44 protein-coding genes, 1 other RNA gene and 1 pseudogene (1 of these 46 running past the window's edge) are annotated in these 57,671 nt (G+C 72.0%); 21 read left to right on the plus strand and 25 right to left on the minus strand.

Annotation, left to right across the window (positions count from 1 at the left end):
* Positions 1–425 precede the first annotated feature (425 nt).
* From CLV40_RS31750 to CLV40_RS31760, 3 genes are all read right to left on the minus strand, one after another.
* Entirely contained in the window at positions 426–3,974 is a 3,549-nt protein-coding gene (locus CLV40_RS31750; protein WP_104482708.1) for an FkbM family methyltransferase, read from the minus strand.
* 121 nt (positions 3,975–4,095) lie between these two features.
* Positions 4,096–5,439: a type I glutamate--ammonia ligase gene (glnA, locus tag CLV40_RS31755; RefSeq protein ID WP_104482709.1), complete on the minus strand. Its 1,344-nt coding sequence runs from the start codon at positions 5,437–5,439 to the stop codon at positions 4,096–4,098.
* A 16-nt stretch (positions 5,440–5,455) separates the two neighbouring features.
* Positions 5,456–6,754, minus strand: coding sequence for an MFS transporter (locus CLV40_RS31760; RefSeq protein ID WP_181043862.1), 1,299 nt, complete (start codon positions 6,752–6,754; stop codon positions 5,456–5,458).
* A 71-nt stretch (positions 6,755–6,825) separates the two neighbouring features.
* On the opposite strand from CLV40_RS31760, the gene CLV40_RS31765 reads away from it, so the two are divergent.
* The 4 genes from CLV40_RS31765 to CLV40_RS31780 all read left to right on the plus strand — a co-directional run bounded on the left by CLV40_RS31765 (position 6,826) and on the right by CLV40_RS31780 (position 11,060).
* Positions 6,826–7,797: a GlxA family transcriptional regulator gene (locus tag CLV40_RS31765; RefSeq protein WP_104482710.1), complete on the plus strand. Its 972-nt coding sequence runs from the start codon at positions 6,826–6,828 to the stop codon at positions 7,795–7,797.
* Positions 7,798–7,914: 117 nt separating this feature from the next.
* Positions 7,915–8,613, plus strand: coding sequence for an LppX_LprAFG lipoprotein (locus tag CLV40_RS31770; protein WP_104482711.1), 699 nt, complete (start codon positions 7,915–7,917; stop codon positions 8,611–8,613).
* Positions 8,610–10,166, plus strand: a complete 1,557-nt coding sequence (locus CLV40_RS31775) for an MFS transporter (protein ID WP_104482712.1) — start codon at positions 8,610–8,612, stop codon at positions 10,164–10,166. The genes CLV40_RS31770 and CLV40_RS31775 overlap by 4 nt, the downstream gene beginning before the upstream one ends.
* 120 nt (positions 10,167–10,286) lie before the next feature.
* The gene (locus CLV40_RS31780; RefSeq protein WP_181043863.1) at positions 10,287–11,060 is read left to right on the plus strand and encodes a GNAT family N-acetyltransferase; all 774 of its coding nucleotides are present in this window, start codon (positions 10,287–10,289) and stop codon (positions 11,058–11,060) included.
* On the opposite strand, the gene CLV40_RS31785 is transcribed toward CLV40_RS31780, so the two are convergent.
* Complete coding sequence (locus tag CLV40_RS31785; RefSeq protein ID WP_245931689.1) at positions 11,061–12,632, minus strand: alpha/beta hydrolase; 1,572 nt, start codon at positions 12,630–12,632, stop codon at positions 11,061–11,063.
* Between the two features lie 28 nt (positions 12,633–12,660).
* The gene (locus CLV40_RS31790; RefSeq protein WP_104482714.1) at positions 12,661–14,229 is read right to left on the minus strand and encodes an alpha/beta hydrolase; all 1,569 of its coding nucleotides are present in this window, start codon (positions 14,227–14,229) and stop codon (positions 12,661–12,663) included.
* Between the two features lie 110 nt (positions 14,230–14,339).
* Here CLV40_RS31790 and secA2 point away from each other — a divergent pair, with 110 nt between their 5' ends.
* From secA2 to CLV40_RS31815, 5 genes are all read left to right on the plus strand, one after another.
* The gene (secA2, locus tag CLV40_RS31795; protein ID WP_104482715.1) at positions 14,340–16,697 is read left to right on the plus strand and encodes an accessory Sec system translocase SecA2; all 2,358 of its coding nucleotides are present in this window, start codon (positions 14,340–14,342) and stop codon (positions 16,695–16,697) included.
* Positions 16,698–17,287: 590 nt separating this feature from the next.
* Positions 17,288–19,021, plus strand: a complete 1,734-nt coding sequence (locus CLV40_RS31800; RefSeq protein WP_104482716.1) for an NAD+ synthase — start codon at positions 17,288–17,290, stop codon at positions 19,019–19,021.
* A 107-nt stretch (positions 19,022–19,128) separates the two neighbouring features.
* Positions 19,129–20,538, plus strand: coding sequence for an RNB domain-containing ribonuclease (locus CLV40_RS31805; RefSeq protein ID WP_104482717.1), 1,410 nt, complete (start codon positions 19,129–19,131; stop codon positions 20,536–20,538).
* A 103-nt stretch (positions 20,539–20,641) separates the two neighbouring features.
* Entirely contained in the window at positions 20,642–21,316 is a 675-nt protein-coding gene (gene npdG, locus CLV40_RS31810; RefSeq protein WP_374066431.1) for an NADPH-dependent F420 reductase, read from the plus strand.
* A gap of 3 nt (positions 21,317–21,319) precedes the next feature.
* Complete coding sequence (locus CLV40_RS31815; protein WP_104482719.1) at positions 21,320–22,069, plus strand: helical backbone metal receptor; 750 nt, start codon at positions 21,320–21,322, stop codon at positions 22,067–22,069.
* A 9-nt stretch (positions 22,070–22,078) separates the two neighbouring features.
* Here CLV40_RS31815 and pip read toward each other — a convergent pair whose 3' ends face one another.
* Positions 22,079–23,035, minus strand: coding sequence for a prolyl aminopeptidase (gene pip / locus CLV40_RS31820; RefSeq protein WP_104482720.1), 957 nt, complete (start codon positions 23,033–23,035; stop codon positions 22,079–22,081).
* 35 nt (positions 23,036–23,070) lie between these two features.
* Between pip and CLV40_RS31825 the strand changes: the two genes are divergently transcribed.
* Positions 23,071–24,003: a glutathione S-transferase family protein gene (locus CLV40_RS31825; RefSeq protein WP_104482771.1), complete on the plus strand. Its 933-nt coding sequence runs from the start codon at positions 23,071–23,073 to the stop codon at positions 24,001–24,003.
* 324 nt (positions 24,004–24,327) lie between these two features.
* Here the strand turns inward: CLV40_RS31825 and panB are convergent, their stop codons facing one another.
* The 10 genes from panB to rnpB form a co-directional block, all read right to left on the minus strand.
* Positions 24,328–25,197 (minus strand): 3-methyl-2-oxobutanoate hydroxymethyltransferase, encoded by an 870-nt coding sequence (panB, locus tag CLV40_RS31830; protein ID WP_104482721.1) that lies wholly within the window; start codon positions 25,195–25,197, stop codon positions 24,328–24,330.
* A gap of 139 nt (positions 25,198–25,336) precedes the next feature.
* Complete coding sequence (locus tag CLV40_RS31835; protein ID WP_104482722.1) at positions 25,337–25,540, minus strand: hypothetical protein; 204 nt, start codon at positions 25,538–25,540, stop codon at positions 25,337–25,339.
* An 8-nt stretch (positions 25,541–25,548) separates the two neighbouring features.
* Positions 25,549–26,034, minus strand: coding sequence for a hypothetical protein (locus CLV40_RS31840; protein ID WP_342752322.1), 486 nt, complete (start codon positions 26,032–26,034; stop codon positions 25,549–25,551).
* Positions 26,035–26,042: 8 nt separating this feature from the next.
* Positions 26,043–27,050 carry a C40 family peptidase gene (locus CLV40_RS31845; RefSeq protein WP_104482723.1) on the minus strand — a complete coding sequence of 336 codons (1,008 nt, stop codon included), beginning with the start codon at positions 27,048–27,050 and terminating at the stop codon, positions 26,043–26,045.
* Positions 27,047–27,565, minus strand: a complete 519-nt coding sequence (locus tag CLV40_RS31850; RefSeq protein WP_342752323.1) for a hypothetical protein — start codon at positions 27,563–27,565, stop codon at positions 27,047–27,049. The genes CLV40_RS31845 and CLV40_RS31850 overlap by 4 nt, the downstream gene beginning before the upstream one ends.
* 161 nt (positions 27,566–27,726) lie before the next feature.
* Positions 27,727–29,778: a magnesium transporter gene (locus CLV40_RS31855; protein ID WP_245931690.1), complete on the minus strand. Its 2,052-nt coding sequence runs from the start codon at positions 29,776–29,778 to the stop codon at positions 27,727–27,729.
* 61 nt (positions 29,779–29,839) lie between these two features.
* Entirely contained in the window at positions 29,840–32,632 is a 2,793-nt protein-coding gene (locus CLV40_RS31860) for an ATP-binding protein (RefSeq protein ID WP_245931695.1), read from the minus strand.
* A 127-nt stretch (positions 32,633–32,759) separates the two neighbouring features.
* Entirely contained in the window at positions 32,760–33,302 is a 543-nt protein-coding gene (locus CLV40_RS31865) for a hypothetical protein (RefSeq protein ID WP_181043864.1), read from the minus strand.
* Positions 33,303–33,321: 19 nt separating this feature from the next.
* A complete protein-coding gene (locus CLV40_RS31870; RefSeq protein ID WP_104482726.1) occupies positions 33,322–33,609 on the minus strand; it encodes a hypothetical protein in 288 nt (95 codons plus the stop codon).
* Positions 33,610–33,984: 375 nt separating this feature from the next.
* Positions 33,985–34,383, minus strand: an RNA gene (rnpB, locus tag CLV40_RS31875) — RNase P RNA component class A.
* 223 nt (positions 34,384–34,606) lie between these two features.
* Here rnpB and ssuE point away from each other — a divergent pair.
* The gene (gene ssuE, locus CLV40_RS31880; RefSeq protein WP_104482727.1) at positions 34,607–35,164 is read left to right on the plus strand and encodes an NADPH-dependent FMN reductase; all 558 of its coding nucleotides are present in this window, start codon (positions 34,607–34,609) and stop codon (positions 35,162–35,164) included.
* 51 nt (positions 35,165–35,215) lie between these two features.
* Here the strand turns inward: ssuE and CLV40_RS31885 are convergent, their stop codons facing one another.
* Genes CLV40_RS31885 through cobC form a run of 4 tightly spaced genes read right to left on the minus strand, consistent with a single transcriptional unit; the run spans position 35,216 to position 38,960 of the window.
* Entirely contained in the window at positions 35,216–36,292 is a 1,077-nt protein-coding gene (locus CLV40_RS31885) for a bifunctional RNase H/acid phosphatase (protein ID WP_104482773.1), read from the minus strand.
* A 36-nt stretch (positions 36,293–36,328) separates the two neighbouring features.
* Positions 36,329–37,066: a zinc ribbon domain-containing protein gene (locus CLV40_RS31890; RefSeq protein ID WP_104482728.1), complete on the minus strand. Its 738-nt coding sequence runs from the start codon at positions 37,064–37,066 to the stop codon at positions 36,329–36,331.
* Positions 37,063–37,902 (minus strand): Nif3-like dinuclear metal center hexameric protein, encoded by an 840-nt coding sequence (locus tag CLV40_RS31895; RefSeq protein WP_104482729.1) that lies wholly within the window; start codon positions 37,900–37,902, stop codon positions 37,063–37,065. Before CLV40_RS31895 ends, CLV40_RS31890 begins: the two co-directional genes overlap by 4 nt.
* Positions 37,899–38,960, minus strand: coding sequence for an Rv2231c family histidinol phosphate aminotransferase CobC (cobC, locus tag CLV40_RS31900; protein WP_104482730.1), 1,062 nt, complete (start codon positions 38,958–38,960; stop codon positions 37,899–37,901). The genes CLV40_RS31895 and cobC overlap by 4 nt, the downstream gene beginning before the upstream one ends.
* Positions 38,961–39,016: 56 nt before the next feature.
* On the opposite strand from cobC, the gene CLV40_RS31905 reads away from it, so the two are divergent.
* The 3 genes from CLV40_RS31905 to CLV40_RS31915 are packed head-to-tail and all read left to right on the plus strand — an operon-like array spanning position 39,017 to position 41,145.
* Complete coding sequence (locus CLV40_RS31905; protein WP_104482731.1) at positions 39,017–39,469, plus strand: low molecular weight protein-tyrosine-phosphatase; 453 nt, start codon at positions 39,017–39,019, stop codon at positions 39,467–39,469.
* Between the two features lie 3 nt (positions 39,470–39,472).
* On the plus strand, positions 39,473–40,327 hold the full coding sequence (locus CLV40_RS31910; RefSeq protein ID WP_104482732.1) for a fructosamine kinase family protein: 855 nt from the start codon (positions 39,473–39,475) through the stop codon (positions 40,325–40,327).
* A 20-nt stretch (positions 40,328–40,347) separates the two neighbouring features.
* The gene (locus CLV40_RS31915; RefSeq protein WP_104482733.1) at positions 40,348–41,145 is read left to right on the plus strand and encodes an SURF1 family cytochrome oxidase biogenesis protein; all 798 of its coding nucleotides are present in this window, start codon (positions 40,348–40,350) and stop codon (positions 41,143–41,145) included.
* On the opposite strand, the gene CLV40_RS31920 is transcribed toward CLV40_RS31915, so the two are convergent.
* Entirely contained in the window at positions 41,120–42,049 is a 930-nt protein-coding gene (locus CLV40_RS31920) for a cobalamin biosynthesis protein (protein ID WP_104482734.1), read from the minus strand. The two genes, CLV40_RS31915 and CLV40_RS31920, sit on opposite strands and share 26 nt — an antisense overlap.
* A 110-nt stretch (positions 42,050–42,159) precedes the next feature.
* On the opposite strand from CLV40_RS31920, the gene CLV40_RS31925 reads away from it, so the two are divergent.
* Genes CLV40_RS31925 through CLV40_RS38505 form a run of 4 tightly spaced genes read left to right on the plus strand, consistent with a single transcriptional unit; the run spans position 42,160 to position 50,240 of the window.
* A complete protein-coding gene (locus CLV40_RS31925) occupies positions 42,160–43,734 on the plus strand; it encodes a DUF2397 domain-containing protein (RefSeq protein ID WP_104482735.1) in 1,575 nt (524 codons plus the stop codon).
* Positions 43,724–44,965: a TIGR02678 family protein gene (locus CLV40_RS31930; protein ID WP_104482736.1), complete on the plus strand. Its 1,242-nt coding sequence runs from the start codon at positions 43,724–43,726 to the stop codon at positions 44,963–44,965. Before CLV40_RS31925 ends, CLV40_RS31930 begins: the two co-directional genes overlap by 11 nt.
* The gene (locus CLV40_RS31935; RefSeq protein ID WP_245931691.1) at positions 44,962–49,113 is read left to right on the plus strand and encodes a TIGR02680 family protein; all 4,152 of its coding nucleotides are present in this window, start codon (positions 44,962–44,964) and stop codon (positions 49,111–49,113) included. Before CLV40_RS31930 ends, CLV40_RS31935 begins: the two co-directional genes overlap by 4 nt.
* The gene (locus CLV40_RS38505) at positions 49,110–50,240 is read left to right on the plus strand and encodes a TIGR02679 domain-containing protein (protein WP_181043865.1); all 1,131 of its coding nucleotides are present in this window, start codon (positions 49,110–49,112) and stop codon (positions 50,238–50,240) included. Before CLV40_RS31935 ends, CLV40_RS38505 begins: the two co-directional genes overlap by 4 nt.
* A 553-nt stretch (positions 50,241–50,793) precedes the next feature.
* Here the strand turns inward: CLV40_RS38505 and CLV40_RS31945 are convergent.
* Positions 50,794–51,468 (minus strand): FadR/GntR family transcriptional regulator, encoded by a 675-nt coding sequence (locus CLV40_RS31945; RefSeq protein WP_104482737.1) that lies wholly within the window; start codon positions 51,466–51,468, stop codon positions 50,794–50,796.
* Between the two features lie 77 nt (positions 51,469–51,545).
* On the opposite strand from CLV40_RS31945, the gene CLV40_RS31950 reads away from it, so the two are divergent.
* Entirely contained in the window at positions 51,546–52,055 is a 510-nt protein-coding gene (locus CLV40_RS31950; RefSeq protein WP_104482738.1) for a gluconokinase, read from the plus strand.
* Positions 52,055–53,398, plus strand: coding sequence for a GntP family permease (locus CLV40_RS31955; RefSeq protein WP_374066429.1), 1,344 nt, complete (start codon positions 52,055–52,057; stop codon positions 53,396–53,398). Before CLV40_RS31950 ends, CLV40_RS31955 begins: the two co-directional genes overlap by 1 nt.
* A gap of 18 nt (positions 53,399–53,416) precedes the next feature.
* Here CLV40_RS31955 and CLV40_RS39960 read toward each other — a convergent pair.
* From CLV40_RS39960 to CLV40_RS31965, 3 genes and pseudogenes are all read right to left on the minus strand, one after another.
* Positions 53,417–53,536, minus strand: a pseudogene (locus tag CLV40_RS39960) (IS481 family transposase); the annotation flags it as partial.
* 147 nt (positions 53,537–53,683) lie between these two features.
* Positions 53,684–54,670 carry an NAD(+) diphosphatase gene (gene nudC, locus CLV40_RS31960; protein ID WP_104482740.1) on the minus strand — a complete coding sequence of 329 codons (987 nt, stop codon included), beginning with the start codon at positions 54,668–54,670 and terminating at the stop codon, positions 53,684–53,686.
* A gap of 343 nt (positions 54,671–55,013) precedes the next feature.
* A complete protein-coding gene (locus CLV40_RS31965; RefSeq protein ID WP_181043866.1) occupies positions 55,014–56,186 on the minus strand; it encodes a neutral zinc metallopeptidase in 1,173 nt (390 codons plus the stop codon).
* A gap of 131 nt (positions 56,187–56,317) precedes the next feature.
* On the opposite strand from CLV40_RS31965, the gene CLV40_RS31970 reads away from it, so the two are divergent.
* Positions 56,318–57,671, plus strand: partial view of a DUF2207 family protein gene (locus CLV40_RS31970; RefSeq protein WP_181043867.1) — the 5' portion only. The gene runs 368 nt beyond the window's last position; the window shows 1,354 of its 1,722 coding nt (coding positions 1–1,354); its start codon is at positions 56,318–56,320; its stop codon lies off the right edge, out of view.

Here is a 57,671-nt window from a genome sequence, read left to right on the forward strand (position 1 = left end):
ATCAATTCATCTCAAAGGAACCCACATCGGGGTTCTATCATTCAAGCTCTACTGGCTTAAATCGGCACACTGTTGAGTTCTCAAACAACACACGCTCATCGAAATCCATCGCCGGAAAGGGCGACCTCATCCGAGGCTGGTATTGCCTAGCAAGTTTTTGTTCGCCAGAGCGACCAGACCCGCGCCGGATCCAGTGGATCCTTGCTGGGAGGTCTTCCTGGCAACGCCGCAGAACGTTACCCGGTTCGTTTCGCGGTGTCAACCCGCTCGACCCGGTGGAAGTTCTGACTCCGGGAACCTTAGCAGATCCTGGAGTTCGTCTTCCGAGTCCGTCCCCGCCAGGCTCTTGCGTCCTGTTCCGTCCGGCGCTCCGTGCGACATGGAGAAAGTTACTGGGTTGCCGATTCGGAAGTCAAATCGGCTGGTCAGCGCCCTGCGGCCGGTCGCAGCCACAGCGTGCGCAGCACCCCGGAGGACACCTCCGGGAGGAGTTCGTCGACCTCGCTCGCGCGGTCGTCGCCCAGCCGCGCCAGCTCGTAGCCCCACGTGCGGAACTCGCGCAGGACGACCGCGGGGTCATCGCCGAAACCGCTGGTCAGCGGCCCGTCGAAGGCCAGGATGACGTTCGGCCGGTCCTTGCGCAGACGGCGCACGAGACCCGCCAGGGCCCGGTGTCCGAGGCCCGGAATGTCCACTTTCACGACCGACAGCCGCTGCCCCTTGATGGCTTCCAGCGCGTCGAGCTCGCGGTCGAGCCGGACGCCCTGGACCGCGAACTCGGTTTGTGTGTCCGTGGTCACGTTCTCCGGATCTTGGAGCCGCACGCCGAAGCCGCCGCCCATCGCGGGTGCGCCGACGAGCTCGGCCTGCGCGTCCCAGGCCGCTGCCTCCAGCACCAGCAGGCGCTCGCCGACCAGGTCCGACACGTTCTCGGATACGTTGTGCCGCAACAGTTTCACCGCGTCCGGGTCCGGCTCGACGACGACCACGGTGCCGCTGGTGCCGAGGCGGCTCAGCACCCGGATCGCGTGGTAGCCGACGTACGCGCCGACGTCGAGGAAGACGCTGTCGGGCTCGATGAGCGAGTCGACCAGCTCGGCGACGTCGGGTTCCCAGACGCCGTTGCTCGACAGGACCGCCGACATGACGCTGTCCTGCGCGGGGAGCCGGAGCAGGCCCGCGTCGCAGAGCACCGGGGCGCTCGGCACGTCGACCGAAACCACTCGTTCGTGTTGGCGGACGATCACCCGGCGGAGTGCGTCGGTCGCGCGTAGGGCCTGGTCAGCGGCCCACGAGCCCTGCGCGACGCGGCTCTCGGACTCCAGTTGCCTGCTGGCGAGCCTGGCTTCCAGCGCGTCCATCCTGGCCGTGTTCGCCGCCAGCGCCTCGGTCAGTCTCCGGACCTCGTCGGACGCGACGCCGATACCCGCGACTTCGCGCGCGGACACCTCGCGCACCTGCGCGGCGACCTCACCGACCTCGCGGCTGTTCCCCGCGACGTCCCCGCGCAGTCGGACCACTTCCTCGCCCGCAGCGCTGACTTGCTTGCCGAGTTGGGTCATCCGTTCCACGACCAGGTCGAGGTCTGCGCGCAAGAGGTCCGCGTCGAGGCCCGCACCCGCCGTAGTGAGTTTTTCCTGGCGTTCGACCAGCTCAACCGCTGTGCGCTCTATGCCGTCGATGAGCGATGCGAGCACGGAGGTCAGGTGGGCGTCGTAGTGCGCCAGGACGCGCAAGACCGCGCGTCGTAGTTGCGGCGCCATCGGGATCTTGTAGCCGACTTCGGTGTCCGGTCGGCGGTGCAAGGCGTGCCTGGCGGCGCGTAGTGCGCGCAGGGGGTCGTCTTCGGTCGCGGACGCCAGTGCGCGTCCCGCGCGCCAACTGCGGTAGGCGAGTTCCACGCGTCTACGGACCGCCGCGCCCGCTGCGGTCGGCGAGAGGTGTTCGAGCACGTGGGTGCGCGCGGCGGAACCGACTTTGTCGGCGGTGGCGTTGTCGTCGGCCAGGTCGCGGATGGCCCCCGCGACCATGGTGTCCGCGGCGAACTCGTCGACCGGTAGCGGTACGCAGCAGTCCGGTCCTAGCAGCTCAACGGCGGTGCCGCCCGTGATGGTGATCGTCGGTACGCCGCGCAACGCGGTCTCGGCGAGCCACCTGGTGGCGTGGGCGTTGTCCGGCTGGCCGCGGCCGTGGATGGACACCGCCCAGGTCGCGGCGTCGGTCGCGGCGCGGAACGTGGACTCGTCGATGACCAGCCGCACGCGCGGGTCCCCGGCGGCGCGCAATCGGAGCCTTTCGGCTTCCTCGGAGCGCGCGGCGGACGTGGGGACCAGGAGCACCAATCGCACGTCGTCGCGGTTGGGGAAGGCTGCGGTGAACGCGGCGAGGACGTCGTCGGCGCGGTCGGCGATGGCCGCGAAGGTGGGTTCGTCGCCGATGCCGAGCCGGTGCCGGGCCTCGTCGCGGGCGACCTCGTCGCGGGCACCCGGGTCGGGTACGGGTAGCGGGACGATGTGCGTGGCCACGCCGTCCGGTGCGGGCGCGGGTGCGGGCCAGACCAACCAGCGCTCGTCGACGCGGAACGGGATCGACGCGAGTTCGTCGCGGACGGCGATGACGTGCCGTTGCCGTGGGATGCCGGAGATCCCGTTGCAGGTCAGCACCACCGGGTAGATCGGTTCGTCGGAGATGGGGAGCCCGGAGGCCTCGACCGCCAGTTTGACCCGGTCGGCGAAGGGGCCTGATCCGACGACGGATACGCCGATCTGGTCTATCAGGGTCACGTCGACGCCGTGTTGTCCCGGTACCGCGCGCGGGTGCAGTCGACCGGTCAGGACGGCGTCGGTGGCGCACCAGTCGCGGTAGCCGGCGGAGTCCTCGCCGAAGGGTTCCGGATAGCGTTTCCGCAGTTCAGGGTCGTCCTGCCAGACGGCGACGGCCCATCTGGTCGCGTCCGGCGCTTCGGGGGATGCCGCACAGGCCCACCGCAGGAACCCGGCCGGATCCGCGTCTACCGCCGGTGGCTTGTCCTTACCGGCACGCGCTGCGCGGTAGGCGGCGCGGAGCGTTGGTGGGAAGACCGTGCCGTCGGCGAGCTTGGCGAAGCGTGTAGTGGGCTGCGGGGTGTCTTCGTCGAGTTCGGCGACGTAGTCCGTGCAAATGCGGGCAAGCAGCGGGTGTTCGGAAAGCAGTACCCGCGGGTGGTCGGTGATGTCCGCGGTCAGCAGCCAGGGGCGCTCGGGATCGAGGCCCGCGAAGTTGGCGGTGCGCAGGACCGTCCCGCCTGCGGTTAGGCGGCGTTGGGCATCTTGGGCAAGAGGGCGCTGCGCGGCGTTCCACCGCGATAGGCCCAACCCGGGGTCACGCAGTACCCGGTGGTCGACCATAGCCGGTGCGCCGTCGAGGAACGCACCCGCGCGCGCGGGGTCGGCGAGGCAAACCTCCGCCCAGGAGTGCAGGAACGGTTCCGCGCCGTGGGTCGCGGCGAGGAAACCCTCGTCGTAGATGCCCGCAGCGAGCAATTCGGCCTGTTCGGGGCGCAGACCGTCGGCGGGCAACGGGCGCAAGACCTTGGGGATGAGCACGACAGCGGCCTCGCGCAGCGCGGCGGTGATGCTGTCGGTCAGGGGTGCGTAGACGCGGACCCACGGGTCGAGGTAGAGCACGGGGTGCGGTTCGCGGTCGAGCAGCCACTCCAGCAGGCGGGGCCGCAGCACCGCGCAGGCTTCGGCCGCGGTGTGGCCGGTGGCCAGCACGGACAACTCGTCGGCGCCCAGCCCCAGGTCGGCGGGGCGGACGAAGCTCCCGGCGCCGTCGACCGGGGCCTCGCCGTCGACGAGCAGCGTGACGAACCGGGAGCCGGGGTGGTGGTCGAGGAACGTCCGCGCCGCGACCCGCGCGGCGGGCAGGTCCGCGACGGGCACCGCCGTACAGGCGATGAGGGTGGTCGCGGCGTCTGGGGACACGTCGGGCACCGCGCCAACCTAACGGCTCTTGGGGCCCGGGTGTGCCACCCAGTCGAGGGAAGTTGACCTCGTCGCGTGATCATCTCCACGCTCGACCTGGGTTAGTGGCACTGGCACGCCGATCCGCGGCTTAGAGCATCGGCAGGAGTGTCCGGAGCTCGTAGGGGGTCACGCTGCGCCTATAGGTGTCCCACTCGGTGCGCTTGTTGCGGAGGAAGTAGTCGAAGACGTGCTCCCCGAGGGTCTCCGCGAGGAGTTCGGAGTTCTCCATCTCGGCCAGGGCCTCACCGAGGTTCTGCGGCAGGTTCGCGTACCCGGCGGCGCGGCGTTCGGCGTCCGAGAGGGACCAGACGTCGTCCTCGGCGGCGGGTGGCAGCGAGTAGCCCTCGGCGACGCCCTTGAGGCCGGCGGCGAGGATGACCGAGAACGCCAGGTACGGGTTGCAGGCGGAGTCCAGTGAGCGGATCTCGACCCGGCGCGAGGACGCCTTGCTCGGCGAGTACATCGGGACGCGGACGAGGGCGGACCGGTTCGCGTGTCCCCAGCAGACGGCCGTGGGCGCCTCCCCACCGACGATGAGGCGCTTGTACGAGTTGACCCACTGGTTGGTGACCGCGGAGATCTCGCGCGCGTGCTTGAGCAGACCGGCCACAAAGGCCTTACCGGTCGCGGACAGCTGGTAGGGGTCCTCGTTGTCGTAGAAGGCGTTGCGGTCGCCTTCGAACAGGCTGACGTGGGTGTGCATACCGGAGCCCGGTTGGTCGGAGAAGGGTTTCGGCATGAAGGACGCGAAGACGCCCTGGGTTAGCGCTACCTCCTTGACCACGTACCGGAAGGTCATCACGTTGTCGGCCATGGTGAGGGCGTCGGCGTAGCGCAGGTCGATCTCCTGCTGACCGGGCGCGCCCTCGTGGTGGCTGAACTCCACCGAGATGCCCATGGCCTCCAGGGTCTCGATGGCGTGCCTGCGGAAGTGCGTCGCGGTGGCGTGGCTGGCCTGGTCGAAGTAGCCGCCGTTGTCCGCCGGGGTGGGTTCGCTGCCGTCGTCCGGGAGGTTGTTGAGCAGGAAGAACTCGATCTCCGGGTGCACGTAGCAGGTGAACCCGGCCTCGCTGGCCTTCGACAGCGTGCGGCGCAGCACGTGCCGCGGGTCCGCCCAGGACGGCGAGCCGTCGGGCATGGCGATGTCGCAGAACATGCGGGCGGAGTAGGGCTCGCCGTCGGGGGTCTCCCAGGGCAGGACCTGGAAGGTGGCCGGGTCCGGTTTGGCGATCATGTCCGATTCGTAGACCCGGGAGAACCCCTCGATCGCCGAGCCGTCGAACCCGATGCCCTCGGCGAAGGCGCCCTCCAGCTCGGCGGGCGCGACCGCCACCGACTTCAGGAAGCCGAGCACGTCGGTGAACCACAGCCGGACGAACCGGATGTCGCGCTCCTCGAGCGTGCGCAGGACGAACTCTTGCTGGCGATCCATGTGCGCAGCGTAGACATCAACTGGCCGTGCGCGCCTTACCGAGCCCGTGTGACGTGATCCGCAGTGAGACCACCGTGGCCACGGCGCACAACGCGCCCGCCGCGTACCAGGCGAGGTCGTAGCTGCCCAGGTGGTCGCGGGTGAGTCCGGCGGCGCTCGCGGCCACCCCGGCGCCGACCTGGTGGGCGGCGAAGACCCAGCCGAACACGATCGGGCCGTCGGTGCCGAACACCCGGCGACAGAGCGCGACCGTCGGCGGGACGGTGGCCACCCAGTCGAGGCCGTAGAAGACGATGAACGCCCACATGGGTGGATCGGCGGTGGCGGCGAACAGGTTGGGCAGGAAGAGCAGGGAGATGCCGCGCAGCGCGTAGTAGGTGGCGAGGAGGTAGCGCGGGTCCACGCGGTCGGTGAGCCAGCCGGAGAAGACGGTTCCTGCGACGTCGAAGAGGCCGATGACCGCTAAGAGGCTCGCGGCGGTCGTAGTGGGCATTCCGTGGTCGTGGGCGCCGGGGACGAAGTGGGTGGCGACGAGGCCGTTGGTGGTGGCTCCGCAGATGGCGAACCCGCCCGCGAGCATCCAGAAGGTGCGGTTGCGCACGGCTTCGCGGAGGACGGTGAGTGCTCGTAGTGCGCCTCGGTTGGTGGTGGGGCGTGGTAGGTCCTCGGTGGCCCCGTAGGCGAAGGTGCCCACGTCGCTGGGGTGGTCTCGTAGTGCGATGAGGACGAAGGGCACGACGGTTAGCGCTGTCCCGGCGATGACCAGCGATGCCGTGCGCCAGCCCGAGTGGGTGGCGAGGTTGGCGACGACCGGCAGGAAGACGAGTTGCCCGGCGGCGCCCGCGGCGGTGAGCACGCCGCTGACCAGGCCCTGGTGGCGGACGAACCAGCGGGAGGTGACGGTCGCGACGAAGGTCAGCGCCATCGCCCCGGTGCCGACGCCGACGAGCACGCCCCAGCACAGCAGCAGGTGCCAGGTGGTGGTCATGAAGACCGTGAGCCCGCTGCCCGCTGCGACCAGCACGAGCGCGACAGCCACTACGCGGCGCATGCCGAGCCGTTCCATGAGGGCGGCGGCGAAGGGCGAGATGAGTCCGTAGAGGACGAGGTTGACGCTGATCGCCGCCGAGATGGTGGCGGTGGACCAGCCGAACTCGGCCTTCAGCGGGTCGATCAGCACGCCCGGCGCCGCGCGGAAGCCTGCGGCGCCGACCAGGGCGACGAACGCCACGGCCGCCACGAACCAGGCCCGGTGCACGCGCGGGGCTCGATCGGTACTGGTCGCGGCGGTCGCCGATTCATCCGTCTGGGTCACGCCGGCCAGCCTGCGACATCGGTCCACTGTGGCCTAGTGGCCTGATTGCCAACATGTGAAAGAATCCGGCCATGACGCATCGGGTGGCGGTGCTGGCCGTGGGCGAGGCGGTCGGCTACGACCTGGAGATCCCGCCGCTCCTGCTCGGCGCGGCGAAGACCGCGGACGGCACGCCGCTCTACGAGGTGCTGATCTGCGGGGTCGACGCGGAGCCGGTGCGGATGACCACGGGGTTCACCGCGGTGCTCGACCACGGCCCGGAGGTGCTGGAGACCGCGGACACGGTGATCGTGCCGGGAACGCGCTCCCCCGGGCCGCGCCTGCACGGGACGCTGCCGGGGCCGCTGGCCGCCGCGCTGGCCCGGATCCGACCGGGTACGCGGGTGATGTCGATCTGCACCGGTGCGTTCGTGCTGGCCGCTGCGGGGCTGTTGGACGGGCGACGGGCCACTACGCACTGGAAGTTCGCCGACGACTTCCGCGCGCTCTACCCGGCCGTCGACCTCGACCCGGACGTGCTGTTCGTCGACGGCGGCGACGTGCTGACCTCGGCGGGGCTGAGCGCGGGGGTCGACCTGTGCCTGCACGTGGTGCGCACCGACTTCGGCAGCGAGGTGGCGAACCGGGCCGCGCGCTACTGCGTGGTGCCGCCGTGGCGGGAGGGCGGGCAGTCGCAGTTCATCGACCGGCCGCTGCCCGCGGGCGGGTCGGACGGGGTGGCGCCGACGCGCGCGTGGGCGCTGGACCGGTTGCACGAGCCGCTGGAACTGGCGGCGCTGGCCGGGCACGCGTCGATGAGCGTGCGCACGTTCTCGCGGCACTTCCGCGCGGAGACCGGGCTGTCGCCGGGGGCCTGGCTGGTGCAGCAGCGGCTGCGGCGCGCCCGGCACCTGCTGGAGAACACGGACCTGCCGGTGGACCGGGTGGCCGCGCAGTCGGGGCTGGGCACGTCGGCGTCGCTGAGGCAACACCTGCGTGCCGCGATCGGTGTCGCTCCGCTCGCGTACCGGCGCACGTTCCGGCCCGACAGCCGGTCGGACTGAGCGAAACCGCTGGTCAGAAGCGCGACAGCGGCTCCCGGTGAACGCCGGTCAAGCGGTCGGTGGCGGCCTGTGGATAACTTCGTTCGGCCTCAGGCGCCGCCGCCTACGATCTCCGCCATGGGCATTCGCCGAGTGGTACTGGGTTTGGGAAGTCTCGCGCTCGTGGGCGCGCTGGTGGCGGGCTGCTCGTCCGACGATTCGGGCGGGGGTGGCGGCACGCTGCCGGACGGCGCCGCGCTGCTGCGGGACGCGTCGGCCGCGACGAAGAACGTCAAGAGCGCGCACTTCGCGTTGAAGGTCAACGGGACGGTGGCCGCGATCCCCGTGCAGAACGCCGAGGGCGACCTCACCCGTGAGGGCGGTGGGTCCGGCGCGGCCAAGGGCACGGTCCGGCTGACCCTGATGGGTCAGCTGATCGAGGGCGAGTTCGTGCTGGTCGACGACTCGCTCTACATCAAGGGCCCGACCGGCGGGTTCACGAAGTACCCGTCCGCGATCACCTCGCGGATCTACGACCCGTCGACGATCCTCGACCCGGACAAGGGCATCGCCAACGTGCTGGCGAAGGTGCAGGAGCCGCGCACGGAGGCGGCGGAGACCGTGGACGGGGCGTCGGCGTACCGGGTCAAGGGCAAGGTGGCCAAGGACGTGGTGTCCGCCGTGGTGCCGGGCGTCAGCGCCGACGTGGACGTCACGCTGTGGGTGCGGCAGGACAACAAGCAGCCGGTGAAGGCGTCGGTGGCGTTGCCGGACAACGCGAGCGTCGACCTGTCGCTGTCCGATGTGGACAAGCCTGTGACGATCACCGCGCCATGAGGTCCGCGAACCGCACCATCGCCATCAGCGCGGGCGGGCTCGCCGTGCTGCTGGGCGCGCTGGACACCTACGTGGTGGTCAGCGTCATCCGGCAGATCATCGACGACCTGCAGATCCCGGTGAACCGCCTGGAGCGGGTCACCCCGATCGTCACCGGCTACCTGCTCGGCTACATCGCCGCGATGCCGCTGCTCGGCCAGGCGTCCGACCGGTTCGGGCGCAGGCCGCTGCTGCAGCTGTGCCTGCTGGGGTTCCTGGCGGGCTCGGTGGTCACGGCGCTGTCCGGCGACCTGTCCGTGCTGGTCGCGGGCCGGGTCGTGCAGGGCGTGGCCAGCGGCGCGCTGCTGCCGGTGACCATGGCGCTGGCCGCCGACCTGTGGGACGAGCGCAAGCGGTCAACGGTGCTGGGCACCGTGGGCGCGGCGCAGGAGCTGGGCAGCGTGATCGGCCCGCTCTACGGCGTCGCCCTGGCCGCGCTGCCGCTGTGGTCCAGCGCCTTCGGCATCACGGGGTGGCGCGGGGTGTTCTGGGTCAACGTGCCGCTCGCGGTGCTGGCGATGGTCGCGGTTCACCGCACGGTGCCCGCCCGGGCGGCCACCGGCGAACGGGTGCGGGTCGACGTCGTGGGTGGTTCGCTGCTCGCGGTGGCGCTCGGGCTGGCGGTGGTCGGGCTCTACAACCCGGACCCGCGCAATTCGGTGCTGCCGTCGTGGGGTCTGCCGCTGCTGATCGCGGCCCTGGTGGCTTTCGTGGCCTTCCTGCTGTGGGAGCGCCGCGCGCGCACCAAGCTGATCGACCCGGCGGGCGTGGCGATGCGCCCGTTCCTGGCCACCCTCGCGGTGTCGGCGGCGGCGGGCGCGGCCCTGATGGTCACCCTGGTCGACGTCGACCTGTTCGCCCAGACCCTGCTGGGCAAGGACGACGAGGGCGGCGTCCTGTTGCTGCTGCGGTTCCTGGTGGCGCTGCCCGTCGGCGCCCTCCTCGGCGGCCTCCTCGCCGCCCGCTTCGGCGAACGGCTCGTGTCGGTCGTCGGCATGGCCGTCGCGGGAGCCGGATACCTGCTGATGGCGAACTGGCCGCAGGACCCCCTGACCGCCACCGGCCTCCTGGGCCTCCCCCGGCTGGACACCGACCTGGTGATCGCGGGCCTCGGCCTGGGCTTGGTCATCGCCCCCCTGTCCGCCGCCGCCCTCCGCGTGGTCCCGGCCCAACGCCACGGCGTCGCCTCGGCGGGCGTGGTCGTCGCGCGGATGACCGGCATGCTGGTCGGCATCGCGGCCCTGTCGGCCTGGGGCCTGCACCGCTTCCACAGCCTCACGGCGACCCTGAACGTGCCGCTGCCGTTCGGCAAGGACCCGGAGGTCGCGGCCAAGGAGATCGCCGACTACCAATCGGCCCTCAAGGGCGCGCTGCTCACCCAGTACACGGAGATCTTCCTGATCACCGCCGTGGTCTGCTTCCTGGGTGCGGCCGTATCCCTCCTGATCAGCCGCGCCCGCCACTCAGACGAGCCACCCTCCGCGGTCCCCTTATCCGCCACCGCTTCCACCTGACCGCGGGCGTGGGTCGCCGGGGGTGATCAGTGCCCGATGAGAAGCCCATTCAGCTTCTGCGGGTCGGACTAGGGACAAATACCGTTGGCGGTGGGATCGCGCGCCGGGATCATGGCCTCCATGTGGACTGCTTCGGCGCGGCGACGGATCGGTGGGTTCGAGGAGCGGTTCGCTCGGGCCCAGGCCAGTTCGGTGGTCGAGCTGGGGTGGGGGTACGGCCTGCTGCAGCGGGACTTCCTCGCCTCCTGGCACCACAACCGGATCGTCGTCACCGGGCCCGTCGACGCCGCCGAGGTGGTCGCGGCGGCGGACGAGGTGTTGGGCGGGGCCGGGGCCGCGCACCGGTTGGTGCAGTTCAACAGCGACGCCGCGGGCGACGCGGCTGCCGGGGTGTTCTCGGCGGCCGGGTACCAGGTGCACGAGCGGATCGTCGCGATGCTGCACTCCGGGGTGTTACCCGCGCGGGTGCCGAACCGGGTCGAGTCGATCCCGTTCGCGGAGCTGCGCCCCTCCCTGATCCGCGACTGGCGGGCCGACTACCCGGACGACACCGACGAGCAGATCGCCCAGTTGGCCGACCGGGTCACGCTCTACCAGCGCGGCGCGGACGTCTCCTTCCTCGGCATCCGCGACCGCGACGGCGAGGTCCTGGCCCGGGGCGAGCTGTACGTCGCCGACGGCGTCGCCCAGTTCGAGAACGTCATCACCCGCCCCGAGAGCCGGGGGTTGGGGTTGGGGCGCGAGCTCGTCGCGGAGGCCCTGCACCGGTCCCGGGACGCGGGCGCGGACCTGTGGTTCCTCATCGCCCAGGCCGTGGACTGGCCCCGGGGCTGGTACCGGCGCATGGGCTACCTGGACGGGCACCAGGTGCACGCCTACCAGCGCACACCCTGATCACCCCGCGCGGCACTCGATGTCGGCCAGGGGCGCGCGCAGGTCGATCAGGTAGGTCGAGCCCGCGTCGTCGACGCAGGAGTTGCCGCCGCCCAGGAAGACCGTGTGCTGGTCGCCCACGTAGGTGATCAGGCGGGCCTTGAGGGCCTTGGCGAGGGTGACGCCCGACTCGTAGGGGGTCGCCGGGTCGCCGGTGGTGGACACGACCACGACCTCGGGCAGGCCGTCGACCTTGGGCTGGTGCGGTTCGCTGGTGTTGGGCACGGGCCAGAACGCGCACGTGTCGAGGGTTGGGATGGTCGGTTCGCTCGGGTCGGCCATGAACATGTCCTTGGACGCCTCCGCGACCTTGCGGGCGTTCTCCTCGACCTTCGCCCGGTCCGTCGTGCGGGGGTCGTCCACGCAGCGCACGGCGGTCAGCGCCGCCATGGTGTCTCGGTACTCGCCCTGTTCGGAGCGGCCCAGGTACTCGTCGGCCATCTCCAGCAGGGTGCCGCCGTCGCCCTTCGCCAGTTCGTTGATGGCGCGTTCGAGGCGGGTCCAGCTCAGCTGGGAGTACAGCGCGGAGGCCATGGCGATGCCCGCGTCGGAGTACGAGAGCTTGCGGTCGCCGACCGCGAGCGGCGCGTCCCGCAGCGGGCGGAGCAGCTTCGCCAGCTCGGGCTCGGTCTTGACCTGGCACTTCTCCCGCGCCGCGCACCAGCCGAGGAAGGTCTTGAACGCGTCGTCGAAGCCCCTGGCCTGGCGGATGCTCGCGTCGACCGGGTCGGCCAGCGGGTCGACGGCGCCGTCGAGGACCATGGCGCGCACGTTCCCCGGGAACGCCTCGGCGTACGCGGTGCCGATCCGGGTGCCGTAGGAGTAGCCGACGTAGGTCAGCTTCTCCTCGCCCAGCGCCGAGCGCAGGACATCCATGTCGCGCACCACGTCCCTGGTGCCGATGTTGGCCAGCACCTCGGTTCCGCCGCTGCGCTCGGTGCACCTGGCGACGAAGTCCTTGTTGCTCGCCTCGACCTGCGCGACCTCCTTGCGCTCCGGCGCGGAACGCTCGGCGTCGGTCTCGGCGGCGTTGCGGCAGCGCACGCGCGGCTCGCTGAGACCGACACCGCGCGGGTCGAAGCCGATGAAGTCGAACCGCTTGCCCAGTTCGCGGTCCTTGACCACGAACCCGAGGGTGGCCGCGGTGTTCATCCCCGAGACACCGGGACCACCCGGGTTCATGACCAGCGCACCGACCCGGTCCGGGCCGGTGGCGGCGCGGCGGAGCACGCCGATGGTGATCGCGCGGCCGTCGGGCTTGGCGTAGTCGAGCGGCACGGTGAGGCGGGTGCACAGGATGCCGGTCACCGCGTACGCCGCGCGGCTGTCCTCGTCGTAGGCCAGCGGCGGGCAGTCGGTCCAGTTCAGCGGCTGGCCGTAGAAGCGCTCCAGCCCCGCGGGCACCGGGCCCTTCGGACCGCGCTGCTCGAGCTGACCCGCACTCGGCGCGCCGTCGACGACGACGGTGCAGGAACTCAGTGTTACGGCCGCCAACAGCGGTGTGACCAGCGGAAAGCCGCGGGAGATGCGCACGGCGCAATGGTGCCAGGCGGCAGTTCGATCAGGGCGAGCAGCGGGTGCCCTCGGCGGGCAGGACGAGGTCGGCGAGGTAGGCCGACCCGGCGTCGTCGACGCAGCGGTGGCCCTGCAGGAACGCGGTGTGCTGGGTGGCCTCGTAGGTCAGCAGCCGCCCGCCGAGCGCCTTGGCCAGCGCGACGCCCGCGTCGTAGGGCGTGGCGGGGTCGCCCGTGGTGGAGATGACCAGGACCGGCGCCAGGCCGGTGGCCGTCGGCAGGTGCGGGGTGCTGGTGTTGGGCACCGGCCAGAACGCGCAGGCGTCGAGGCTGTCGGTGGCCGCGGCGCCGTCGTCGAGGAACGGGGCGGCGGTCTTGTAGGCCTGTTGTGCCTCCAGGACGACCGCCCGGTCGGTGATCGGCTTGTCGTCGACGCAGCGCACGGCCGTGAACGCGTCCTGGGTGGTCGTGTACCTGCCGTCGCGGCCGCGCTCCAGGTAGAGGTCGGCCAGCGCCATGAGGGTGCGGGCGCGGTTCTGCTTCAGCTCGTTGAGCCCGGTGTTGAGCGGCTCCCAGAGCTGCTCGGAGTACAGCGCCTGGGTGACGCCGGTGGTGGCGTCGGAGAACGACAGGCGCCTGCCGTCGCCCACCTCGACCGGGCGCTTGGCCAGCGGCCGGACCAGGTCCTGGTACGCGGTCTGCGCGCGGGTCGCGTCGCGGCCGAGCGCGCAGTCCTGCCGCTGCGCGCACCAGGCCACGAAGTCGTCGAACGCGGACTGGAAGCCGCGGGCCTGGGCGACGAGCTCGTCCACGCTGTCCTGGTCGGGGTCGAGGGCGCCGTCGAGGACCATGGCCCGCACGTTCCCCGGGAAGGCCTCCGCGTAGGTGGTGCCGATGCGGGTGCCGTAGGAGTAGCCGAGGTAGCTGAGCTTCTCCTCGCCCAGGGCCGAGCGCAGCACGTCGAGGTCGCGGGCCACGTCGCGGGTGCCGAGGTTGGCCAGCATCGCCGCGCCCTTGCCGGTGCGCTCGGCGCACTTGGCGGCGTAGTCCTTCTCCTCGGACTCGACCTTGGCGACCCCGGCCGCGGAGGTGTCCAGCTCGTCGTCGTCCGCGCGGTCGGCGTCGCGCTCGGCGTCGGTCAGGCAGCGCACGGTGGGTTCGCTGGACCCGACGCCGCGCGGGTCGAAGCCGATGAAGTCGAACCGCTGGTTGAGCGCGCCGACGCCGGAGAGCCGGGCCGCCGTGGCCAGACCCGCGGCGCCGGGACCACCCGGGTTGACGATCAGCGAGCCGATCCGGCGGTCGCCGTCGGCAGCTGATTTGCGCAGGACGCCGATGGTGATGGTGTCGCCGTCGGGCTCGGCGTAGTCGAGCGGGACCCGCAGGTGGGTGCACTGGACGCCCTTGGTCTGGCGCAGGGCCGCGGTGTCGTCGTCGGAGCGGCCGTAGCCGTCGCAGTTCGTCCAGGCCAGCTCCTGGCCGTAGAAACCGGACAGCCCGCCGGGCACCGCGCCGCTGGGCCCGCGCCGCTCGACCTGCGGTTCCTCGGGCTCCGACGAGCAGCCGACCGCGAGGACCAGCAGGATCACCAGGGCACTCGCAGGGCTCTTCCGCACCGCAGTGATCCTGCCGGCCGGATGCGGAACTCACCTGCCGTGCTGCACCGTTAGGTGGCAGGACGAGAATTGCGTCACCGTTCGAGGACGAGGGAAGAGGGACGACCGACGTGGCTGCGTTTCTGACACGGGTCAAGGGCGGGTTCCAGCGACTGCTGGAGCGCCCGTCGACCGTCGACCTCAAGCGGTACTCCGACGTGCTGACCTCGATCGAGTGGCGCGAGGAGCGGGTGGCGAAGCTGTCGGACGCCGAGCTGACCGAGGCCGCCGGGGAACTGCGGGACAAGCTGCGCGACAAGCCGGGCAAGCCGGACGCCCAGGCCATGGTCGAGCTGTGCGCGCTGGGCCGGGAGGCCTCGCGGCGGGCGCTGGAGCAGCGGCCGTACGACATGCAGCTGGTCGGCGCGATGGAGCTGCTGCACGGCCGGGTCGTGGAGATGGGCACCGGTGAGGGCAAGACCCTCGCGGGCGCGCTGGCCGCCGCCGGGTACGCGCTGCAGGGCCGGTCGGTGCACGTCATGTCGGTCAACGACTACCTGGCCCGGCGCGACGCCGAGTGGATGCGGCCGGTGTACGAGCTGCTGGGCGTGTCGGTCGGCTGGGTCGACCAGGAGTCCTCCGCCGAGCACCGGCGCGACGCCTACGGCCGCGACGTCACCTACGGCGCGGTCAGCGAGATCGGCTTCGACGTGCTGCGCGACCGGCTCTGCGTGGACCCCGAGGACCTGGTGCAGCGCACCCCGGACGTGGCGCTGATCGACGAGGCCGACTCGGTGCTCGTCGACGAGGCCAGGGTGCCGCTGGTGATGGCGGGCTCGACCGACGACAACCAGGGCGACCCCGAGGTGGCCGCGGTCGTGCGGACCCTGCGCCCCGGCCAGCACTACGAGCGCGACGAGGACAACCGCAACGCGTGGCTGACCGGCCGCGGTGCCAAGGTCGTGGAGAAGGCCCTCGGCGACATCGACCTCTACTCCGGCGACCACTCCGACCGGCTGGCCGCGGTGAACGCCGCCCTGCACGCGCACGCCCTGCTCCAGCGGGACGTCGACTACATCGTCCGGGACGGCAAGGTCCACCTGATCAACACCTCCCGGGGCCGGATCGCCCTGCTCCAGCGCTGGCCGGACGGGCTGCAGGCGGCGGTCGAGGCCAAGGAGCGGCTCAAGCCGACCGAGAGCGGCGAGATCCTGGACTCCATCTCGGTGCAGGGCCTGGTCGGCCGCTACCAGCGGGTGTGCGGGATGACGGGCACGGCCCAGGCGGTGGCCGAGCAGCTGCGGGAGTTCTACGAGCTGAAGGTCTCGGTGATCCCGCCGAACAAGCCGTGCGTCCGCGAGGACGAGGCCGACCGCGTGTACGACACGATCGACCACAAGGAAACGGCGCTGGTCGCGGAGATCGTCGCCCAGCACGAGACCGGGCGCCCGATCCTGGTCGGCACCATGGACGTCGCCGAGTCCGAGCGCATCGCCGAGAAGCTGACGGCGGCCGGTGTGTCCAGCGTCGTGCTGAACGCGAAGAACGACGCCGAGGAGGCCGCGATCGTGGCCGAGGCGGGCGCGTTGAACGCGGTGACGGTGTCGACGCAGATGGCCGGTCGCGGTACCGACATCCGGCTGGGCGGGGCGGAGGGGACCTCGGACGACCACGACAAGGTCGCCGAGCTGGGCGGTCTGTACGTGATGGGGTGCGGGCACTACCCGAGCAGCCGGTTGGACAACCAGCTCCGGGGCCGGTCGGGGCGCCAGGGCGACCCGGGCGGGTCGGTGTACTTCACCAGCCTGACCGACGACCTGGTCACGCAGTACGCGCCGGACGCCACCGCGGGCACCGAGGCAGACGACGACGGCCGCCACGACGACCCGACGTCCCGCCGGTTCATCGAGCACGCGCAGAAGGTCGCGGAGGGCGTCAACATCGACATCCACCGCAACACGTGGCGCTACACCCGCCTGATCGAGCACCAGCGCGGGCTGGTGCTGGCGTATCGGGATGACGTGCTGCACACCGACCTCGCGGCCAAGCAGCTCGCCGAGCGGCTGCCGGACCGGTGGAAGGAGCTGGGCGAGGACGTCGAGGAGGACGTGCTGGCCCGGGCGGCGCGGCACGTGGTGCTGTTCCACCTCGACCAGCGGTGGTCGCTGCACTTGGCGTTCCTGTCGGACGTCCGGGAGACGATCCACCTGCGGGCGCTGGCGCGCGAGACCCCGATCGACGAGTTCCACCGGGCGGCGATCGCGGAGTTCCGGGGGCTGTTGAAGGAGGTTGGGGACTCGGCGGTGGAGACGTTCGAGGAAGCGACGATCACGGCGGACGGGTTGGACCTGGAGCAGGCCGGGCTGCGGCGGCCGACGTCGACGTGGACGTATCTGGTGCACGACAACCCGTTCGACTCGGACGCGGAGCAGGCGTTGCAGCGGGTCCGGGCGATGTTGAAGAAGGTGAAGACGGCGAAGCGGGCGTGAGCTGGCGACGGCTGAGCGTTGCGTGAGCTGGGCGCGTTGGGTTTGTCCGGCTGTTCGCGGAAAAGATGGGCGGCCTTGATTGAGTGAACTTGCTTTGCGCGGGGCCCCTGCGAGCCTGCGGTGGGGAAGAGCGGCGGGATGGACAAGCCACCCCACCCGCCGGAGAGCTTGGGCAGACTCGCTCCCCCACGCAAAGCAAGTCCACCCAATCAAGGCGTATGACGGGGGCGCGTCGCGTTCTGGGGGGGCTTGGGCTCAAGCGGCGGTTGAGGGGTGGGTCCGGACAAGAGCGGCGAATTGGCGGGTCTGTCGGGCAGGCTGCCGGGACCAGGTCAGGCGGTTGGGCGGGCGGGGCGCTGGCAGTCGGGCAGTCGAAGAGCACGTCACATAGCGAAGTCGCGGAGTGCGGGTGGGTGCGGTGGACGGCTCGCGGCGCTTCCTCTCCTGCCTTTCACCCTGCCGTTCGGCGCTGGTGCCGCGCAGGCAAGCTCCACCCCCGGTGCCGACATCTATCGTGTTCCAAACGGTGGCGGGTCTGACTCCCGTCACATTTTCGCCTCCCAGGCGAAAACATGGTGGAGGATGGTGGCATGCCGCAGCTTCGGATCGCACTCGCGCAGGTCAACCCCACGGTTGGGGACTTGGGGGGCAACTCGGCCATGGTGTCCGCCTGGGTTCGGCGGGCCGTGGAGGGTGGGGCGCACCTGGTGGTGTTCCCCGAGATGGTGTTGACCGGGTACCCGGTGGAGGACCTGGCGCTCCGGGAGTCCTTCGGGGTCGGGTCGCGGGCGGCGCTGCGGGCGTTGGCGAGGGACCTGGCCGACAACGGGTGCGGTGACGTTCCCGTCTTCGTCGGCTACCTCGACCTCGACGAGGTCGGGCCGCGCAACGCCGCCGCCGTGCTGCACGGCGGCGAGATCGTGGCCCGGCAGTACAAGCATCACCTGCCCAACTACGGCGTGTTCGACGAGCGGCGCTACTTCAAGCGCGGGCACGGCCTCGACATCGTCCGCGTGCGCGGGCTCGAGGTCGGCGTGGTGATCTGCGAGGACATCTGGCAGGAGGGCGGCCCGATCGCCGGGCTCGGGCGGGCCGGGGTCGACCTGGTCGTCTCCCCCAACGCCTCCCCGTACGAGCGCAAGAAGGACGACGCCCGGCTCCCGCTGGTCGCGCGGCGGGCCGGTGAAGCCGGGGCGCCCCTGGTCTACGTCAACCAGGTCGGCGGTCAGGACGACCTGGTCTTCGACGGCGACTCCATGGTCGTCGGCACCGACGGCGCGTTGCTGGCGCGGGCGCCGCAGTTCGTCGAGCACCTCATGCTGGTCGACCTCGACCTGCCCGGGGGCGCGGGCAAGACCGATGTCGCCGTCGACGACGAGTTCACCGTCCGGCGCGTGACCGTCTCCGATGAGCCCGTGGCTGCCTACGAGCCGCAGTACCCGCCGACCATCGCCGAGCCGCTGTCCGACGAAGCCGAGGTGTGGGCCGCGCTGGTCACGGGCCTGCGCGACTACGCGCAGAAGAACGGCTTCCGCTCGGTCGTGCTCGGCCTGTCCGGCGGTATCGACTCCGCGGTGGTCGCCGCCCTCTCCGTGGACGCGCTCGGTGCGGACGCGGTCTACGGGGTGTCCATGCCGTCGGTCTACTCCTCCGACCACTCGCGCTCGGACGCGGCCGACCTGGCCGAGCGGACCGGGCTGCACTACAGCGTCCAGCCGATCGCCGCGATGGTGGACGTCTTCGTCAACCAGCTCGGGTTGACCGGTCTCGCCGAGGAGAACGTGCAGGCGCGCTGCCGCGGCGTGACGCTGATGGGGCTGTCCAACCAGCACGGGCACCTGGTGCTGGCCACCGGCAACAAGACCGAGCTGGCCGTCGGCTACTCCACGATCTACGGCGACGCCGTCGGCGGGTTCGCGCCCATCAAGGACGTGCCGAAGACGCTGGTCTGGGAGTTGGCCCGGTGGCGCAACGCCGAGGCGGAGAAGCACGGCGAGACCCCGCCGATCCCGGAGGACTCGATCAGCAAGCCGCCGTCGGCGGAGCTGCGGCCGGGGCAGATGGACTCCGACTCGCTGCCCGACTACGCGCTGCTCGACGCCGTGCTCGACGACTACGTCGAGGGCGACCGCGGTTACGAGGACCTGCTCGCCGCCGGGTTCGCCCCGGAGGTGGTGGACAAGGTCGTGCGGCTGGTCGACCGGGCCGAGTACAAGCGCCGCCAGTACCCGCCGGGCTCGAAGATCAGCTTCAAGGCGTTCGGCCGCGACCGCAGGCTGCCGATCACCAGCGGCTGGCGGGAAGGCGCGAAGCTCCCCGAGTGAGCCGGGAGCGGGCGCGGGCCGGACGGCGGGAGCACGGGACAGCGGCGCGGGTGACAGCGAGACTTCGTCGTCACCCGCGCCGCTCGTTCACCGGTTAGTGTCTCCTCGTGGACTCCACGGCGGGCGAAACCGAGGGATCGGGGATCGACTTCGCGCGCGTGCGCCGCGAGTTCGCGCTGGCGGAGCAGTTCCCCGCAGCCGCGCTCGCCGAGGCGGAGGAGGCGGTGTCCGACGGGCCGCGCGGCGACCGCGAGGACGCCACCGCCATCCCTCTAGTCACTATCGACCCGCCCGGCGCCAAGGACCTCGACCAAGCCGTGTGCATCGAGCGGCGTGGTGCGGGTTATCGCGTCCACTACGCAATCGCGGACCTGGGCGCGTTCGTAGTACCCGGAGGCGCCCTCGACGCCGAAGTGCGTAAGAGGGGCCAAACCATCTACCTGCCCGACGGCAACGTCCCCCTGCACCCGACAACGCTGTCCGAGGGTGCCGCGAGCCTCTTGCCCGACCAGACCACCCCCGCCGCGCTGTGGACGATCGACCTCGACCCGGCAGGCGAACCGACGTCCGCGCGCGTCCGCCGGGCGTGGGTCCACTCGGTCTCCCAGTTCGACTACGAGACGGTGCAGGCCGCCATCGACGCGGGCACCCCGCACCCGTCCGTCGCGCTGCTCAAGGAAGTCGGCAAGCTGCGCCGGGCGGCGGCGCTCACCCGGGGCGCGGTCGAGCTGCAACTGCCCGAGCAGGACGTCGAACCGCACGGCGACCAGTGGCGGCTCGTGGTCCGCACGCGCACCTCGGTCGACGCGTGGAACGCCGAGATCTCCCTGCTCACCGGCATGTGCGCGGCCCGGATCATGCTCGGCGCGGGCATGGGTGTGCTGCGCACCCTGCCCGACCCCGACGACGCCGCCGTCGAGTGGCTGCGCCGCTCCGCGAAGGCGCTGGACATCCCGTGGTCGCGCGAGACCAGCACCGCGCGCCTGCTGGCCGGGCTCGACCCGGCCTCCCCCGCCGCGCTCGCGCTGTTCATGGACGCCACCCGGCTCCTGCGCGGCGCGGGCTACACGGCGTTCGACGGCACCCTGCCCGCCGTCACCACGCACGCGGGCATCGCCGCCCCGTACGCGCACGTCACCGCCCCACTACGGCGGCTGGTCGACCGGTTCGGCACCGAGATCTGCCTGGCCGTGTGCGCCGGTGAGCCGATCCCGGAGTGGGTCCGGGCGGCGCTGCCCGAGCTGCCGGAGCTGATGGAGCGTTCCGACGGCGTGGCCGCCAAGGTGGCCAGGGCGAGTCTGGACCAGGTCGAGGCGTGGGTGCTGGAGAGCCAGGTCGGCGCCGAGTTCGACGCGGTCGTGCTGCGCGCCGAGGCGACCACCGCGGAGATCTTCATCGCCGAACCGCCGGTGCTGGGCCGGTGTGCGGGCGAGGGGCTGCGGGAAGGCGAGTCGGTGCGGGTGCGGCTGGTGGCCGTCGACCCGTCGCGCCGCCGGGTGGCCTTCGAGCGCGCTTGATTCGCCGCTCGGCGAACGCGGCGGTGCGACGAGCGGTAAGCGGACCGCCCGCTCGCTACGGTGCCGTGGGAGGCCGCCGACGGGGCGGACCACCGGTGGAGGGATCGACGTGACGGAGTTGGGACAGCTCAAGGTCGGCGTGCTCGGCGGGACCGGCCCGCAGGGGCGCGGTCTGGCCCTGCGGTGGGCCGGGGCGGGCATCCCCGTGGTGCTCGGCTCGCGCTCGGCGGAGCGGGCCGCGGCCGCCGCCGGTGAGCTGCGGGCGGCCGCGGGCGTCGAGCACGTGACCGGGCTGGACAACGCGGGCTGCGCGGCGGACGCGGACGTGGTGCTGGTCGCGGTGCCCTGGGAGGGGCACGGCGAGCTGCTGGCCGGGCTGCGCGACGAGCTGGTCGGGAAGATCGTCATCGACTGCGTGAACCCGCTGGGCTTCGACAAGCAGGGCCCGTACGCGCTGGCCGTCGAGGAGGGCAGCGCGGCCCAGCAGGCCGAGCAGCTGCTGCCGGACTCGCGGGTCACCGCCGCCTTCCACCACGTCTCGGCGGTGCTGCTCGGCGACCTGGCGGTCGCGGAGGTCGACATCGACGTGCTGGTGCTCGGCGACGACCGCGAGGCCACCGACACCGTGCGCGCGCTGGCCGACGCCATCCCCGGCATGCGCGGCGTCTACGGCGGCAGGCTGCGCAACGCCCACCAGGTCGAGGCGCTCACGGCGAACCTGATCGCGGTGAACCGCCGCTACAAGACCCACGCGGGCGTGCGGGTCACGGGGGTCTGACGGGTGCGCGACGACCTCGGCACGGAGGTCACCGGTCCGGTCACCCGCGTGGTGAGCCTGGTGCCGTCGTTGACGGAGGCGGTGGCGGTGTCCGCGCCCGGGGTGCTCGTCGGCGCCACCGACTACTGCACGCACCCATCCACTCTGGACGTACCGAGGGTCGGCGGCTCGAAGTTCCCGACGGTGGCCGCGATCGAGGAGTTGCGGCCGGACCTGGTGGTCGCCAACACCGAGGAGAACCGGCTAGCGGACGTCGAGGCGCTGCGCGCGGCCGGGATCGCGGTGTGGGTGATGGAGGCGCCGGTCAGCGTGCCCGCGGGTATCGAGTCGACGGCGCGGCTGCTGGCCGCGCTCGGGGCCGAGCCTGCGTGGCTGGGCGAAGCCCGGGAGGTCTGGGCCTCGACGGCGCCCGTGCGGGCCGCGGCGGTCGTGCCGGTGTGGCGCAAGCCGTGGGTGGTGGTCGGTCGGGACACCTTCGCGGGCGACGTGCTGCGGCGGTTGGGCGTGGTCAACGCCTACGCCGAGCACGCCGACCGGTACCCCCGACCGTCGTTGGACGAGCTGAACGCGACGTCGGCCGACCTGGTGGTGCTGCCCGACGAGCCGTACGCGTTCACCGCCGACGACGGGCCGGGTTTCTTCCCCGGCAAGCGGGCCGCGCTGGTCGTCGGCCGCTACCTGACCTGGTACGGGCCGTCGCTGGTCGAGGCCAGGACCGAGCTGGACCGGGCGATCACCGCCGCGTTGACCTGACTCCGGCGGTCAGCCCGCCGGCCGGAACTCGTCGGTCGCGGCCCGCAGCGCCTCCAGCACGCCCGGGTCGCCGGTCGCGTGACCGGCCTGCGGGACGATCGCCAGCCGGGCGTCCGGCCACGCCTGGCGCAGCTCCCACGCGCTGGTGGGCGGGCAGACGACGTCGTAGCGGCCCTGGACGATGCGGCCGGGGATGCCCGCGAGGCGGGGCGCGTCGCGGAGCAGTTGGCCCTCGTCGAGCCAGCCGCCGTGGGTGAAGTAGTGCAGCGCGATCCGCGCGAACGCCACCGCGAACACCGGGTCGGCGTACTGGGCGACCAGGGCCGGGTTCGGCACGAGCGAGACCGTGGCGCCCTCCCAGGTGCTCCACGCGACCGCGGCCCTGGTCCGCACGTCCGGGTCGGGGTCGGTGAGGAGCCGCTGGTAGGCCGCCAGCGGGTCCGCGCCGGGTGGGACCAGCGCGCGGAAGTCGTGCCAGGCCTCGGGGAAGATCGCGCCCGCGCCGCCGCGGTAGAGCCAGTCCAATTCGGACTCGCGAAGCAGGAACACGCCGCGCAGCACCAGTTCGGTCACCCGCTCCGGGTGGCGCTGGGCGTAGGCGATGGCCAGCGTGGCACCCCACGAGCCGCCGAGGACCAGCCACCGGTCGATCCCCAGGTGCGCGCGCAGCCGCTCCAGGTCGGCGACGAGGTGCCAGGTCGTGTTGGCCGTCAGGTCCGCGTCCGGGTCGCTCACGTGCGGGACGCTGCGGCCGGAGCCGCGCTGGTCGACGAGCACGATCCGGTAGGCGGCGGGGTCGAAGTGCCTGCGCTGGACCGGGTTCGTGCCCGCGCCGGGGCCGCCGTGCAGCACGACCGCGGGCTTGCCGTGCGGGTTGCCGCTGACCTCCCAGTAGAGCCGGTGGCCGTCACCGACGTCGAGCAGGCCGCGGTCGTGCGGTTCGATGGCCGGGTAGAGAGAGGTCATGCGCCCATGCTGCCCGAGCGCCTATGGTCGGCGACATGGCAGCACAGTTCGGCAAGGAGACCTCGACGGGCGGCGCGTTCGTCCGCCAACCCAACGCCTTCACCGACCGCGTCACCGCGGACGGCTCGTCGGGTCGACGCCCGGAGGCGGGCCGGTACCGGCTGATCGCGTGCCTGGCGTGCCCGTGGGCGCACCGGGCCATCATCGTGCGCGGCCTGCTCGGCCTGGACGGGGTGATCTCGCTGGGCCTCGTCGACCCGATCCGCGACGACCGCGGCTGGCGGTTCACGCTGGCCGAGGACGGGCGCGACCCGGTGCTGGGGATCGAGTACCTGGCGCAGGCGTACCGCGCGACCGACCCGGACTTCGGCGGACGGGTGACGGTGCCCGCGATCGTCGACGTGGAAACGGGGAAGGTCGTCACCAACGACTACCCGCAGATCACGCTGGACTTCTCGACGGAGTGGGCGGAGTTCCACAAACCGGACGCGCCGGACCTGTACCCGGCCGACCGGCGGGCGGAGATCGACGCCCTGATCGAGCCGATCTTCCACAACGTCAACAACGGCGTGTACAAGGCCGGGTTCGCGACATCGCAGGAGGCTTACGAAGCGGCCTTCACCGCGTTGTTCGCCGAACTGGACACCCTCTCCACGCGTCTTGAGACGTCCCGGTACCTGCTCGGCGACCGGATCACGGAGGTGGACATCCGCCTGTTCACCACCCTGGTCCGCTTCGACGCGGTGTACCACGGCCACTTCAAGTGCAACCGGCAGAAGCTGGCCGAGATGCCGACTTTGTGGGCCTACGCCCGCGACCTGTTCCAGACGCCGGGCTTCGGCGAAACCGTGAACTTCGACCACATCAAACGCCACTACTACGCGACCCACGACCAGATCAACCCGACCAGGATCGTCCCCCTGGGCCCGGACGAATCGGTTTGGCAGGAACCACACGGCCGAGGCTGAGCGGGGCGTCCCACCCGCCTCCAACTCACCGTCCACGGCTCCATCCACATGACCCGGAGTTGTCCAAAGGCCAACGGCGACGGCCAGTTTCACGACCGCGCCGCGATAGAATTGAAAATAGGGGTTCCCCTATTGCGGGAGACCCCTCGCGGGCGTTTACCGGAGAGACGGCCCGATGTGCCGCGCATCTAGCTCAAACCCGTGTTGTGGGCGGCCAAGGCGCGGCCCGCACGGCCATTCCCCGTTCGGCGGCACGATGCGGGACGTGGCGACGCAGCCGGAGGTCCCGGTGCCCGCCCGGGTGGGCGGGCACCGGGATCCGGCTCAGTGGAAGGCGTGTTCGGGGGCGGGGAACTCGCGGCCCCGGACGTCGTCGGCGAAGGCCTTGGCGGCGCCCAGCAGGACGTCGGCGACGTTCGCGTAGCGCTTGACGAAGCGGGGGGCCTTGGCGCGGCGCAGGCCTGCCATGTCCTGCCACACCAGCACCTGGGCGTCGCAGTCCGGGCCCGCGCCGATGCCGACCGTCGGCACCCGCAGTTCGTGGGTGACGCGTTTGGCGACCTCGGCCGGGACCATCTCCATCACGACGGCGAAGGCGCCCGCGTCCTGCAGGGCCACGGCGTCGGCGACGACGGTGTCCCCGGTGTCGCCGCGTCCTTGCACGCGGTAGCCGCCGAGGTTGTGCTCACTCTGGGGGGTGAACCCGATGTGGCCCATCACGGGGATGCCCGCGGTGGTGATCGCCCGGACGTGCGGGGCGAAGGCGGCGCCGCCCTCCAACTTCACGGCGTGCGCCCGGCCCTCCTTCATGAAGCGGATCGCGGTGGTGACCGCCTGTTCAGGTGACACCTGGTAGGAGCCGAACGGCAGGTCGGCTACCACGAGTGCGCTCTTGGTGGCCCGGGTGACCGAGCGGACCAGCGGCAGCAGCTCGTCCACGGTGACCGGGAGCGAGGTGTCGTAGCCGTAGACGTTGTTGGCGGCGGAGTCGCCGACCAGCAGGACCGGGATGCCCGCCTCGTCGAACAACTCGGCGGTGTACATGTCGTACGCGGTGAGCATGGGCCACGGCTCGCCGCGGTCCTTGAGCTCCTGCAGGTGGTGCACGCGGACGCGCTTGCGGGGGTTGCGGCCCGGCTTCGCGGGTCCGGTTCCGTACGGGGCGTCGACCTCGGTGGTGTGCTCAGCGGACATGGCTGGGTTGCACCGTCCTTCCCTCAAGGCCCACGTCGTCGTGGGTCCCTGGGTATGCGCGGATGGGGCTTGCCAACCCAGCGTCGCACCGCGCCGCACGCCCTTCCAGGGCGTTGGGACCGACCTCACAGCCAGGCCGTCAGTCGTCGTCGGAGTCCCAGGCGCGGTCGGCCGCGTCGGCGGCCTTGGTCCGCTCGCGGGCGGTCTGCAACGCTCGTTCGGCTGACGCCCGGTCGGGGTACGGACCGAGCAGGTCGACCGCGCGGCCCCTGGTGCCGTGCTCGACCTGGTTGGTCTTGGTGTTGTAGTACCAGCCGGGGTCCGGGTTGTTGTCCTCGCTCATAGCAACACCTAACCCCAGTTGGGTGACTGCTGCACCGGGAAGCCGCGCGGCGGGGTGTCCTGGTTGGCGTTCATGTGCTGGCTGGGGATCGGGTCGAGGCAGGAGACCAGGACCTCTTGGCGCTCGGGGTTCTCGATCCGGCGGCCGTTGCGCTCGCGGTAGACGAGTTCGCCGTCGGCGTCGATCTCCACCATGCACCCGACCTCGGCCAACTGGTCCTCGTCCAGGTCGACCAGCCGCTCTCGGCGGGAGGGCACCACGCGGTACTCCGGCCAGTCGAGGTGGGCGTAGACCTGGTGGAACTCGTGCAGCAGGTGGACCATGTGCTGCTGCCACGGCAGCGGCATCGCCTCGGCCAGCGAGCGGGGCAGCACCACGTAGCCGTCGCTCACCCCGGGCCGGGGGCCACCACTGGCCAGGAAATCGCGGACCGGGGCGGCGGAGGCCGGTGGTCCGGCGTGGCGGGGGATCGGGCCCGGTGGGTACATGTTCATCTCTCTTCTCACACCCCTGGCCGCACGGCCTGGTTCATCAGCTCGCCCTCGGTCCAGCGGACCGGGCGGATGTGCACCGGGACACCGGTCTGCTGGGCCTCCACGATCTTGCCATCCCCCAGGTACATCGCCACGTGGTGAATCGTGGTGGGGTCGGACTCGTCGTAGGCCCAGAACAGCAGGTCGCCGGGCTGGGCCTGCTCGACGGGCAGCAGCGCGCCCGCCCGGTACTGCTCGCGCGAGGTGCGCGGCAGGCTGATCCCGCCCGCGCGGTAGGACTGGACCATCAGGCTGGAGCAGTCGTACGAGCCCTGCTGGTCGGTGCTGGCGCCCCACACGTACGGCTTGCCTTGCTGGGAGAGCGCGAACTGCATGGCGCCGCCCGCGGCCTGGGTGGGGGCGGGCAGCAGTGCGCCGAAACCGGTGCCGCAGCCGGTGAAGTTCTCGACCTGGCCGAGCGCCCCGATCAGGTGCGCGGCCATCGATTCCCAGCGGTGGTAGCGGTCGGGGAACGCCGAGCGCTCCACGTCCTGCGCCGACTCGCCGGGGCGCTGGGTCTCCCAGTCGGGGACGGCGAGCAGGACGTCGTAGAACTTGTTGATGGCGTAGGTCGGGTTGGTGACCTCTTCCCTGCTGCCCCAGCCCATGGAGGGCCGCATCTGGAAGATGCCGAGCGAGTCGCGGTCGCCGTAGTCGAGGCTGCGCAGACCCGACTCCGTCATCCCGGCCTGGATGGCGACCTGCCACGCGCGGGGGGACAGGTTCCGCTGCTTCCCGATCGAAATGATCATCGCGACGGTGCCGCGCTGCTCGTCGGTGAGGTTCGAGGCGTCACCGGCGCCGGAACCCGCGGGCCCCGTGCTGGACGGGCCGAGCGAGGCGTTGCAGGAGGCCAGCGCGACGGCCTGCGCCCCCTGCGCCTGCTCGTTCTGCACGACCTGCGACACGGCACCCGTGCTGATCACGGTGGTGGCAACCGCGACCACCACCGCACCGATGATCACCGCCGTCTTCATGGGCGGCCCTGTTCGTAGGCGGCGACCTTCCAGCCCATGTTGGTCTCGATGGCGGTGACGTGCACCGTGCCCTGGTCGGTCGGCACCTCGGCCTCGACCGACTTGGCGAACGACGCCTCCGCCCGCACGGGCCCGGTCACCTTCGTGGCCAACACGTTGGCCGGGTCAACCGAAGCCATGACCGCCGCGTACTCCTCGGTCATGTACGGCCGCAACCGCGCCAACCACTCCTGCGCCGACCCGTCGTGGTTGACCCACTGCTCGGCCCACTGCCGCACGACCTCAAGCGCGGGCGCGGGCGCGACCCCCCGCGAACTGGTCGGGGAGGGCGTGGAGGTGAGCCGGGTGGGCAGGGGGGACGTGGTCGTGAGAACGCTGGGCGTGGGCACGAGCGAGGTAACCCCCGGCGGCGCCGCCGCCCCGGCAGGCACCTGGGGCGCGGCCTTGGCCCCGATCAGCTTGGGCACGACGATGCCGGCGGCGGTGAGGACCAGGGCAGCTAAGAAAACAGCCACCCCAAGATGCCGGGGCGAGCGCAGGGGCCAACCCCACAACTTCCGGTAGACGGCCGCCCGCCCCCGATTAGTCCGAATCGGCACCGGACCTCACCCCCTCAACGCCTCTGCCCGGAGAATCCCGAGCGAGCCGACCTGCCGTGCCACCGGAACGGATCACGTCACCTCACCACCGAGTCGGTATCGCGCGGCCCGTCGTGCAACGGCATCCGCCGGGCCTGACGCGGCGCGTTCTCCACTCGCCGGGGCGCGTTGTCCGCCACCTCGAGTCCCCGCGACGGCCGGTAAACCACGTGCACCGGTCGCCCGGCCACCATCTCCACCTCGGCGACCCGAGGAGTCGGGGTCCCCTGGACCTCCACCGGCGTCTCGAACTCACCCCGCCGACTCGGCACCATCGACGGGATCACCACGGCGTCCTCACCGCGGTCCCACCCTCGATCGGCGACCGGCACGGTGTCGACGACCCGACTGCTCCGGCTACCGCCGATGGCCAACCGCGCCGAACCGGGCTGTCCGGGGAGCCCGTCGAGCACCAGTTCCCCCTGCCCACCGGACTTGCCTGCCTCGATGCCGGGCCGACTCCCCCCGATGGCCTGCCCGGGCCTGGGCGGTCGCCGCACGTCCAACCGCTCCGCGTGCACCGTGACCGGGTTGCTGGCCTCCGGGCGCGGGCGCCGCCCACCGGTCGGCACGAGCGAACCCTCGGTCTCCTCGTTCTCCCGGACATTCGCCCAGAAGTCGTCCTGCGGCGTCGGCCCCTGCTGCTTGTTCCGCCGGAATCGGGAGAAGATCCCCCCGCCGACCCCCGGCATCGTCGCTCCGGCGGCGCCAACCGACAGCTCCAGCATCTGCCACATCCGCCGGGCGGGCCGCCCGACCACGAAGAACACCAGCGTCACGATCGCCGCCAACAGCATCTGCGTCAGCAGCGACAGCTTCGCGTCCGGCGAGAAGATCAGCTCAAGGAACTTGAAGTGGATCCCGGCCAGGATCGCGAGCACGAGCACGTTGAGCACGACGGCACCGACGGCACGCCCGACCTTGCGCAGGATGTCGTGGTGCACGAGCGCCACCAACCCGATCACAGGGGCAGCGAGCGCCAGGATGCGCAGCAGCAATTGCGCCAGCAGCACCGCGAGCTTGGCGAACAGTTGGAAGACCGAGTAGACGATCGCCTGGAACAGCGCGAGCATGCCCGAACCCGTCCGGCTGCCATCCGTGCCCTTGAAGTAGCCGGTGGCGGGACCGAGCTGGGTGGCGATCGCTTTGTATTCGCTCTTCTTGGCCTGCTCCGCCGCATTATCCGCGTCCCGGTGCTTCAGCAGGTCTTCTCGTGACCACGCCTGGGCCTCCAACAATCGCGGACCGAAATCGGTGGCCTGCGGACTGTCAGGGCTGCCGAACTCGCCGCGCAACCAGTTCTCGTAGACGATCTTGGTATGCAGGCTGGTCGGCAGGATTTCCTCCGCGTCTCGATCCTCTTGTGGATCGACAAAGCCCGCCTGAATACCCGTGGTGATTCGAACGATTGTGTCATCAATACGGTCGTAGTTGGCGATCAGGACCGCGGACGAGGCGGCGAGCCACATTCCTGCGAACGCCAACATCGCGCGTTTGCTTACGGTCGCAAGATCGCCACGCCAGATCTGCCGGAAGAGCAACACGGCCAGGACCAGCATGAACAGACTGAAGAGCTGGGTGTAGATGTTGTTGAAAACAGCATCGGCCGCCTTGCCGATCTGGTCGTTGAGCCCGCCCAACACGCCACCGGCCGCCAGCGTGTAGTGCAGCGAGTTGGTAGCTCCGACAATATTCTTGGCGACGTTGAAAAGTTCGTTGCCCGACCAGTTGTCGATCGTCGACCCGGGGTCCGCGACACCATTCGGAACGATTCCGCCACAAGAATCGTCATAGACATGCCAAACCATCCCGGCGTAGCCGTACTTCCAATACGGCCCGTTCGGTTCACCGTTGCCCAGTGGGGGGTCCAATGCGCCGACCATGCCGGTGCCGGGGCGTTCCGGGTTGGGGACGCAGGAGTCGTTGGTCTGGGCCATGGCTGGGCCTGCCAGGAAGACCTGGAAGCCCAATACTCCCACGACGGCGAGCATGGACAGTGCGCGGCGGGAGAGCGTTTGGCCGCGTTGTCTCCTGCGCCGCCACACCGCGGTGAGCAGCATGGCGGCGGCCGCCACCGCGAGTGTCGTCATCGGACGTCCTCGGTGTTCGAGGTCGTGGCGATTAACCGCGCGACGCGCACCGGGGTGGCGGTCATGCCGCGTCCTCGCGGCCGGGTTTCTTGGGGCGGTCCGGGTTTTCCGGCGGGGGGCCGCCGGGGACGGGTTCGACTATGAAGTCCTCTTCGGTGAGCCCCAACTCGAATTCGGCGGCCCGCTCGAATTCCTCGTCCGTCGGCATCGACTCCGACGTCGGGTACTCCGGCTCCGGCGGCGTGGGTACGTGCCGCTCCTGCGACTCCGCGAGCAGTTGGCGGGCCGATTCGCGTTGGGCGTCCGGGGTGGTGTCCATGACGGCCCGCAGGTGGTCGAGGTGGGCGCCGGAGAGGTCGATGCGGATTCGCTCGACTCCGCCTGCTCCGTCGCCGAAGATGAACTGGCGCGGGGCCGTGTCGCGCTCCACCATGCCCCGGTGGACGCCCGGGCGGCGGCCGAGGCTGGCGACGACCTGTTCGTACCCGGCGCCGACGGGGACCTTGAGCAGGCGCAGGGCGTCGGCTTGGGCTTGGTCGTCGTCGAGGCGTCCGATGAAGACGGAGTCGAGGAGGGCTACGAAGCCCTGGATCTTGAGGAAGTCGGCCGGGATCTGGGACGACAGGAGGACTCGGACGTTCCACTTGCGGGAGTCGCGGGCGAACCGGTTCATCAGGACGCGACCCGTGGGGACTTCGGAGAGGAAGAACGCCTCGTCGATCCAGACGCCCTTGCGCATGTCCTTGGGGCGGTCGTAGATGGACCGCTGGGTGAGCCAGGCGGCCAGGTTGAGCATCTCGACGCCCAAGGCCTCGGCGTCGGTCCAGTGTTCGCGGGCCACACCGTCCTTGGGGAGGGTCAGGCCCGCCATGGTCAGCACGGTCATGCGGTCGTCGCGCTGCTCGTCGTACGGGTCGGCGCCGCGTTCCGGGATGAGCAGCGACATGCGCTCCTTCATCTCGTCGAGAAAGTCGGCGACGACGACGGCGTGCTCGCGGTGTTCGCTGGCGTCGCGCCGCAGCGCGTCGAAGACCAGGCTCGGGTCGGCGTCGACCCGGCCGCCGACCGTGCGGACCGCGCGCAGCAGCACGATCCGGCTCTGCGGCAGCCGCGCGACCTCGTAGGGCAGCAGACCGGACAGGACGTCGAGCACGAGCCGACGGCGGGTCGCGGCCGCCAAGGCCTTCTCGCGGCGCCAGGCCCGTTCCGGGTCCTCGTCGTCGAGGAAGTGGTCGATCTTCGGTTCGGCCACCACGCGGTACGGGTTGAGAATCCCGGCCTGCGCGTTCAGGAGGTTGATCGGCCGCGCGTACGGCCGCAGCTCGGGCAGTTCGCACAACCGGGCCAGCGGACCCGACGGGTCGAGGATCGTCCAGTGCGCACCCGCGCGCAGTGTCTTGTAGACGATGCCGCCGCCGAGGAACGACTTACCACCACCGAGCCCCGCGACCATCGCGGTCAACCCGGAGCCGTCCCGGATCTCCTGCGCCATCCACGGATCCCAGGCGACCGGGCGACGGGTCGCGGTGCAGGTCTCGCCGAGCAGGATCCCCCGCCGGTCACCCACTTCCGCCGTCGCGGTGGGAACGGCGGACGCCGCCCACACCACCGACCCGCGGCGCAGGTACGCCGAGGACGCCAGCGGCTCCCCCGGGATGAACTCCCGCGCCATCGCGTACTGCGCCTCGGGGTGCTCGATCGCGACCTTCGGCTTGTAGAGGTCGAGCAGCTGTTGAGCCAACCGCAGCGCGTCCCGCTCGGACGGACCGGACACCGCGAGCCGCCACCACGAGCGGACGCGGGTGGCCAGCGCGGTGAAGCCGGAGGTCATCTCGTCGTCGATCTCCAGCACCCGCGACGCCTGCCGGGCCAGCGACTGCGGCGGCTCCAGCTCGTGCTCGTCGGTGTAGTGCTTGACCTGCGACCGCACCTTGTTCATCTGCCGCTGGAGTTCGCCCTGGACCTCTTCGGGCTTGCGCACGTAGATCCGGGCCGACCACTCCACCGACGCGGGCAGCCGGTCCGCGCGCTGCACCCACGGGTCGTCGATCTCCGGGATCTGCAAGCCGTGCATCATGCCCACGGTCAGCACCGTCACGTGCCGGGTGACGCCCGCGTTGGACCCGGTTCGTCCACGCACGGTGACGGTCGGCGAGTACGGGTCCTGGTGGAAGTCCGCGGCGTCGGTGAAGCTGGCCAGGTCCTCGGGTTCCCAGGCGGCACCGGGCACCGCGGGCATGTTGCGCGGCGCGGGCAGGCCCAGCGAGCAGGACCGGTGCATCAGCCAGGACATCTCCTCGGCCGTCGCGGGCCGACCCTCCAGTCCGGCCGACCCGATCACCTGGTCGAGGTGCTCGACCTCGCTCTCGATCGCCAGCAGTTCGGCGTCGACCGCGTCCGGGAACACCTTGCGCAGCAACGGGGCCGCGCGTTCGACGGCGCGGTCGACCACGTTGCGGGTCTGCACCTGGACTCCCAGGTAGACCTCTTTCTCGGCCATGGACCGGCCGAGGAGTTGCTGCTGCTCACCGATGAGGTAGTCGTCGAAGCTCAGCGCGCCCGGCACGTCCGGCAGCCGGTTGACCGCGTTGTGCACGTGCGCCTCGGCCCACATGCGGATCGGGTACGGGCGGGTGGTGACCCGCAGGTGCATCCAGCGGCCCGCGAGTTCGGCGTACTGGCCCGCGATCGCCGCGATCAGGTCCTGGCGCTGGGAGTCCGAGCGGAACGACCAGCGCTGCGGCGCCAGCCGGTACCAGGCGTAGACGTCGGTGCCGGTGCGCAGCAGGTGCCCGTCGATGGTGCGGGCCGCGATCTCCGGGGTGTAGCTGGGGATGCCCTGCTCGCCGGGCAGCCGCTTGCCGCGCTTGCGGGGGGCCGGGGCCTGCTGGTACCGCGCGCTGTGCCGGGTGCGGCCCGGCTGTTGACCTCGGTCGTGCGGATGTCCCGCCGGATGTGGCGCGAGCGCGTCCTGCTCGCGCTTACGGCGTCCGAACACCGCTGACCTCCCTGTTCCTCTGCTTCTGGGTCTTCTTGGCCGTCCGCTTGCCGGGTCGCGGCTGCCGGGTCGCGCCCGCCGCGCGGGCCTCACGGGCCTTGCGGCGGGCTTCCTCGGCGCGGCGCGCGTTCTTGGCCCGGCCGCGGTCGGAGCCGCGGGGCTTGCGGCGCGGTAATTCCGCGCGCACCCGCACGCCCGCCGCGCTGACCGCGCCGCCGGTGCCGGTGGTCTGCTCGCGCGGGGTGTTCAGCTCGCGCAGCCACATGGTCAGCACGGCGCCGAGCGGGCGCTCGTGGCTGATCCGCGAGCAGATCACCATGGTGAGCGCGACCGTGGCCACCAGGCCCCAGGCGAAGGACCAGAACAGTCCCACCCCGACGTTGCGCAGCACCGTCAGTGCGATGAGGAAGACGACGGTGCCCACGCCCCAGGCCACATACCGGGCGCGCCACGGGAAAGTGGCCTTGGGTGGACCGAGCCAGACGGCGTCGACCCGGTAGACCTCGTCGTCGGTGCGTATCCGCACGTCAGTTCACCGGGCCTGTTCAGCCGGTGAACAGGCCGGCGATCCACCGGCCGATGCCCTCGCCCGCGTTGGTCACCGCGAGGCCGATGATGGCCAGCGCCACGATGACGCCGCCGAGCCTGCGCATGACACCCGCGTTGTCCCCCTTGCCGCCGCCGAGCCAGAGCAGCAGCAGCGCCACCACCAGGAGCAGGAGCGGGATGATGTTTTCCAGGATCCAGGTGCGCAGGCCGCCGGTGTTGACCTCGGTCTGGGTTGGTTGCTGCTGGGCGAGGTCGACGAGGGCGGCAAGGGTCGGGGTAGTCATCTCGATCTCCCAAGTGCGCGGGAGCCGTCGGGGCGTCGAGCTCCACGCGCGGCAGGTCTGTGCTGTGCCCGTCGAGTACAGCACGAAGGGCACAGGATTGTCATTACCAACAGTAGTTAGGAGGTCGCGTTCCGTAGGACCAAGCGCCTTCCTCCGTCGGGTGCGGCTGCCATCTGACCACACCATCATCATCCGGAGAGAGCCGGTCAGAACCCACGACCACCCGATTTTCCTAGTCCGCCGGGTGTTTCACCCGAGCGCGCGATCATCGTTCACCCTCAGTGACGCAACTCACAGGGTATACCCGGGCGCGACGCGTGCGAAATTACTCCAATCGGTGTAGGTCTGCCCGGCATCGGGCAAGCGTCGGTAGGGCGGGCGAGCCGACGCCATAAGCCGGATCCTGTTCCCAGGGCGAGCCCTGGGTGGCGACCATCCATCTAGACCTGCCGTCGCCGGCAGGTTCGTGCGGCCTACCCGCAGACTCGGGCGGGCCGCCCTCGGACGTCTGCGCAGGAGCCTCGCGGCTCCCTCTTGGCCTTGCTCCGGGTGGGGTTTACCTAGCCGCCCCGGTCACCCGGGGCGCTGGTGGTCTCTTACACCACCGTTTCACCCTTACCAGGTGGACTCGGATGGCCCGATCCACCGGCGGTCTGTTCTCTGTGGCACTGTCCCGCGAGTCACCTCGGGTTGCCGTTAACAACCACCCTGCCCTGCGGAGTCCGGACTTTCCTCGTCGGTGGGTCACACCGCCGCGGCCGCCCGGTCGACTCGCCCGCGAGATCAGGATACGGGGGTCCACTTCGCGGTCCGCACGTCCCATGGCGTGGACGCCGTTGAGCCCACCCGCACGTCCCTGATCTACTCGGCGCATGTCCGGTGACCGTGTCCTCACCCGGCGCAGATACGTGGACTTCCTCCTCTTCGCGGGCGGGACCTGTTCGAGCTGACCGCACCAGTCAGCCACCGCGAACGCTCACCACACCTGGAGGGGACCATGGGCTCGATCCTGATCATTTCCGGCAGCCCGGCGCCGACCGCGCGGGCCGGGATCCTCGTCACCCACACGGCGGACCACCTGCGCACGTTGGGACACCAAGTGTCCGTGCTGCGGGTCAGAGACCTGCCGACCGTGGCGCTGCTGGCGGAGGACACCACCGACCCGGCCATCTCGGCGGCGATGGCGTCGGTGGCCGCAGCCGACGGGATCGTCGTCGCCAGCCCGGTCTACCGGGCCGCGTACAGCGGTCTGGTGAAGTCGCTGCTGGACCTGCTGCCCGCCGGGGCGTTGGCGGGCAAGGCGGTGCTGCCGTTGGCGACCGGTGGGACGCAGGGGCACCTGGTGGCGATCGACGGCGTGCTGCGGCCGCTGCTGTTCGCCATGGGGGCGACGAAGGTGCTGGCCGGGCACTTCGTGCTGGACCAGATGATCGCCGACGAGCGGGAGGGCGCGCACGTGCGCCCCCTGGCCGCGGCGGCGCTGGGTGAAGTGGTGCTGAACTTCTCCGAAACCGTCCGCCGCAGGCGCCCCGCGGTCGTCCCGCTCACCGGCTGACGCGCCGGACCGGACCCGGCAGGCGCGTCAGACCGAATGCGGGGCCGCGCGTCAGACCAGGTGCGAGGTGTCGTTGACCAGGCGGACGGAGGCGTTGTCGTCGGGGTAGAACTCGACGATCGACAGCGACGCCAGGTCCAGGTGCAGCCGGTAGAGCAGGGACGGCCCGACGTCGAGGCCCAGCCGCAGCAGCGCCTTGATCGGCGTCACGTGGCTGACCACCAGGACGGTCCGCTCCGGGTACGCCCCGACCAGTTCGTCCCGGAACGCCCGAACCCGCTCGTGCACCCGGTCGAAGCTCTCCCCGCCCGGCGGGGGGACCGACGTGTCCGCCAGCCACCTGGCGTGCAGCTCGGGGTCGCGCTCGACGGCCTGCGCGAACGTGAGCCCTTCCCACGACCCGAAGTCCGTCTCGATCAACGCGTCGTCAACGCGCACCCGGCCCCCGGTGGCCGCGGCGACCGCAGCCGCCGTGCTCGTCGCCCGGGACAGCGGCGAGGCCAGGATCGGCGTGTCCGCGTCGATCCCGTCCAGCTTGGCGATCCGCCGAGCCGCCGCCTCGGCCTGCGCCTGACCGTGGTCGGTCAGCGGGACGTCGCCGCGCCCCGAGTACCGCCGGTCGACCGACATCTCGGTTTGCCCGTGCCGCAGCAGCAGGATCTTCGTCGGCGCGCCGAGCGCCCCCGACCACGCGGCGGGTGAGGTGCGGGCCGCCTGGCGGTTCACCGCCTCGCCGTCCATGGCCTGGTTGGCCAGCTTGTCGGCCCGGTGGTTCTGCGCGCGCGGGATCCAGGTGTAGGAGATCCGGGCGAAACCGGAAGCGATTTCACGTGCTTCCCCAGACAACGGCCGCATCGACGGGTGCTTGACCTGCCAGCGCCCGGCCATCTGCTCGACCACGAGCTTCGAGTCCATCCGGACCTCGACGGCGTCCGCGCCGAGCTCGGCCGCCGCGCGCAGCCCGGCGATCAGCCCCTTGTACTCGGCCACGTTGTTCGTGGCCACCCCGATCGCCTCGGCCCGTTCCGCCAGCACCGCGCCGGTCTCGGCGTCGAGCACGAGCGCGCCGTACCCGGCGGGCCCGGGGTTGCCCCGCGACCCGCCGTCGGCTTCGACAATGACCCTCACCGCGGACCACACACTGCGACAACTCCCACTACGCGTTCACAGCCCCGATTCGGCGGTCCGCACGAGCACCGCGCCGCACTCCGGGCACTCCAGCACCTCGTCGCTCGCCGCCTCCCGGATGCGGGACACCTCGCGGCTGTCGAGCTCCAACCGGCAGGCCCCGCACCGGCGCGCCCGCAGCAGCGCCGCGCCGATCCCCCGCAGCTCGTGCCTGCGGGTGTAGACCTTGAGCAGGTCCTCCGGGATGCCCGGGAGGACCTTCGCGCGCTCGGCCGTGCGCCGGGCCTCGTTGGTGTCGAGGTCGGCGAGGTTCTCGTCGCGGCGGTGGGTGACGTCGGCCAGGACCTGCTCGGCCTTGCCGAGTTCGAGGTCCGCGTGCTTGGTGTCGAGTTCCACGGCCTCGCGGCGCTCCATCAGCTCCAGCAGGTCGTCCTCCAGCACGCTCTGCCGCCGTTCCAGGCTGGCGAGTTCGTGCTCCAGGTCGGTGAGCTGCTTGGCGCCGATGGTGCCGCCGGAGAGGAGTTTGCGGTCGCGGTCCTCGCGGGCCCGGACGGCGTCGATCTCCTTCTCCTGGCGGGCGGCTTCGCGGTCCAGGTCGTCGAGCTGGGTGCGGATGGCGACCACGGCGTCCCGGCGGGCGCGGACCGCCTGCTCCGCCGCGGCCAGTTCGGCCAGTTCCGGCATGGAGGTGCGGCGGTGCCGCACACGGGCCAGTTCGGCGTCGACCTCGGCGAGGTCGAGGAGTCGGCGCTGGACGGCGGGATCGGCTTTCACCCGGTGAACCTCCCGGTTCGGGTCGGCGCGCCTGGGGCCTGGGCGGTCCAGGGATCGGTGCGGCGGGAAGAGACGTCGACTGTGACGGTACCGCCGAGGGCGGAGCGCAGGATCTCCGCCGCCTGGCCGCACCACGGCCACTCGCTGGCCCAGTGCGAAACGTCGACGAGCGCGGGCGCGGACGGGTCGGCGAGGTGCTCGCCCGCCGGGTGGTGGCGCAGGTCGGCGGTGACGTACGCGTCGACGCCCGCCGCGGTCACCACCGACAGGTACGAGTCGCCCGCGCCGCCGGACACCGCGACCGTCCGGATCTCCCGGTTCGGGTCGCCCGCCGCGCGGACCCCGCCCTCGGTGGCGGGCAGGGCGCGGGCCACGCGCTCGACGAAGACCGCGAACGGCTCCGGCTCGGGCAGCACCCCGACGCGGCCGATGCCCGTGCGCCCGTCCGGGTTCGGGTTCAGCGGCCCGGTCACCCGCAGGCCGATCGCGGCGGCCAGGGCGTCCGAGACGCCGGGGTCGGCGGAGTCGGCGTTGGTGTGCGCGCAGTACAACGCGATTCCGGCGCGGATCAGCCGGTGCACCAGCCGCCCCTTGGTCGTGTCGGCGCCGACACCGTGCACGCCGCGCAGCAGCAACGGGTGGTGCGCGACCAGCAACCCCGCGCCGGTCTCGATCGCCTCGTCCACAGTGGACTCGACCGGGTCGACGCAGACCAGCGCCCGCTCGATGGTCTCGGCGGGGTCGCCGCAGACCAGACCGACGGCGTCCCAGCTCTCGGCGAGCGCGGGCGGGTACGCGGCCTCCAGTGCGGCAACCGCGTCGGCGACGGTCGTCACGGGTGGACCTCCAGTTCGTCCGGGACCAGTTCGGCCAGCGCGGCCAGCAGCGGCGCGCACTCGCCCGGGGAGCGGACGGCGACCCGCAGGTGGTCCGGCCCGAGCCCGGGGAAGGTATCGCCCCGGCGCACGGCGATTCCTCGCGCGCGCAGCGCGTGCCGCAACCGTTCCCCGCCGGGGACTCGCAGCAGCAGGAACGGCGCCCGCGGATCTCCCTGCACCAGGTGGCCCAACTCCGCGACCAGCACCTCGCGGTGGTCACGCGCATCGATCGCCGCGAGTTCGGCCTCGGCGAGCGCGGGGGCCTCGCAGCAGGCCACGACCGCCTCCAGCGACAGCGTCCCCACCGGCCACTGTGGACGGTTGCGGGCCAGTCGGGCGAGCACGTCCGGGTCGCCCAGCGCGTAGCCCGCGCGCAGGCCGGGCAACGCCCAGGTCTTGGTCAGGCTGCGGAACACCAGCACCCCGGACTCCCCCGCCAGGCTCTCCGGCTCGCCGGGCACGGCGTCCATGAACGCCTCGTCGACCAGCACGACCCGACCCGGCCGCCGCAGCGCGCGGATCAACTCGGCCGGGTGCAGGGTCGAGGTGGGGTTGGTCGGGTTTCCGACCACCACGAGGTCGGCTGCCTCCGGGACCCGGTCGGGGTGCAGGGCGTAGCCGTCCTCGGCGTCGAGGAGTACCCGGTGCACGGGCACGCCCCCGGTGCGCAGCGCGACCTCGGGTTCGGTGAAGGACGGGTGCACGACCGCGGCCAGGCGCGGCGTCAACGCGGGCAGCAGCGCGAAGCCCTCGGCGGAGCCGTTGAGGACCAGGACCTCGTCCGGGTGGCGGCCGTGTCGGGCGGCGGCGGCCGCGCGGGCGCGCAGGTCGTCGGCGGGCGACGGGTAGGTGCCGAGACGGTCGAGGGCGCCCGCGAGCCGGTCGCGCAGCCAGCGCGGTGGCCTGCCGCCGCGCACGTTGACCGCGAAGTCGAGCAGGCCGGGTCCGGCGTCGCGGTCGCCGTGGTGGCGCAGCAGGTCGCGGTCGGCGGGGAGGGGCGGGTTGTCGCTGGTCATCGCCGCCAGATGCTAGTGCGTCCGGCGGTCCGCCCCGGTACTCCTACCCTGGCCGCGTGCACATCTGCTTCGTCTGTACCGGCAACATCTGCCGCTCCCCCATGGCCGCGCTGGTGTTCGCCGAGCACCTGCGCCGCGCGGGGTTGGCCGACCGGGTCCGGGTGACCAGCGCGGGGACGGGCGGCTGGCACGTCGGCGAGCCCGCCGACCCGCGCACGGCGGGTGTCCTGGCCCGCAACGGCTACCCGGACGAGCACGTCGCCGCCCAGCTCGACGACGACCACCTGTCCGCCGACCTGCTGGTGGCGATGGACGCCGGGCACGCCCGCGCGCTGCGCGCCCAGGGCGTCGACCCGGACCGCGTGGTGCTGTTCCGGTCCTTCGACCCCGCCGCCACCGACCTCGACGTCCCGGACCCGTACTACGGCGGCCCCGAGGGGTTCGACGAGGTGCTGGCGATGGTCGAGGCCGCCTGCCCGGAGCTGCTGGACTGGGTCAAGGAGAACTGAGCCGTGGACCCCCGCGAAGCCGTCGTCGCCGTGACCGAGCTCACCGGCGCCCGGGCCGTCGCGGCGTACCCCCTGACCGACAACGTCTTCGAGGTCGACACCGACGACGGCGACCTGTTCGTGGCCAAGTACGACGCCCGCACGGCCGCTGTCACCGCCACTGCGGCGGGCATGGACTGGCTGGCCGAACCGGGGGCGGTCGCGGTGCCGCAGGTGCGCGGCGCGGACGACCGCTGGCTGGTGATGGAGCAGGTCGAGCAGTCCCCGTGGACCCCCGACGCCGTCGCCGCCTTCGGTCGCGGCCTGGCCGACCTGCACTCGGCGGGGGCGCCCGCGTTCGGCGCGTCGACCGGCCCGGAGCGGGCGTGGATCGGGCTGGCCCCGCTGACCTGCGTCCCGGCGGACACGAGCTGGGCGGCCTGGTACGTCACCGACCGGATCGAGCCCTACCTGCGCGGCGCCGCCGACCGCTGCCTGCTCGACGCCGACGGTGTGCACGCCGTCGAACAGGTCTGCGCCCGCGTCGACGACCTGGCGGGCCCGCCGGAGCCGCCCGCCCGGCTGCACGGCGACCTGTGGCACGGCAACGTGCTGTGGACGGTGGAGCGGGCCTGGCTGATCGACCCGGCCGCGCACGGCGGCCACCGCGAGACCGACCTCGCGATGCTGTCGCTCTTCGGCTGCCCGGAGCTGAGCCGGGTCCTGGCGGCGTACCACGAGCACCGCCCGCTGGCCGACGGTTGGCGGGCCCGCGTGCCGCTGCACCAGCTGTTCCCGCTGCTCGTGCACACCGTCGTGTTCGGCGGTACGTACGCCCGGCAGGTCGCGGACACGGCCCGGGCGGCGCTGCGCGCGTGAGGCCGGCCTACCGTGGTGGGGTGCGGTTGAGGTTGCTGCTGCGTCCGAGTTGGCTGCTGCTGGCCTTCGTCACGGTGGCGTTCGCCGTGACGTGCTTCACGCTGCTCGCGCCATGGCAGTTCGAGCGGAACACCGAGCGGTCGGCGACGAACGCCGCGGTCCGCGCGTCCTTCGACGCCCCGCCCGCCCCCATCGGGTCGGCGCCCGCCGACGAGTGGCGCCGCGTCACGCTGACCGGCGAGTACCTGCCCGAGGCCGAGGCGCTGGCCCGGCTGCGGACGGTCCAGGGCAACGCCGCGTTCGAGGTGCTGACCCCGTTCCGGCTCGTAGACGGTTCGGTCGTACTGGTCGATCGCGGCTACCTGCGCCCGGTCGAGGGGGTCCGCGTGCCCCAGTTCGCCGCCGCCCCGACCGGCCGCGTGGACCTGCTGGGCCGGATCCGCGTGAACGAGACAACCCCCCGCGACGCGTTCGACGAAGACGGTCGCAGGCAGGTCTACGCGATCGACCCGGCCGTGGTCGGCCGCGCGGCGGGCCTCGACATCCGACCGGGCTACGTGCAGCTGGAGGAGAGCACCCCCGGTGTCCTGGGGGTGCTACCGCTGCCGCAGCTGGAGGCGGGACCGTTCCTGTCGTACGCGTTGCAGTGGATCGCGTTCGGCTCGATGGCCCTGCTCGGCCTCGGCTACTTCACCTGGCGCGAGATCCGCCCGGGCGGCGCGCTGGACACCGCCCGCCCCCGGCGCCGGTCCGTCGCGGAGATCCTGGCCGAGGACGAGGAGCGGGACCGGGTCAGCGGCGGCACCGCAGGGCGATGAGCGCGGCCAGCCCGGCCGTCGCGGTGCCGATGTGCCGGGACAGCTGCACGGCCTTGGTGACGTCGATCGCGTCCGGCGCGCCGCCGTCGCCGAGCACCGGCCGGTCCTGCACGCCGTAGGGGTACTCGGTGCGGCCCCCCAGGCTGATCTTCAGCGCCCCCGCGAAAGCGGCCTCGACGCGGCCCGCGTTCGGGCTGGGGTGCGCGGCGGCGTCGCGCTGCCAGGCGATCCACGCGCCCGGCTGGTCGCCGCCGACGGTCCTGGCCAGCAGCACGGTCAGCGCCGCCGCGACGCGCGCGGGCACGTAGTTCGCCACGTCGTCGAGGCGGGCGGAGGCCCAGCCGAAGTCGCGGTACCGGGGCGAGCGGTGCCCGACCATCGCGTCCATGGTGTTGACGGCCCGGTAGCCGAGCAACCCGGGCACCCCCGCGACCGCGCCCCACAGCAGCGGCGCGACGACGGCGTCCGAGGTGTTCTCGGCCACGGACTCGACGACGGCCTTGGCCAGCCCGTCGACGTCGAGCCTGCTCGGGTCGCGGCCGCACAGGTGGGGCAGCCGGTCGCGGGCGGCGTCGAGGTCGAGGCGGGCCAGGTGGTCGCCGATGACCGCGCCCTCGGCGGCCAGCGACCGACCGCCGAGCACGACCCAGGTCGCCACCGCGGTCCCGGCCACCCGGACCAGCGGGTTGCGGGCGCGTTCCACCAGCACACCGAGCCCGACGGCGCCACCGGCGAGCACGGCCGTGTAGACCACCCCGGGAGCCTTGGCGTCGCGGTGGACCAGCCGCTCCAGCCGCTGCGCGACCCGACCGAACCCGGCCACCGGGTGCCACCGCCGGGGGTCGCCCCAGCGCGCGTCCGCGGCGGCGCCCAGCAGCAGTCCGAGCGCCCGTGCCACCGACACCGCTCCTCCTCGCGCTGGCCCTGATCAAGTTCCCCCTGGCGGGGGAACCGTAGCGCGGGGCGGCGGCCGGGGTGCGCGGCTGTCGGCCACCCGGGCTATCGTGGCCCGCCGTGGAGGATGACCAGGCGGACGCCCCCGCCGCCGCGCGGTTGCAGCTCTACGCCTACCTGCAGCCCCGTGAGCACCACCACACCTACCTGGCGATCATGCGGCTGTTCACCTCGACCCTGCTGGCCGACCTGTCCGCCGGTGAGGTGTCCTCGGCGCTGGCCGCCGCCGAGCGCGACGGCCGGGTCGACATCGGCGAGTCGCACATCGACGTGGTCATCCCGCGGCTGCGGCAGCTGGTCGAGTGGGGCAACCTGGTGCACGGCCGCCGGGAGACCATCGCCGCCAGCATCGCGGAGTTCCAGCAGGGCTCCATGCGCTACCAGGTCAGCAAGCTCGCGGTGCGCGTGCAGCGCGACGTCGACGAGCTGCTGCGGGTCCCCGAGGGCGCCCGCGAGGTGTCCCGGGAGCTGCTGCCCGCGATCGAGCGCGGGCTCACCGAGCTGGGCGAGGCGCTGGCCGTGGCCGCCGCGCGCAGCCAGCGCGACCCGGGCTCGCTGCCCGCGCGCCGGGCCCGCGAGCAGCTGGCCGAGCGGGTCACCACGCTGTTCCTCCAGCACGCCGAGCTGGCCGCGACCGTCCGCGACTTCTACGCCTACCTCGGCCAGGTCCTCACCCGCCACCACTTGGCGCCCGAGGAGATCGCGGGCTTCCGCAACCTGCTCGTCGAGTACATCCAGGTCGTGGTGGAGGACGTGCTGCGGCACACCCCCGCCATCGCCTCGTCGCTGACCACGCTGGCCCGCTCGCGCTCGGAGCTGCTGCGGCTGCTGCGCCCGGCCGAGCAGCTGGGCGCGGCGGTGGAGCGGACCCGCGGCCGGGGGTCGGCGGACTGGCAGGAGTTCACCGACTGGTTCGTCGACCGGCCGGGAAACCCGAGCCAGGTCACCGCGCTGCGGGAGGCCACCACCCGGGCCATCGGCGCGCTGCTGGCCACGGTGCGCCGGGCCACCACCGGCGGCGGCCTGCTGCCGAGCAGGCGGGCCGAGCTGGTCCGGCTCGCGGGCTGGTTCGACGCGGCCTCGCCGGAGCGCGCGCACGCGGTCTACGCCGCCGCGTTCGGCCTGCACTCGGCGCGCAACCTGCTGCCCGCGCCGGAGCACGACGGCGACGACGAGCACACCCCGTGGGCGGACGGCCCGGCCATCGACGTCACGGTCAGCGTGCGCGGCCGGGGCGACCGCGGCGCGCGCGGCCGGACCTCGCGGATCATGGACGACCCGATCACCGAGCAGGGCCTGCTGGCCCAGGCCCGGGAGGCCGACGAGCGGCGCGCCGCGGCGGCGGACGAGCTGGCCGCGGCGGCGGCGAACCTGGACGAGGCGACGCTGTCCGGTGAGGCCCTCGGCGCGCTGTGCGAGCTGCTCACGCTGGCGATGGCGCAGCGCGAGGGCGCGGCGGACCCGGGCGCGGCGACCGACCAGGTGCGCGGGCTCGCGCTGACGCTGACCCCGCAGGTCGGCCGCACGACCCGCATCCGCAGCAAGGCGGGCACGCTGACGTTGCGCGACACCCTCGTCGGGATCACCCGGGTCGAGACGGGCAAGAGCGGTAAAAAGGTAAGCGATGCCCGTTAAAACGCGCCCCGATGTCCTGGCGGACCTGTCCGACATCGACGCGGCCAATGTCGCGCGGTGCGCGAAGGTCTTGCTGCGCCACCCCCTCTTGCGGCCGGGTGGGCAAGACGGCGACCTCTTGCCGTTGGTGTACCGGTATCGCGTATCGCTGCAAGAGATGTTCGCGACGCTGTTGGGCTACCGGCTTGTCGTAGAGCGCCGGTTCGCACGTCTATATAAGAGCGGCCCGGGTGACGACACCACGCGCGGTGAGGCCAGCCTGTCCCCACGCGCCTATGCGTACGTCTGCCTGACAATGGCAGCGCTGACCGGTGTCGGACGGCAGGTGCTGTTGTCCCGTCTGGTCGCCGATGTGCGCGGTGCCGCGTCCGAGGCCGGGATCTCCGTGGTCGACGACGTGGGCGACCGGCGCGCGCTGACCGCCGCGCTGCGGCACCTCATCGGTCTCGGCGTGATCACCGAGACCGACGGCACGGTCGCGGGCCTGGTCTCCGAGGCCCCGTCGGAAGCGCTCATCACCATCCACACCGACCTGCTGGGCCAGCTGCTGGCCGGTCCGCTGGCCGAGGCGGAGTCCGCCGACGAGCTGGTGGAGCTGGCGTGCGCGCCCGGCCGGTTGGGCGTCGAGCACGCGGTGCGGCGCAGGCTGGTGGAGAACCCCGTGACGCTGCACGCGGACCTGCCCGCCGCCGAGGCCGAGTGGCTGCTGCGCAACCAGCGGCGCGAGTCGGTCGTGCTGGAGCGCTGCTTCGGCCTGGTCACCGAGATCCGCGCCGAGGGCGTCGCGGTGACCGACCCCGAGGAATACCTCACCGACGTCGTCTTCCCCTCCACCGGCACAGTCGCTCGAATCACCCTCTTGGCGCTGCCGGAGCTCTTGGACCAGTCCGACCTCTTGGACGACAACGACGAAGAGCCCCCACGACGTCCCGACGGCCGCATCCCGGTGACCAGGGAACGGTTGTTGTACGTGTGCCGGATCCTGGTGGAGGACTACCCGGCCGCGTGGTCGCGGCAGGCCACCGACGGCCTGGACACCCTCGCCGACGCCGTGGTCGACCTGCTTTCCCGCCTCATGCTCGCGGTGCCAGACGGCGACGGCTGGTTGATCAGCCCCGCCGCGCACCGCTGGCTGCCGCAGCCGGACGACTCGCCCGGCAGACCGGCGGCCGTGCCCGAGACGCCGCCGGAACCGGGGTGGTCGCTGTTCGACGAGGAGGCCGTGCGGTGACGACCGCTCCGACACCCGAGACGCCCGAGACCGACCCGGCCCCGGTGCCCCCCGAGCACGACGACACCCCGCGCCCCGGGCGCTGGCGGCTGCACCGCGGTGGCATCGTCAACATCTGGCAGTACCGCGAGCAGGTCTTCGACTTCTCCGGCGGGCGCGCGATCTTCCAGGGCACCAACGGCTCCGGCAAGTCCCGCACGCTGGAGCTGCTGCTGCCGCTGTGCCTCGACGGCGACCTGCGCTACCTGGGCTCCAAGGGCGCGGGCACGGTGTCCATCCGCCGTCTCATGCTCGACGACTACGACGGCGGCCCGAACCGCATCGGCTACGCCTGGATCGAGCTGCACCGGCACACCGCCACCGGCGCCGACGAGTACCTGACCTGCGGCATCGGCGTGAAGGCGTCGGCCACCTCCCAGCAGATCAGCGACTCGTGGCGGTTCGTCACCCCCACCCGGGTCGGCACGCACTTCCAGCTCGCCTCCGCCGACCGCGTCCCGCTCGGCCCCGCCGCGCTGCGCGAGGTGCTCGGCGCGGACCGGGTCTACGACGAGGCCGCGTTCCGCGCCAAGGTCGCCGAGACGGTCTACGGCGTCCCCGGTGGCCGCTACGGCGACCTGCTGCACCTGCAGCGCACCCTGCGCAACCCGGACATCGGCCTCAAGGTCCAAGATGGACAGTTGGAGCAGATCCTCACCGACGCCCTGCCGCCGCTGGACGCGGGCGTGGTGGAACAGCTGGCCACCTCGTTCGAGGACCTGGAGTCGATCCGGGAGAACATCGGCAGGCTCAGCTCCGCCGACACCGCGATGACCGCGTTCCTGTCCGGCTACTCCGGCTACGCGCTCGGCGCGCTGCACGCGGCGGGCGGCAAGGCCCAGGCGGCGGGCCGCGCGCTGGACAACGCGCACGCCGAGATCCGCAAGCTGGAGACCAAGCTGGTCGCCGACGCCGACCGGCACGCCGAGGCCGAGGAGCGGGTGCGGGCGCTGGAGGAGCGCGACGCCGAGCTGGAGACCGGCATCGACTCGCTCAAGTCGCTGCCCGCCTACCAGGGCCTGCGCGACCTGCGCGACCGGGAGAAGCTGGTCGAGCAGTCCCGCGAGGCGGCGAGCACCGCGCTGGACAACGCCGGTGTGCAGCGCAACCACGCCGACCGCGCGGTGGAGACGGTGCTGACCGTGCTGCGCCGCCTGGGTGGCGACCTCGAGGACGCGACCGAACTCGCCCTGTCCACTTCGGACGCCGTGACCGCCGCCGGGCTGGACCCGGCGCTGTGCCCGCGGGTCCCGGAGGCGCCGAGGCCGGAGGCGGGCGCGGTGACCGACCGGGTCCGCGCCAAGCCGGACCCGGAGGCGGAACCGCTGACCATCCAGCGCCGCACGCCCCCGCCGGTCGCCCCGGACGAGCTGGCGTCCGCGCTGTCGGACGCCGCGGGCCGGGCCGGTGACCTGGCGGGCGTGGTGGCCCGCCGGGCCGCGCTGGCCATGTCCCTGCACGACCGGGCGCTGTCCCTCGACGCCGACCGGCAGGAGCTGGACAAGCTCCAGGCCAAGGCGCGCGACGCGCAGCTGGCCGCGACCGAGGCCGCCGGTCACCGCAACGAGGCCCGGCAGCGCTTCGGCGTGGCCGCCGAGGTGTGGTGCGAGCGCGCTACGGCGTGGGCGTCGAACGGTCCGTTCGCCGACCACGAGCACGCCCGACCGCCGCGGCCCCCGGCCGTGGACGCGGTCCTGGCCCGCCCGGACTCGACCCGCGAGGCCCGGGACGCGGCCCGGCAGTGGGCGGCCCCGCACCTGACCGGCCTGCGCCAGCAGGTGGTGTCGGCGCGGCAGGCCGTGGACGAGCTGGTGCGGCGCACCAAGGACGCCGAGGCCCGGCTGATCGAGCTGCGCAAGGGCGTCGACGCGGCCCCGCCCGGCCTGCCCGACCGGGGCGACGGCGTCCCGTTCTACCGCCTGGTCGACTTCGCCCCCGACCTCGACGCGGAAACCCGCGCGGGGCTGGAGGCCGCGTTGCAGGACAGCGGCCTGCTGACCGCGTGGGTGCTGCCCGACGGCGGTCTCGGCGAGCCGGGGCTCGCCGGTGTCCTGGCCACTGTGGACGGTCCGGCGCCGAGCCCGTTGACCGCCGCGCTGGTGCCCGCGGTCGAGCCGGGCGACCCGGTGCCGGCCGGTGTCGTGGCCGCGCTGCTGGCGGCGGTGTCCTACGACGCGGAGTACCCGGGGCTGGCCGTGTGGCCGACGGGGCGTTGGCGGGCGGGTGTGATGCGGGGTTCGGCGGCCAAGCCGGACGCGGAGTTCGTCGGCGCGGGGGCCCGCGCGGCGGCCAGGAACCGGGCGATCGAGGAGCTGGCGGCCGGGCTGGAGGTCTTGCACACCGAGCTGGCCGAGGCCGAGACCCGGCTGCGCGACCGGTCCGCGACGGTGGAGGTCTGGGACCGCCACCTCGACGCGTTCCCCGACGACCGCGAGCTGATCGCCGCCCGCGTGACCGCCGAGCAGGCCGTGCGCCAGACCGACGACCTCACCGGCAAGGCCGAGCGGTGGCGCACCGAGCACGTCACCGCCGACGGCCGCACCCGCGCGATGGAGACCGAACTGGCCCAGGACGCGGCGGCGGCCGGGCTGTCGGCGGACACCGAGGCGCTGCGGCACGCCCAGCGCGCGGCGGGTCAGGCGCGCGGGTCCGCGGAGGCGCTGCGCGACGCGTTGGCGAAGCGGGCCGTCGGCACGATCCGCGACCTCGTCGAGGCGCTGCACGACCACAACGCCGCCGTCGACGACCGCGACACCGCCGAGCGCGTCGCCGACGAGAAGTGCCTGGCCTTCCACCGCGAGGCCACGGCGCTGGCCGAGCTGACCTCGGCGGTCGGCGGGGCGGCCGAGCAGGTCGCGCACCAGCTCACCGACCTGGAGCGGCAGCGCCGCGAGGCCCGGCAGGCGCTGCCGGAGTCCCGGCGCGCGGCGGGCGAGCTGTCCAACCAGGTCGTGAAGACGCAGACCCTGCTCGACACGAGGTCGGCGGAGATCGACGGCAGGCGCACGGCGGCTTCCGCTGCGGCGCAATCGTTTGCGGACGCGTTGGCCGCGCCGGGCGTGTGGTCCGCCGCGATCAGCGAGGACCGCCCGGGCGACGACGCCGACGCGTGGGCGCTGCTGGAGGCGGCGGTCGCGGAGAGCAAGCGGCTGCCGAGCGAGGAGAACGTCCTCACCAAGCTCCAGGCGTTGCAGGCGGCCCTGGCCGGTACGCACAACGTGCTGCCGGAGCGGCACGCGGGAATCCTGACCGTCGTCGTGTCGGCCGAGGAGGGCCCGGCCCCGGTGGCGGTCGCCGCGCGCCGGGTGGCGGAGCGGCTGTCCGAGCGGCGCGGGTTCCTCACGGAGCAGTACCAGGGGATCTTCGCGCTGCACCTGGTGCGCGAGCTGGCGGAGCGGCTGTCGGCGCAGATCGCCGTCGCCGAGGACCTGACCAGGCGGATGAACGACGTGCTGGACACCGCCCGGTCCAGCCAGGGCGTGCACGTGCGGCTGGAGTGGCAACCCGCCGCCTGGCTGGACGAGTCGACGCTGGAGGCCCTGCGGCTGCTGCGGATCCCGTTCGCGCAGCGGACCGAGGAGCAGGACACCCGGTTGCAGCAGGTGTTCACCGAGCGGATCGAGTCCGAACGCGACAGTGCCAGCGGTGGCTACACCGAGATCCTGGCCCGCGCCCTGGACTACCGCGGCTGGTTCGCCTTCACCGTCCGGGTCCGCGACACGGGCCCCGACGGCAAGCCCCGCTCCCGCAGGCTGCGCCAGCTGTCGTCCGGCGAGACCCGCCTCATCTCGTACGTCACCCTCTTCGCCGCGGCCGCCGCCTTCTACGGCGCCATCTCCGCGGGCTTGGCCGCGTCCATGTCCCCGCTCCGCCTGGTCCTCCTGGACGAGGCATTCGAGCGACTCGACGACCCGACCATCGCCCGCATGCTGGAACTCCTGGTCGACCTGGACATGGACTGGATCATCACCTGGCCCAGCGGCTGGGGCGTCTCGGACCGCATCCCCCGCATGCACATCTACGACGTCCTGCGCCCCAAATCCGGCCACGGCGTCGCCTGCACCCACACCACCTGGGACGGCGCGGACCTGGAACGGGACGACCCGTGACGGATCCCCTGGTCGAGTTCGGGCGCCCGGAGTACGAGGTCCTCTGGCGCCAGGCCCGCACCGCCGTCGCGCGCGGTCAGGTCAAGCTGGGTTACAAGGCCCCCACCCCTTCGGCCGCCGCAGCCGTCTCCACCCTGCTCGACGTCGAAGTCACCGCAGGCGTCGGCCGCACCATCGCCGTCACCGACCTGGACGCCCGCCTGCACACCTTCGGCACCACCCTGAACACAGTCCTATCCACCCTCTTCGGCGACGCCGCGGCAACTCTCGCCCCCGTCGCCCCGCACCAGGCCGACGACATCCTCTTAAGGGCCCTGGTCTCCGCGGGCCTAGACGTCCCTTGGGCCCCTCAATGGGCCGACCAAGCCCGCCGCTACGCCAAGATCCCCGCCGAGCACCTGTCGACCATGGCCACCCAGGCCGCCGCCGTCCTGGCCCGGCTCAACCTCGCCACCACTCCACCCGCCACCTGGCAGGTCCGAACCGACCTCAACCCGGCCCTGACCCGAGGCAACCGCCTGACCGCCCTGGTCCTGCGCGGCGCGGCCCTGGCCCACAACACCCCACTCCCCCGAACACCGGCCGACGAACGTCGCCTGTGGGAACGCTGCGGAGTCCTCCCCGACGCCGTGTCGACGACCGTCCTCAGCTGGAACTTCCCCGGCTGCGAGGCTCGCACGTCCCAGGGCCTCCCCACCCACCTCACCATCCGAGACCGCGTCCCCCCACTTCCGGGCGTCTCGATCTGCGCCAGCCCCACCACCCTCGACGCCGCCATCGCCGCAGGCGTGACCCACCCCCTGCTCTGCGTCTCGGGTCACCTGAACCCGGTGGCCCGCCACATCCTCGCGGCCCTGAGGACCCCCCGAATCCACACCGACTTCGACCCCCACGGCCTCCTCATCGCCACCCAGGCCCACAGCCTCGGCGCCACCCCCTGGCGCCTAACAGCCAACGACTACCGCGACGCCCTAACCACGGCCCGCACCAACACCTGGGACCTCCCACCCCTGGACGCGGCACCCCCGAACACCCCCTGGGACCCGACCCTCCCCGAGGCCATGCGCGCCGGCTGGTCCATCCCGGAGGAGTTCACCATCCCCACCCTCCTCACCGACCTGACCTAACCCACCCCTCCCCCCGCGCTTCCCCTCCACCTCAACCCAAAGCCCGCGCCGCCGGTGCCCGACGCGTCCATGCCGAACATCCCGGCCGCCAGGTGGGGTCGTGCCACCGGACGCGCCCGTGCGACCCGGCATCGGCCAGCCGGGCGCACCCGTGCCGCCACCCGCCCTCCTTTTCACTCCCCTCCCCCCAACACAAAGCCCCACCCACCCGGGGGCAGGCCCCGCCTTGAGCCTATCGCCGCAGATCAGAGCCCCGGAAGCCCCGACCCGGCCACTGTGGACAAACGCGATTCATGTGGACAGCTCAAACACAATTCGCCTCAGCGGGAAGCGCCAACGAGTCGCAGAGCGGCCGTGGCGCGGCCACTCCGCCAAGCAGGCGGATCCCTGCCAGGTAGGTCGTTCTACCAAGCGGCCGGTGATCTCCAGGACCCTCAGCAAGGAACTGCCGCGCCAGCCGCACTTCCCAGCCAGCCCTTGATTTCAGCGTCTCAAGGTCGACGACAGGCAGAGCACCCACGACCCGCGCCATCACGCAACAGCGGGCCCACCCTCACGCGAACCCGGCCAACACCTCGCACACAATCCCCCGCATAGCCGCCTCCGCTCGCCCCGCGTCCCCCGCCACCACCGCCTCCGCCACCTCCACATGCAGCCGCACCGCCTCGGGCTTGGGGGACATCGGCATCCGCCCCTGCCGGGTCCGGCCGGTCAACACCTCCCCCACCACCTCCCCCAGGTGCGCGAACATCTCGTTCCCCGACGCCACCAGCAGCAGCCGGTGGAACTCGATGTCGAAGTCCAGGAACGCGTCCAGGTCATCCGTCGACGACCGCAGCCGAACGGCCAGCGACGTCAGCCGTCCCGCCTGTTCCGCCGACACCCGCACCGCCGCCAGCGCCGCGGCCGCGGGCTCGACGGCCGCGCGCAGCTCGGTCAGCGACCGGAATTGCCGTTCCCGGTCCACCCCCGCCAGCCGCCAGCGGATGACGCGCGGGTCGTAGAGGTTCCACGCCGCCTCCGGCAGCACCACGATCCCCACCCGGCGGCGGCCGACGACCAGGTGCATCGCCTCCAGCACGCGCAGCGCCTCGCGCACGACCGTGCGGGAGACGCGGAAGCGGGTTTCCAACTCCTCCGTGCGTAGCACCGTGCCGACGGGGTACTCGCCGGTCACGATCGCCGGGCCGAGGGTGTCGAGCACTTGGCCCGGGAGTCCTGAGGTCACCACCTCAGTGTGTCACTCATATGACCAGTGCGTCTCAGACTCTTGAATAAGTACTACTTTTGAGCTTCACTGGGTCGATGGACACAGTGGTCGTCGTGATGGGTGTGTCGGGCTCGGGGAAGACCACCCTGGCCGCGGGCGTCGCCGGGGCCCTCGGTGTCCCGCTCGCCGAGGCCGACGAGTTCCACAGCGCGGCCAACATCGCCAAGATGCGGTCCGGCACACCGCTCACCGACGAGGACCGCTGGCCGTGGCTGCGCGCCATCGGCGACTGGATCCGGGACCGGGCCGCGACCGGCGGCGGCGTGGTGACCTGCTCCGCGCTCAAGCGCGCCTACCGCGACCTGCTGCGCGAGTCGTCGCCCCACGTCTTCTTCGTCGAACTCGACGCGCCCCGGGCCCTGCTGGCCGACCGCATGGCCAACCGCAGCGGCCACTTCATGCCCGCGTCCCTTTTGGACTCCCAGCTGGCCGTCCTCGAGCCGCTGGACCCCGCCGAGCCCGGTGTCCGGCTCGACGCCACCGCCACCCCGGCCGACCTCGTCGAGGCCGCGCTGCGGGCCGTCCCCACCGGAGGCAACCCGTGATCACCGCAGCGGCCTGGACCGGGCACGACGCCCGGCTGATCGGCGCGGCCGTGCTCGGCATCGCGCTGATCGTCGTGCTCATCACCAAGCTGAGGCTGCACCCGTTCCTGGCGCTGGTGCTGGGTTCCGGGCTGCTCGGGCTGGTGGCCGGGATGCCGGTGGCCAAGCTCGTCGAGAGCTTCACCAAGGGCGTCGGCTCGACGGTCGCGGGTGTCGGCGTGCTCATCGCGCTCGGCTCGATCCTGGGCAAGTTGCTCGCCGACTCCGGTGGCGCCGACCAGATCGTCGACACCATCCTCGGCCGCGCGTCCGGGCGGCGGCTGCCGTGGGCGATGGCGCTGGTGGCGGCGCTGATCGGCCTACCGATGTTCTTCGAGATCGGCTTGGTCATGCTGATCCCGGTCGTCCTGCTGGTGGCCCGGCGCAGCGGTCAGCCGGTGATGCTGCTGGCCATCCCGGCGCTGGCGGGCCTCTCGGTGCTGCACGGCCTGGTGCCGCCGCACCCCGGCCCCCTGGTCGCGGTCGACGCGCTGCACGCCAACCTGGGCCTGACGCTCGGGCTGGGTGTGCTGGTCGCCATCCCGACGGTGATCATCGCGGGTCCCCTGTTCGCCCGCTACGCCGCGCGGTGGGCGCCGGTCTCGCTGCCGGAGGAGCCGGAGCAGGAAGCGCGCGCGGAACGGCGTCCCAGCTTCGCGGCGACCCTGACCACCGTGCTGCTGCCGGTCGTGCTGATGCTCGGCAAGGCGCTGGCGGAGATCCTGCTCCCCGAGGACAACCCGGTCCGGCACGTGCTCGACTTCCTCGGCACCCCGCTGGTCGCGCTGCTGCTGGCGGTCCTGGTCGGCATGGTCGCCCTCGGCCGCGGCCTGGGCCGCGACGGCCTGTCGAAGTCGGTTTCGGACTCCCTGCCGCCGATCGCGGGCGTGCTGCTCATCGTCGGCGCGGGCGGCGGGTTCAAGCAGACGCTGGTCGACGCGGGCATCGGTGACGTGATCACCGGTCTGGCCAAGGACGCCGACTTCTCCCCGCTGCTGCTGGGCTGGCTGATCGCCGTCGCGATCCGCCTGGCCACCGGCTCGGCCACGGTCGCCACCATCTCGGCGGCGGGCATCATCGCCCCCTTGGCCGCGGACATGGCACCGACCCAGGCCGCGCTGCTGGCCCTGGCCGTCGGCGCGGGTTCGCTGTTCTTCTCGCACGTGAACGACGCGGGCTTCTGGCTGGTCAAGGAGTCCTTCGGCCTGTCGGTCGGGCAGACGGTGAAGACCTGGTCGATCATGGAGACGATCATCTCGGTCGTCGCCATCGCGCTGATCTACCCGCTCAGCCTGCTGCTCTAGCTGTACTGACCTGATCTGGAAGAACGCTTGCGCTCGTCGCCGGAACGCGATCGCGGAGTCCTTGGTCTCCTCGGAGAGGATCTCGGTGTAGGCGAGTCGGGAGTGGTCGTCCACCGCGTTGTGCGGGAAGCCATAGCCGATCTGCGGGTTGCGGTAGGCGTTGCGCTTGGCGGTGGGGGTGCGTTGGCTGTCGCGTCCGCCGACCTGACGTTGCGCCGCCCGCCGCAGCGGCAAGCCCTCCCGCACACCAAGATCATCCGATCACCTGTCGCCCCGTACCCAACCTCAGTGGTCAGTACAGCTAGCCCAGCTCTCGATCATCTGGCGGGCGATCGAGGTCTGCCCGGACAGCACCAGGTCGTCCAGCACACCACCGGCGTCGAGGGTGGCGCGCACCTGTTCCCGGGACACCCAGCGGGCCTCCTCGATCTCCCCCTCCGCCAAGGCGAACGGCAGCGCGCGGTCGGCGCGGGCGGTGAAGCCGAGCATGATCGACCGGGGGAACGGCCACGGCTGGCTGCCGAGGTAGCGGATGTCCCGCACGCGCAGCCCGACCTCTTCGAGGATCTCCCGCCGCACGCAGGCCTCAAGGGACTCACCGGTCTCGACGAACCCGGCCAGGACGGAGAACCGCCCCTCGGGCCAGTTCGCGCCACGGGCCAGGAGCACCTGCTCGCCGTTGACCCCGACGCCGTCGTGCACCAGGCAGATGACGGCGGGGTCGGTGCGCGGGTACTCCTCCCGCCCGCACCCGGTGCAGCGCGACGCCCACCCGGCGGCCACGACCTCCACGGCAGACCCGCACTTGGCGCAGAAGCCCGCGCGGGCGTGCCAGTTGGCCAGTCCGACGGCGGTGGTGAAAAGGCCGGCGTCCACATCGTTGAGCTGGGCCCCGATCGTGCGCAGGTCCTGCCACCGCACCCCGTCGGCGTCCTCGGCACCGATCCACAACCCCCAGCTACCGGGCGGGGGATCCACCGGGCGCAGGTCGGCGTCGGTGTGGAGCGACCAGTACGCGGCGTCCCCGAGCTGCCCGAGGAGTCGGGCGTCCGGGGGGCGGGAGTCGCTGACGGCCGTGGCGGGCCGCAGCGCGAGCGCGGTGTCGCCGGGGAGCAGCGGGACCCGGCCCTTCTTGTCGACCAACAGCACCTGGCCGACCTTCCACAACTGGTCCAGCCGCCCCTCGTCCTTGCGGGCAGCCTCGTCCCGGTCCACGGCGGACCTGGACAGAGTCGGCAAACCGGACAGCTGGAACGGCAGTGGCTGGGTCATGCCCCCATCCTCTACCAACCGACCCGGGACAGCCTGTGTCTTTCCCCTCCGCTTACCGCCACCCGCGTCCACGCCCCGGCCGAGCCCGCGCACCCGCTCACGACCATGCCGGATCAGCATGTCTTGCCCGCAGACACATGCCGCGCCCTCGCCCCCATGCGCTACCCGCATTCCCAGCGAGCCAAGGTCCACAGCGAGCCTGTGCCCACAGCAAGACCCGCGCCCGCTGGCCCGGGCCGGTGTCCACACCGAGCCCCGAGTTGTCCACAGGCTTGATCGTCTTCGGCCGGGACTGTCGGTCCCGGCCGGTAGAATGGATACCGGGGGCCGGAGGCGTGCCGCCTCAGGAAACCGCCTCCGGACCGATGTTCCACGTGTTGCACTGGTAGGTCAGGTTCTTGGTGTAGCCCTGCTCCTGCCACCCGCCGTTGTGGTCCGGGCTGCCGTGGTCCCGGGGGACGCCTTCCTGCCAGTCGCCGCGGTGGTAGCCGTCCTGGATCGCCACGTCGACGAGGCCCTTGTTGATCGAGCCGCCGCCGCGCGCGCCCGCGGCGAGCCACATCCCGCCGAAGCAGGAAGCCTGGAGTTCGCTGCGGCGGGACAGTTCCAGGCCTGCCGCGGTCTGGTCCCCCGCCTCGTAGCGGGCGTTCCAGTAGGCTTCGGTGACCCCCGACATGGCTTGGATGTGGTGGCCGAACTCGTGGGCGAACAGCGCCAGGTAGTTGCCGACCCCGTAGCCCTCGTCGGCCTGCAACCCCTCGTACGGCATGTACAGCGTGTTGTTCTGCGAGCAGTAGAACGCCGCCACGACGCCGTCGCTCTCGCTACCGCACGGGCTGCTCCACTGCTTGCCCGTCGGCGATTCCAACTTGGGCGAGATGTACGGCAGGTTGGCGCGTTGCATGACCGGCGCCCACGCCTTGTCGAAACACGGGATGGCCGCCGCGAAGAAGGCGTGCGCGCTGGACGGGTCGTTGCGCCACGCGGGCAGGTTGCAGGTGACCGTTGTGGTGCTGTTGTTGCCCATGAACAACGGGTTGTTCACAGTGGCGTACACCGGCTGCGGCCTCGACGCCGTCGCAGTGGTCCGCGGAGCCGTCGTAGTAGTGGCCTGACGCGTCCCCGTAGTGGTGGTGGACGTGCTCGCACGCGGCGCGGTAGTCGTGGTGACGACAACCGTTGTGGTCGTCGTAGTGGTGGTGCTCGGCGGGGTGTACGAGGTGCTGGGAGCGCTATAGCCGACGTCATGGGAACGCTTGGGCTTGTGTAAGAGCACATTCAGGCTCACAACGCCCGTGGCCGCCAAGAGAATCACCGACAACGTGATCGCGACGATCATCCCCGTATTGGACTTCGGCCGCATCGGCGGCGCCCACACCGGCGCGTAGCCCGGCGGCGGCCCGTACTGCCCGTACTGCCGGGGGTGCTGCGCGGACCCGAAGTACATCCCTTGTGGACCGTACGGACCGGGCGCGGGCGGCAGCGGCTGGGCCATCGGCGGGGGTGCCACCGGCATCGGCGGTGGATACGGACCGTGTCCGTACCACGGACCCATCGGCGGCTGGTTCATCGTTCCCCCGGATTCCCCTCAACCGATTTGGCCGGACCGGCGGTGAGCATAGGCGCGCTCGACTATCGTTCGCTGCCGTGTTGACGAATTGGGGGGTCACCGCCGCGGCGCTGGTGGCGGGCATCACGTTCGGCGCGGCGCAGCCGTCGTTCCCGTCGCTGCCGCCGAACCCGCCGACCATCGATTTCCCGGTCCCCACGCAGACCGGGACCGGTGTGCCGCCGACGTTCAAGCCGATACCGGCGCCGGGTTCGACGAACCCGCGGCCGTCCGGCGTGGTGCCCACCCCGGTGCTGCCGCGCAGCGTCAACGTGCAGCTCAAGGTGGAGCGCGACGGCAGCCTCACGGTGCAGGAGCAGGTCATCGTGCAGGCCCGGCAGCGGATGAAGCGGACCGCGCCGCTGCGCATCGGCGACCGGGTGTTCACCGTGCGCGACGCGACCGTGCAGGGCAACGGGACAACCGCGATCACCCCGGACACCTTCACCATCGACCTCGGCGAGGGCGCGTCGACCGTGCGGTACACCGTGGACGGCGCCATCGCCGACCTCGGCGACCGCCTCCAGTTCCGCTGGCCGGTGGCCAGCGGCTGGGACAGCGTGCTGGTGCTGGTGCGCGCCTCCCTGCTGACCCCGAAGCCCGGCCGCGACTTCGTCTGCCTGGCGGGCCCCGCGGGCACCGAGCAGCCCTGCCAGTCCGCGGTCACCGACTCCGGCGGCATCCTCCGCGTCCGGCAGGGGAACCTGGCGGTCGGCGGCCGGATCGACCTCTCCGCCAATCTCGATTCCGGGATGGTGCCGGTCAACGCCAGGTTCGAGCGTTCGGAGAACGACGCCTTCGCGTTGACACCGCTCGGCGGTGGCGGTCTCGGCTTGGTGGCTCTGCTGTTGCTCGGCGGGTTCGCCGCGTTGTGGACGGCCCGTGGGCGTGACGCGAAGGCATTGGTGGCCGAGGTGCCGTCCGTGGACCTCTTAGCCACCAACGCCGGTCAGGTCTCCTTCGCCTCCCCCGACGGTGTGCTCCCCGGACAGGCCGGAACGGTTGTCGACGAGCGGGTGGACGCGCGGGACCTCAGCGCCACCGTGGTCGACCTCGCGGTGCGCAACTACCTGTGGATCACCGAGGCGGGTAGCGACTGGCAGATCGTCCGACGCAACCCGGCCGACGACTCCCTGACCGCGTACGAACTCGCGGTCTACGACGCCCTCTTACCCAACGGCGCCGGCTCCGTCACCCTGTCCTCGCTCCGCTCCACCCCACCGGACCTGTCCAAGGCGCGTAGTGCGCTCTACGCGGACGCGGTCTCCCGCAACTGGTTCAGCCGTCACCCCCAAGGCATCGGACGTCTGGGAATCGCGGGCATCGCGCTCCTCGTCGTCGGTATCGCGGGCACCGTCCTCTTGGCGCTCAACGACGGTTCCGCACTTCTCG

Origin of the sequence: Actinokineospora auranticolor (assembly GCF_002934265.1) — a bacterium.
Classification (GTDB): domain Bacteria; phylum Actinomycetota; class Actinomycetes; order Mycobacteriales; family Pseudonocardiaceae; genus Actinokineospora; species Actinokineospora auranticolor.

What these genes read in the sequence shown, in the direction of transcription:
- glnA (WP_104482709.1), bottom strand. Translation starts at nt 5,439, where the DNA reads ATGGATCGCCAGCAAGAGTTCGTCCTGCGCACGCTCGAGGAGCGCGAC.
- CLV40_RS31765 (WP_104482710.1), top strand. Translation starts at nt 6,826, where the DNA reads ATGACGCATCGGGTGGCGGTGCTGGCCGTGGGCGAGGCGGTCGGCTAC.
- CLV40_RS31770 (WP_104482711.1), top strand. Translation starts at nt 7,915, where the DNA reads ATGGGCATTCGCCGAGTGGTACTGGGTTTGGGAAGTCTCGCGCTCGTG.
- CLV40_RS31775 (WP_104482712.1), top strand. Translation starts at nt 8,610, where the DNA reads ATGAGGTCCGCGAACCGCACCATCGCCATCAGCGCGGGCGGGCTCGCC.
- CLV40_RS31780 (WP_181043863.1), top strand. Translation starts at nt 10,287, where the DNA reads ATGTGGACTGCTTCGGCGCGGCGACGGATCGGTGGGTTCGAGGAGCGG.
- CLV40_RS31800 (WP_104482716.1), top strand. Translation starts at nt 17,288, where the DNA reads ATGCCGCAGCTTCGGATCGCACTCGCGCAGGTCAACCCCACGGTTGGG.
- pip (WP_104482720.1), bottom strand. Translation starts at nt 23,035, where the DNA reads ATGACCTCTCTCTACCCGGCCATCGAACCGCACGACCGCGGCCTGCTC.
- CLV40_RS31825 (WP_104482771.1), top strand. Translation starts at nt 23,071, where the DNA reads ATGGCAGCACAGTTCGGCAAGGAGACCTCGACGGGCGGCGCGTTCGTC.
- panB (WP_104482721.1), bottom strand. Translation starts at nt 25,197, where the DNA reads ATGTCCGCTGAGCACACCACCGAGGTCGACGCCCCGTACGGAACCGGA.
- CLV40_RS31835 (WP_104482722.1), bottom strand. Translation starts at nt 25,540, where the DNA reads ATGAGCGAGGACAACAACCCGGACCCCGGCTGGTACTACAACACCAAG.
- CLV40_RS31840 (WP_342752322.1), bottom strand. Translation starts at nt 26,034, where the DNA reads ATGAACATGTACCCACCGGGCCCGATCCCCCGCCACGCCGGACCACCG.
- CLV40_RS31845 (WP_104482723.1), bottom strand. Translation starts at nt 27,050, where the DNA reads ATGAAGACGGCGGTGATCATCGGTGCGGTGGTGGTCGCGGTTGCCACC.
- CLV40_RS31855 (WP_245931690.1), bottom strand. Translation starts at nt 29,778, where the DNA reads ATGACGACACTCGCGGTGGCGGCCGCCGCCATGCTGCTCACCGCGGTG.
- CLV40_RS31870 (WP_104482726.1), bottom strand. Translation starts at nt 33,609, where the DNA reads ATGACTACCCCGACCCTTGCCGCCCTCGTCGACCTCGCCCAGCAGCAA.
- ssuE (WP_104482727.1), top strand. Translation starts at nt 34,607, where the DNA reads ATGGGCTCGATCCTGATCATTTCCGGCAGCCCGGCGCCGACCGCGCGG.
- cobC (WP_104482730.1), bottom strand. Translation starts at nt 38,960, where the DNA reads ATGACCAGCGACAACCCGCCCCTCCCCGCCGACCGCGACCTGCTGCGC.
- CLV40_RS31930 (WP_104482736.1), top strand. Translation starts at nt 43,724, where the DNA reads ATGCCCGTTAAAACGCGCCCCGATGTCCTGGCGGACCTGTCCGACATC.
- CLV40_RS31950 (WP_104482738.1), top strand. Translation starts at nt 51,546, where the DNA reads ATGGACACAGTGGTCGTCGTGATGGGTGTGTCGGGCTCGGGGAAGACC.
- nudC (WP_104482740.1), bottom strand. Translation starts at nt 54,670, where the DNA reads ATGACCCAGCCACTGCCGTTCCAGCTGTCCGGTTTGCCGACTCTGTCC.
- CLV40_RS31965 (WP_181043866.1), bottom strand. Translation starts at nt 56,186, where the DNA reads ATGCCGGTGGCACCCCCGCCGATGGCCCAGCCGCTGCCGCCCGCGCCC.